This is a genomic window from Ruminococcus sp. (assembly GCF_017549005.1).
Lineage (GTDB): Bacteria > Bacillota > Clostridia > Oscillospirales > Ruminococcaceae > Ruminococcus.
Genome location: NZ_JAFYYT010000030.1, coordinates 1 through 41,799 on the forward strand (window position 1 = coordinate 1; position 41,799 = coordinate 41,799).

General features: G+C 47.6%; 32 protein-coding genes. 27 read left to right on the forward strand and 5 right to left on the reverse strand.

Going from position 1 to position 41,799, the window contains the following annotated elements; genetic code table 11:
* The first annotated feature begins 339 nt into the window (after positions 1-339).
* A complete protein-coding gene (locus IKW96_RS07615) occupies positions 340-5,499 on the forward strand; it encodes a leucine-rich repeat protein (RefSeq protein WP_296572675.1) in 5,160 nt (1,719 codons plus the stop codon).
* Between the two features lie 528 nt (positions 5,500-6,027).
* Complete coding sequence (locus IKW96_RS07620; RefSeq protein ID WP_296572679.1) at positions 6,028-6,705, forward strand: CpsB/CapC family capsule biosynthesis tyrosine phosphatase; 678 nt, start codon at positions 6,028-6,030, stop codon at positions 6,703-6,705.
* Positions 6,706-6,749: 44 nt separating this feature from the next.
* On the opposite strand, the gene IKW96_RS07625 is transcribed toward IKW96_RS07620, so the two are convergent.
* Positions 6,750-7,457, reverse strand: coding sequence for a glycosyltransferase (locus IKW96_RS07625; protein ID WP_296572683.1), 708 nt, complete (start codon positions 7,455-7,457; stop codon positions 6,750-6,752).
* A 312-nt stretch (positions 7,458-7,769) separates the two neighbouring features.
* Between IKW96_RS07625 and IKW96_RS07630 the strand changes: the two genes are divergently transcribed.
* Positions 7,770-10,373, forward strand: coding sequence for an alpha/beta hydrolase-fold protein (locus tag IKW96_RS07630; RefSeq protein WP_296572687.1), 2,604 nt, complete (start codon positions 7,770-7,772; stop codon positions 10,371-10,373).
* 48 nt (positions 10,374-10,421) lie between these two features.
* Here IKW96_RS07630 and IKW96_RS07635 read toward each other — a convergent pair whose 3' ends face one another.
* Positions 10,422-11,939 carry a dockerin type I repeat-containing protein gene (locus IKW96_RS07635; RefSeq protein WP_296572690.1) on the reverse strand — a complete coding sequence of 506 codons (1,518 nt, stop codon included), beginning with the start codon at positions 11,937-11,939 and terminating at the stop codon, positions 10,422-10,424.
* Positions 11,940-12,203: 264 nt separating this feature from the next.
* On the opposite strand from IKW96_RS07635, the gene IKW96_RS07640 reads away from it, so the two are divergent.
* The 12 genes from IKW96_RS07640 to IKW96_RS07695 all read left to right on the forward strand — a co-directional run bounded on the left by IKW96_RS07640 (position 12,204) and on the right by IKW96_RS07695 (position 25,619).
* Positions 12,204-12,770, forward strand: a complete 567-nt coding sequence (locus tag IKW96_RS07640) for a PolC-type DNA polymerase III (RefSeq protein WP_296572694.1) — start codon at positions 12,204-12,206, stop codon at positions 12,768-12,770.
* Positions 12,771-12,773: 3 nt separating this feature from the next.
* Positions 12,774-13,538 (forward strand): MmcQ/YjbR family DNA-binding protein, encoded by a 765-nt coding sequence (locus tag IKW96_RS07645; RefSeq protein WP_296572697.1) that lies wholly within the window; start codon positions 12,774-12,776, stop codon positions 13,536-13,538.
* A 90-nt stretch (positions 13,539-13,628) separates the two neighbouring features.
* Positions 13,629-14,636, forward strand: a complete 1,008-nt coding sequence (locus IKW96_RS07650) for an alpha/beta fold hydrolase (protein ID WP_296572698.1) — start codon at positions 13,629-13,631, stop codon at positions 14,634-14,636.
* Between the two features lie 50 nt (positions 14,637-14,686).
* Positions 14,687-16,963: a Tex family protein gene (locus tag IKW96_RS07655; protein WP_296572753.1), complete on the forward strand. Its 2,277-nt coding sequence runs from the start codon at positions 14,687-14,689 to the stop codon at positions 16,961-16,963.
* Positions 16,964-16,973: 10 nt separating this feature from the next.
* Positions 16,974-17,615: a hypothetical protein gene (locus tag IKW96_RS07660; protein ID WP_296572701.1), complete on the forward strand. Its 642-nt coding sequence runs from the start codon at positions 16,974-16,976 to the stop codon at positions 17,613-17,615.
* A gap of 111 nt (positions 17,616-17,726) precedes the next feature.
* A complete protein-coding gene (locus IKW96_RS07665) occupies positions 17,727-18,275 on the forward strand; it encodes a hypothetical protein (protein WP_296572702.1) in 549 nt (182 codons plus the stop codon).
* Between the two features lie 13 nt (positions 18,276-18,288).
* Positions 18,289-18,705: a Fur family transcriptional regulator gene (locus IKW96_RS07670; protein WP_296572703.1), complete on the forward strand. Its 417-nt coding sequence runs from the start codon at positions 18,289-18,291 to the stop codon at positions 18,703-18,705.
* 156 nt (positions 18,706-18,861) lie between these two features.
* Positions 18,862-19,350: a hypothetical protein gene (locus IKW96_RS07675; RefSeq protein WP_296572704.1), complete on the forward strand. Its 489-nt coding sequence runs from the start codon at positions 18,862-18,864 to the stop codon at positions 19,348-19,350.
* A 149-nt stretch (positions 19,351-19,499) separates the two neighbouring features.
* Positions 19,500-20,324 carry a hypothetical protein gene (locus tag IKW96_RS07680; protein WP_296572705.1) on the forward strand — a complete coding sequence of 275 codons (825 nt, stop codon included), beginning with the start codon at positions 19,500-19,502 and terminating at the stop codon, positions 20,322-20,324.
* A 245-nt stretch (positions 20,325-20,569) separates the two neighbouring features.
* Positions 20,570-23,230: a YfhO family protein gene (locus IKW96_RS07685; RefSeq protein WP_296572706.1), complete on the forward strand. Its 2,661-nt coding sequence runs from the start codon at positions 20,570-20,572 to the stop codon at positions 23,228-23,230.
* Between the two features lies 1 nt (position 23,231).
* The gene (locus tag IKW96_RS07690) at positions 23,232-24,161 is read left to right on the forward strand and encodes an AEC family transporter (RefSeq protein WP_296572708.1); all 930 of its coding nucleotides are present in this window, start codon (positions 23,232-23,234) and stop codon (positions 24,159-24,161) included.
* 237 nt (positions 24,162-24,398) lie between these two features.
* Positions 24,399-25,619: a winged helix-turn-helix transcriptional regulator gene (locus tag IKW96_RS07695; protein WP_296572711.1), complete on the forward strand. Its 1,221-nt coding sequence runs from the start codon at positions 24,399-24,401 to the stop codon at positions 25,617-25,619.
* A gap of 95 nt (positions 25,620-25,714) precedes the next feature.
* Here the strand turns inward: IKW96_RS07695 and IKW96_RS07700 are convergent, their stop codons facing one another.
* Entirely contained in the window at positions 25,715-26,218 is a 504-nt protein-coding gene (locus tag IKW96_RS07700) for a VanZ family protein (protein WP_296572712.1), read from the reverse strand.
* 185 nt (positions 26,219-26,403) lie between these two features.
* On the opposite strand from IKW96_RS07700, the gene IKW96_RS07705 reads away from it, so the two are divergent.
* From IKW96_RS07705 to IKW96_RS07750, 10 genes are all read left to right on the forward strand, one after another.
* Complete coding sequence (locus IKW96_RS07705) at positions 26,404-27,840, forward strand: hypothetical protein (protein WP_296572715.1); 1,437 nt, start codon at positions 26,404-26,406, stop codon at positions 27,838-27,840.
* A gap of 210 nt (positions 27,841-28,050) precedes the next feature.
* Entirely contained in the window at positions 28,051-29,574 is a 1,524-nt protein-coding gene (gene xylB / locus IKW96_RS07710; RefSeq protein ID WP_296572718.1) for a xylulokinase, read from the forward strand.
* A 9-nt stretch (positions 29,575-29,583) separates the two neighbouring features.
* Positions 29,584-30,084, forward strand: a complete 501-nt coding sequence (locus IKW96_RS07715; RefSeq protein ID WP_296572721.1) for a GNAT family N-acetyltransferase — start codon at positions 29,584-29,586, stop codon at positions 30,082-30,084.
* 289 nt (positions 30,085-30,373) lie between these two features.
* Positions 30,374-30,751, forward strand: coding sequence for a metal-dependent transcriptional regulator (locus IKW96_RS07720; protein WP_296572724.1), 378 nt, complete (start codon positions 30,374-30,376; stop codon positions 30,749-30,751).
* Between the two features lie 32 nt (positions 30,752-30,783).
* Positions 30,784-32,166, forward strand: a complete 1,383-nt coding sequence (locus tag IKW96_RS07725; RefSeq protein ID WP_296572727.1) for a hypothetical protein — start codon at positions 30,784-30,786, stop codon at positions 32,164-32,166.
* Positions 32,163-33,539, forward strand: a complete 1,377-nt coding sequence (gene murD / locus IKW96_RS07730) for a UDP-N-acetylmuramoyl-L-alanine--D-glutamate ligase (protein ID WP_296572730.1) — start codon at positions 32,163-32,165, stop codon at positions 33,537-33,539. Before IKW96_RS07725 ends, murD begins: the two co-directional genes overlap by 4 nt.
* Positions 33,540-33,581: 42 nt before the next feature.
* Positions 33,582-33,830: a hypothetical protein gene (locus IKW96_RS07735; RefSeq protein ID WP_296572734.1), complete on the forward strand. Its 249-nt coding sequence runs from the start codon at positions 33,582-33,584 to the stop codon at positions 33,828-33,830.
* A gap of 95 nt (positions 33,831-33,925) precedes the next feature.
* Complete coding sequence (locus IKW96_RS07740) at positions 33,926-34,225, forward strand: hypothetical protein (protein ID WP_296572736.1); 300 nt, start codon at positions 33,926-33,928, stop codon at positions 34,223-34,225.
* Between the two features lie 426 nt (positions 34,226-34,651).
* The gene (gene fba, locus IKW96_RS07745) at positions 34,652-35,515 is read left to right on the forward strand and encodes a class II fructose-1,6-bisphosphate aldolase (protein WP_296572739.1); all 864 of its coding nucleotides are present in this window, start codon (positions 34,652-34,654) and stop codon (positions 35,513-35,515) included.
* A gap of 24 nt (positions 35,516-35,539) precedes the next feature.
* On the forward strand, positions 35,540-35,869 hold the full coding sequence (locus IKW96_RS07750; RefSeq protein ID WP_296572741.1) for a hypothetical protein: 330 nt from the start codon (positions 35,540-35,542) through the stop codon (positions 35,867-35,869).
* Positions 35,870-35,925: 56 nt separating this feature from the next.
* Here IKW96_RS07750 and IKW96_RS07755 read toward each other — a convergent pair whose 3' ends face one another.
* On the reverse strand, positions 35,926-37,227 hold the full coding sequence (locus IKW96_RS07755; protein ID WP_296572744.1) for a GGDEF domain-containing protein: 1,302 nt from the start codon (positions 37,225-37,227) through the stop codon (positions 35,926-35,928).
* A gap of 394 nt (positions 37,228-37,621) precedes the next feature.
* Here IKW96_RS07755 and IKW96_RS07760 point away from each other — a divergent pair, with 394 nt between their 5' ends.
* Positions 37,622-39,013 carry a sensor domain-containing diguanylate cyclase gene (locus IKW96_RS07760; protein WP_296572747.1) on the forward strand — a complete coding sequence of 464 codons (1,392 nt, stop codon included), beginning with the start codon at positions 37,622-37,624 and terminating at the stop codon, positions 39,011-39,013.
* A 36-nt stretch (positions 39,014-39,049) separates the two neighbouring features.
* Here IKW96_RS07760 and IKW96_RS14820 read toward each other — a convergent pair whose 3' ends face one another.
* Complete coding sequence (locus IKW96_RS14820) at positions 39,050-40,108, reverse strand: NADAR domain-containing protein (RefSeq protein ID WP_367112951.1); 1,059 nt, start codon at positions 40,106-40,108, stop codon at positions 39,050-39,052.
* Positions 40,109-40,638: 530 nt separating this feature from the next.
* Between IKW96_RS14820 and IKW96_RS07775 the strand changes: the two genes are divergently transcribed.
* Positions 40,639-41,799 (forward strand): alpha/beta hydrolase-fold protein (locus IKW96_RS07775; RefSeq protein ID WP_296572750.1); only part of this gene is annotated, 1,161 nt, incomplete at its 3' end.

The window sequence follows — 41,799 nt, forward strand, 5'->3', positions numbered from 1 at the left end:
CAATCTCATCCGAGAGCTTTAATGCTTCTTCTTTGAATTCTTTACTGTACTTCATAGTCGTTTTCCCTTTCCGGTTTTGTTATTTATATTCTACCAGATTTTTGGGTGTTTGTCGACTGCTCTTTCAGTATAACACTTCACAACAGAAATGTCTCTGTTTGTCTACATTATATCATGTGTTTTGTGTAAAATCAAGTGTATTCAGAGCGGAAATATGCATTTCCATGAGCCCCGCGGAACAGCCTGTATGCTTGATTTTTTCAGCACGTTATGATATACTTATAAATACATATAAAACACATATAACTGTGGAGGATAAAATTTTTTAGGGAGTATATTATGAAAAAACGTATTATCAGTCTTGCAAGTGCAGCAGTATTTGCTTTATCAGGCATAAGCGGCAGTATTTCGGCGGCATATGCTGCTGAATCGGCTTATCCCTCCGTGGCGGAAGCTGACACCCTATCGGAATACAGCGCTCTCTGGAGCTGGAGCAATTGCGCAGACCATATAGAAATGATGGGGTATTACGGAAACAGCGCCGATGTAGTCATACCGGATACGATAGAAGGACTTCCTGTAACTTCTGTGAGCGCTGGCTGCTTCGCGGAAAAAGCCGATATTGTCAGGTCTCTGTATATCCCTTCAACGGTAACGGAGATCAGCGGTGTTACGGGTGGACTCCCAAACCTTGAAAAAGTGGAGACAGATGAGGGGAATACGAGCTTTATATGCCAAAACGGCGGCGTATTTACTGCTGACGGGAAAGTTCTGCTCAGATGCCTTACCTCTGTGGAGGGGGAATTCAGTATTCCCGATACGGTGGAGCGTATTGAGGAAAATGCGTTCCTGAACTGCAAGAAGCTCAAAAGTATAAACGTCGGCGAAAATAATGAGTATTTCACAGGCAGGGACGGCGTTTTATTCGATAAATATATGGAAAGTCTGCTGAAGTTCCCAATAGGCAGCGTGAACGTCAGCTATACCGTTCCCGACGGCGTAATGGAGATAGCTCCCCATGCCTTCGATGACGCCGACAGCCTTGAAAAGCTGGAAATATCGGCTCGTGCGGAGATAATCGGCGACTATGCGTTCTATGGCTGCGATAAGCTTAACAATGTCGTTATACCCGACAATGTCCTGGATATAGGAGAGAGTGCGTTCCGGAACTGTACAGGGCTTTCTGATATCACCTTTTCTACGGAAACTATTTTCGTAGGTGAGTGGGCAGTCTCGGGAACTCCATGGTACGAGGCTCAGCCCGACGGAGTTGTCTATACGGGAGCTGTGCTTTACAAGCTGAAAGGCCGTCTGCCCGAGAATTCAGAAATAGTTGTCAGGGAAGGAACTGTCAGCATAAACCGCTGCGCCTTTGACAGCGGCCTCGACGGACCGACAGCTGGCGATCCTGACCTTATATCCGTAACTCTGCCTGACAGTGTCAGGTACATAGGCGAGAAGGCTTTTTTTGACTGCGAGAGCCTGAAGAAGATAAATCTCCCCGACAGCATTGAAAAAATAGGGGAAATGGCTTTTGCCTCATGTCTTGCGCTTGAAGAGGTGCATATCCCTGCATCGCTTGATGTGATAGAAGCCGGGACCTTCCTTTCATGCAGTTCTCTTAAAAAGCTGACTGTTCCCAAAAATATCAGTGTGATCAGGGACGGCGCTTTGGGGGACTGCCGCTCTCTTGAGTCTGTTGTTTTTGAAAACGCCTACTGCATTGCTTATGAGCCGCTTGAGTATTATTCACTGAGTTCGGGGTATGTCGCTTTCAGCGGAACTATATACGGATATGAAGACTCTTATGCTCAGTATTATGCCGAAAGTAAAGGCTATTCCTTCGTTTCTCTCGGTAAATTGCCGAAGGAAGAAGCAATTTCCTTTGAATATGAGAAAAACGACACCTGGAAATGGCTGAACTGCAAGGAATATGTACTGGTCTCGGCATATTACGGCGACTGTGAAGTCATAGAGCTCCCCGATAAGCTGAACGGACTTCCTGTTCGTGGAGTTGACGGCTGCCTTGAGGTATCCGAGCCAGACAGGGTCAGGACTGTAAAGATACCTGCCGGTATTGAAGATATCGGTGAAATGTTTGATGGCCTCCGCAATATATCCGAAATTGAGGTGGACAAGGACAATAAGTCATTGGCCGTTGAAAACGGCGTATTATACACAGCTGACAGGAAATCGCTCATAAAGTGCATTCCTGACAAGGTCAGGGGCGGGTTCAGCATTCCCGGTACAGTTACATATGTTCATAAAAATGCATTCAACGATTGTTCGGGTCTGACAGTACTGAATGTTCCCGCATCTGTGCAGAGTATGAACTGCAGTTTTACGCGCTGCGACTCTCTTGAAGCAGTAAACGTTTCAAAAGTCAATAAGAGTTTCAGCAGTATCAACGGCGTAGTATTCAATAATGGAGCAACTCTGCTCTGTAAATATCCTCCGAAACATCCCGGCAAGAGCTATAAGCTCCCCGAAAGTGTCAGCAGCATTGATGCGGGCGCCTTTGAAAACTGTGACGCACTTGAGAGCATAGTGTTTACAAATAATGTGACGGGGATCCATGACAGAGCTTTTGCAGAATGCGACAAGCTCGATAACGTTGAGCTGCCCGAAAGACTGATATATATATCCGATCATGCCTTTGAAAACTGCAAAAGCCTGAAAAGTATCAAGGTGCCGGATGAAGTTACCAGTTTTGGTGCGGATGTATTGAAAGGAACTGCCTGGCTTGAAGCTCAGGATGACGGCCCTGTATACTGCGGAACGCTGTTCTACGGCATAAAGGGCGAGCCTGAGAAGCTGACGGAGATCACCGTAAAGGAAGGTACAAAATGCATAGCGGCTAAGGCTTTCAGCTTTGAAAAGCAGGATAAGAACGGCGGTACAGTATATGAAAATGCTTACCTCAGGTCGGTGATACTGCCAAAGGGTCTGAAGTATCTTTGTTCAGGCGCTTTTATGGGCTGTTCGGCGCTTACGTACGTTGAGCTGCCCGATGATGTTTTGAAAGTAGATGGGCAGACCTTTTCAGGCTGCAAGTCACTTAAAGACATCGTCGTTTCCAAAACCGATACGATAATACGGAATAATGAGTATTCGGGCTGCGATTCGCTGAAAAACGTGATCGTTCCCGAAAATATCAATTATATCGACTGTAAGGCCTTCGTGAACTGCGCTTCGCTTGAATCGGTAACTGTACTGAATCCCGAATGCAGTTTCTATGATTCTTCAGATACTATCTGCAATAAGATCATTTATCCCGGGGAGCACGAGGACAAAGAGACCGTCGTTTATAACGGAACTATATACGGCTATGACGGCTCAACAGCGGAGACTTTTGCAAAGGGAGCCGGATATAAGTTCGTTTCTCTCGGAAAAGCTCCAAGCGATTACGAGCTCGGCGATATAAACGTGAACGGTATTGTCGACGCAGTTGACGCTTCAATGGTGCTGGCTTATTATGCAAAGATATCCACAAATTCGGACGGCGGATTCAATGCAGGTCAGCAGGTTGCGGCAGATGTGAACCGGGACGGCATAATAGACGCAGTTGACGCCTCGAAGATACTTTCCTACTATGCATATGCTTCGACCGCAAAGGGAAAGCTGCAGAATATTAGTGAGTTCCTTTCGGGCATAAGAGTGTTTGCAGGCTTTGATGCAGGCGGAACTATCAGAAATGTGGTCGGAGCTTCTGATGGTCAGGTAGTTGTCGGCTGCGAAGATAAGAGCGGAAATACCTGTTATGTGTTCGATACCCTCAATGATAAGATATTGAGGAGCATAAATCTTTCGGACAGGGATGAAATGCTCATCGGAATGTTCGCAGGCGGAACAGTCGTCACATGGAAAAAGACTTATGCGGATGAGAAGAACAAGCTGAAAATGTACCCTGCAAACGGCGGTGAGCCATATGAAGTGGATACGGGTTCTGCGGGATATACCGAGTGGTGGTTCGACAGCGAAACTGATAATATATACTGGGTCTCCTATACTGATGACAGTATTATGAAGATAAATGAAAAGGGCGAGAAGAGCAGGCATTTATCCCTGTCAGGATTCATCAATGCATATTTTTATTTGCATGAAAAAGGAGTATTCGTCGGCGGAAAGACTTCAGATAAAACTGAGATCGGCGTGGAATACGGTCTGTACTCTGTGGTCACGGGTGAACTCATAGCGCCTATGTGCGAAGAAAATTCTGATGTCTTCCTTACGAAGGATAGCTGCGTCAGCCCTTATTCCGTCGGAAACGACCGCGATTACTACATTAAAGCCTCTGATACCAGCGGAAACAGCCCCGACAAGTATTATAAGCTCACACTGGCGGAACCTGGCATGCTGCAGTTTATAAGCAGCAGCAAAAGCAGTTATTTACTTACGAAAACAGGTGCAGGCAACAGGCTGTTTTTTACCGACGCTGTTAACGGTAAGACTGTATACGGTGATGTCAAAGAGCTAAATACTGCATATGTCAATGAAGACTGCTGCTATGTTACCGACGGTAAATGGATAATCGGCATGAACGAGATGTATTCCGTCACAAAAAGCAATTCCCTTGTGATGGTAGACCCAGGCAGGCTCAATTACAGCGTAAAGCTTAAAAATGCTGATGGAAAGGTGTTTGAAAAGACAGGCCCCGTCGAAGTTGGTGAGAAGTTCAAGGAAATACGTGCGGAGGCTGACAAGATCGAAGAAGAGTTCGGTATCAGGATACTTGTGGGCAACGAGGTCAAAAATGCAGAAGCAGGCTCAGAATACAGTTTCGGCTCTACAGAGGCGTATACAGATGAAAGTTCGCTTCAGTACGAAAAGGACAGCTTGAAAAACCTGAGAGAAACGCTTTCACTTTACCCTGAGGGGTTTTTCAGCCGCTTCAATAAAGAAAACGGGCAGATCGGTCTGAGAATATCTCTTGTCCGCGAGCTCATAGGTAAAGACGGTTCTAAATTCAAAGCGGGAGGAGTTGCATTTGCTTCGTTCGGCTGGTATGAAATCGCCATACTGAGCAGGCAGACATCAGAGAATTGTACGACCCTTCACCATGAGATATGGCATTCAGTGGAAAGAATGATCAGCGAAAAGTACGGCTCCATAGATGAGGAGGAGTGGAAGAAACTCAATCCCGCAGACTTTGATTATTCCGCTGATTTTGAGGAGTATGCTGAAAACGACGAAAAAGGCATGAATGTTCATACCTTCTATAATGCCATAGAAAAGTCAGAGCCACAGTATGATCTCCCGTATTTTGTCTCGGATTACAGCATGGTCACAGCCTATGAGGACAGAGCTACCCTCATTGAGCTGCTTTTCCTGTGGGATTACGACACGGCCAACAGAATAATGTATCGCTACAGCGAGGAGTATATCAAAAAATATCCTCACCTGAAGGCAAAGCTGGAGTTCCTTGAGAACTGGTCGAAAAAGGAGTTCGGCTATGTTTACTGGCAGAAAATGCTGGAAAATATGGAGAAAACAAGATAATACAGTTATCAGGAAGACAAAAAGATGACATTTTATGCTTTTTTTGACTTTCTGGGCAGTTCGTGCAGCCACAGAAAATGGCTGCACGATTTTTTCTCTACAGATGAATAATATTTCCGCTGTTTATTGTCTTTAATTTGTTGATAAGTGAAAAAAACAGTTTTTACTTAGTGCAATCCCTTGACATATGTATGATGAATGTATTATAATAGTACATGAGAATTAATTATTACGAAACGTATATTTCGGGAAGAAAAATACAGATAAAAATTTTTCCCGGATCCACATATCGGGATATTTGCGCTTCGTATGTGTTTTATGTGCGCGGCATTTGCTGGCGTATTGAAGCTATCCTGCGATTAGGTGCTGCGGGGAGCTTTGTGTTATGCCTGAAATGAAGGAAAAACGGTTTTATCATTGCCTGTGAGGCGGGCGGCGCTTATTGTGCCGCAAAACAGGCGGTACGTTTTGAATATTCCGGCACATGAACATTACCTGAAAAAATAAAAAGAAAAAGGGCGGAAAATAATGCTGACAGAATACCATTGTCATGTTCTTCCTGGACTCGATGACGGCTCAAAAGGTCTCGGCACTTCACTTGCAATGCTTGAGATGATGAAGGAGCAGGGTGTAAAAAGAGTTATTTTTACTCCTCATTTTTATTATCATCAGGAAGAATCGGTGGAAGCTTTCCTTAAAAAGAGAGCGGCTTCGTTTGCGATAGTAAAGGACAGGTCTCCGATAAAGAATATGCTCCTCGGAGCGGAGGTCGCTGTCGAAAGAGGCATATCCGAGGTAAAGGATATCGAAAAGCTGGCGATCGAGGGAACGAACCTTATACTCATGGCATTCCCTTATCGTAATTATGAGCCGTGGATGGCGGAAGAGGTATACAATCTTTCCATAGAGTACGGCCTCAATGTTATGCTTGCTCATGTTCACCGCTGCGTAGAGTTCTGCAGCGAGGACGATATCGACAATATACTGGCAACAAATGCTATAATGCAGGTGAATAACGACGCTTTCGGCAACTGGAACGAGAAAAAGCTGGCAAAGCGTATCGTTGACGAGTGCAGCAATGTTGTTTTCGGAAGCGACGCTCATAATATTTCCGACAGTATGCCCAACTGGGACGTAATAAAGAGAAAGGTGAAGCCCGAGCTTATCGAAAGCTCCGATGATATGCTTGACCGTTTTATAATATAATGAAAGCTCCATGCTTAGCATGGAGCTTTTTATCGTTTTTGCCGTTATTTTCCCAATGTATGTTTTATCCTTATGCCGATAAGTCTCAGAAGCGTCTTGAGGTAGCTTATCATGAAAGGAATGAGGGCTCTTTTGGACTCGCCGAAAAGCCGCTTCTTGAAAACTATAGGCACTTCCGCTATCCTGAGCTTTCCGTTCAGGAGCTTGAGCTTTAAGAGCACTTCCTCCAGGATATCATAGTTTTCGGAGTCGAGCTTTACCTTTTTGAGCTGTTCGGTGCGGTAAAGCCTGTAATCCGTGGAGATGTCCTTTGCCCTTATTCCGAGGGCTATCCTGAACACGAAGTTGAGACAATGTGACATGATAACAGATGTCCTGCTGTCGTTGGTCCTGCCGCCCTTTGTGTAGCGGGAGCCGATAACAAGGTCGATATCGGGCTTCATTGCCCTGTAGATAGCAGGGATATACTTAGGATTATGTGAGCCGTCGCTGTCGAGTATCAGGAACTTGTCATATTTCGCACACTCGATACCTGTGCGGAAAGCTCCGCCGAATTTCGGGTACTTCTGATTGACGTACTGAGCGCCGAACTGTTTGCAGACCTCTTCCGTGTTGTCGAGAGGCTTTTCCGTGTCGATAACTATGATCTCGTATTTTTCGCCTGTGCTGTCAAGCTGTTTCTTTATCTGCGGAAGGAGGACCTTGAGGTTTTCGGCTTCCTTGTAAGCAAGCAGGACTGTACTGATGGACATTTCTTATCATTTCCCTTCGTTCTTCAAATATGTTCAGACTGTTTTGCTGAGATGTATTTAAGTCATTATAACACATATTGTAAAGTAAATCAACAGGCAGGGAGAAAAATGCTATTTTTTATGTGTGTTGTGAAAATAATTAAACAAAAATGGTAAATAAAACGAAAAGGTGGACTTCCTGAGGGGGCTATTGACTATTATCTTGAATTTATACACATAATCTTCACATTGTGGGTTGACATATCACAAAAATTATGGTAAAAAAGAAACATGAGATTGTGTTTTTTTATATTATTTAAAGGAGGAAAGAGAATGAAAAAAAGTATTTCAACTCTCTTGGCGGCAGTAATGGCGTTTTCAGCATTAGGCGCTATGCCGGTATCTGCCGCCGACCAGGACTATCTGCTTCACAGCACCTTTGAAGAAGGTACTGACTCATGGAGCGGCAGAGGCTCTGCTTCTGTAAAGGTAGTCTCAGGCACATCACGCTCGGGAGAATGCTCGCTTCTTGCAAGCGGCAGAGCAAGTGCCTGGAACGGCGCTATCGTAGGATTGGGTTCAGGCTTTAAGGCAGGTAACGACTACTCATTCAGCGCTTATGTAATGAGCGAGGAGGAATCGGCAACATTTTACCTCACGCTCCAGTACAGCGACGGAAGCAGTACCAAATATCCCAAAATAGCTGAGGTGGCAGCTGAAAAGGGAAAGTGGGCTCACCTTGAGAACAAAAGCTTTACGATCCCCGCAGGAGCGTCAGATATCCAGCTCTACATCGAGACTGATGACAGTACCTGCAATTTCTATGTCGATGAAGTTGTCGGCGCGGCGAGCGGCACAGAGATAGGAGAGCCCTCGGCGCCTGTTGCAATGCACAAGGGCGACATCAATTATGACGGAAAGATAGACTGCTTTGATATCGTTCTTGCAAGAAAAGGTCTTATCAACGGTATCGAGGACAAGAAGGCCCTGAAAGCAGCCGACGCGGACAGCAGCGGAGTTTTCGATCTCACGGACGCTCTGCTCATTATGAAGTTCGTTATGGGAAATATTACCGAATTCCCAGTGGTAGAGCCTGAGGTAGTACCGGGTCAGCAGAAGTACACTATGGAGGAGCTTACCAAGATAGTGCAGGATTCGCTGGTAAACAATGAGCCAAATGATTCTCATATGAAGAAACAGGGCGTTCAGTACGGTACGATAAAGAAGGAGACTTACTTCTCCAAGAAGGCAAACAAGAACAAGCCTTATAATATACTTCTTCCCGCAAACTATGACGAGAGCAAGAAGTATCCCGTACTCTATGTTCTCCACGGCTTCTTCGAGAACGAGAACCGTATGATAACACAGGGCAACGGTCAGATGTATACACAGCAGATCATCGGAAACGCTATCGCCGAGGGCGCAGCCAAGGACATGATAGTAGTTGTACCGTTCGTATTCACGAGCGCAACAATGAACGACGCTACAGGCTTCGCGGATCAGGGCTCGAATGAGGGCTATGACAACTTCGTTGACGATATCGTGGACAGCCTTATGCCGCATATCGAGAGCAAGTACAGCGTTGCTACAGGCAGAGAGAACACAGCTGTAACAGGCTTCTCAATGGGCGGACGCGAGTCGCTCCAGATAGGCATGAAGCACGGTGACAAGTTCGGCTATGTAGGAGCTATATGTCCTGCACCCGGAGCTTCGGGATCATGGAAGTGGAGCAATGCTGATGAAACTCCGTATCTCATTATGATAACAGGCGGAACTCAGGACGATGTTGTCGGACTGAATACTCCCGAGGGCTATCATAACAACTTTACAAAGAACAACGTTCCTCACGTATGGCACGTTGTAAACAACGGACACCACGGCGACGACTCCATCCACTCGCACCTCTACTGCTTCGTAAGAGGCATATTCCAGGCAACTGAGGGAACTGTCTCACCGGCAAGCAGCAGTAACAATCAGTCAAATACAGGAAACAACAACCAGTCCAATACGGGAAATAACAACCAGTCAAATACAGGAAACAACAACCAGTCGAACACAGGCAGCAACAGCTCAAACACGACTAATTCCCAGACTTCAACAGGTCAGCAGAAATATACTATGGAAGAACTTACCAAGAAGGTGCAGAACGCACTTGTAAACAACGAGCCCAATGATTCTCACATGAAGAAACAGGGCGTTCAGTACGGCACTATCAAGAAGGAGACCTACTTCTCCAAGAAGGCAAACAAGAACAAGCCTTATAACATACTTCTTCCCGCAAACTACGACTCCAGCAAGAAGTATCCCGTACTCTATGTTCTCCACGGCTTCTTCGAGAACGAGAACCGTATGATAACACAGGGCAACGGTCAGATGTATACACAGCAGATCATCGGAAACGCTATCGCTGAAGGCGAGGCGAAGGACATGATAGTAGTTGTACCGTTCGTATTCACGAGCGCGACAATGAACGACGCTACAGGCTTCGCGGATCAGGGCTCGAATGAGGGCTATGACAATTTCGTTGACGATATCGTGGACAGCCTTATGCCACACATCGAGAGCAAGTACAGCGTTGCTACAGGCAGAGAGAACACAGCTGTAACAGGCTTCTCAATGGGCGGACGCGAGTCGCTCCAGATAGGCATGAAGCACGGCGACAAGTTCGGTTATGTAGGAGCTATATGCCCTGCACCCGGAGCTTCGGGCTCATGGAAGTGGAACAGCGCAAGTGAAACTCCGTATCTCATTATGATAACAGGCGGAACTCAGGACGATGTTGTCGGACTGAATACTCCAGAGGGCTATCATAACAACTTTACAAAGAACAACGTTCCTCACGTATGGCACGTTGTAAATAACGGACACCACGGCGACGACTCTATCCACTCGCACCTCTACTGCTTCGTAAGAGGCATATTCCAGGCAACTGAATAAAACAAAAACAGCCGATGTTCATTACGAACATCGGCTGTTATCATTTAATCAAGAATTAAGAAGTCTTGACTGTATCTCCTGTGCGTCGCCTAAGGTTATACCGTCGCCTGTGTTGCATACATCGCCGTTGAATCTGCCTGCGTATGAGATTTGATACTTATTGGGATTAGCCAGTGCCTGCATGATCTTTACAGCGTCGGAGAGATCGACGTTTCCGTCGCCGTTAGCGTCGCCTGAACGCTCTATCTCGACATTGCTGAACTCAGGTGCGGCAATGCTCATCGGGCTGTACTTAACGGCAGGAATGCCGCTGACAGCTGAGAGACTGTTTATATAAGCGTTTAAATTCTCATTGAAATTGTCGTATATACTCTCCATTTCTGCTTCGGGACCTGAAAGCATATATCCGAGATCAAGAATGGACAGATCATGGATATCTCCGCTCAGTCCGTTGCCGTTGATATCGCAGTTTTCCGTGAAGAACTTCCATACGTTTACGGGAAGCACTGAATCCTGTGCAGCTGCGTGTGCCTGAAGGTCTTCTTTAAATATCATGGCATTGAAAACATCAGAGCTGTTGATGACGCCGTCGCCGTTGGTATCGGGGAGCTCAACCTCGCCTGCACTGAGCTGTTCCCAGAAAACCGTAAATTCTCTGTTGAACATTGCGCCGTTGTACTCAAGATACTCGTTGACCGGCATCCACTCGCTGTAATTATACTTCAGACATTTTGCGAGCGAAAGCTTGCCCGAGCCTTCTATGAGGCTGTCGTAATAATCTTCGCTGAACTGCTGGTCGGTGATACCGTTCTGCTCGATACAGTACATTTCAGCATACTCATAGAACCAGTTGGTGTCAGAGCCGTTTGCGAAATGACCTATGAGCTCCCGGCAGCGCTCGTTTATCTCGTCGGGGATAACAGGCTTCTCACTGTCGGGTACGCTGTCGTACATGAAGAAGTACGAATTGTATCCGAATATCCAGAGGTAATCAAGGTCGGTGTAGTCGTAGACGCCGTCGCTGTTCACATCGCAGCTGACAGTGCCGTCTTCAACAGCTTCCCTGAACATGGTATATCCTGCCATCAGGTACGATGACTGGGTCCTGAGTTCCTCAATGAATGCATCTGAGAGCCTTGAGCTCCAGCTGTGGTACTCGTTTGTAAATTCCTTGACGAGGTCGATATCGCTGTAGGTCGCATTATCGGTATCCCTTGCGGATATGCCGTTCTGGAGGAGATAAAATCTGGTAAGGTGCTCTGCGTCGAGCTGGTCAGCCTTGCCGTCTGCGTCGTAGTCGCCTATGCTATCCATACGCTGAGCAAGCTCTGCGTCTGTATCATACGAATGTGTGTATCCGTAGAACAAAGCGCAGTCATCTAGACCGAAAGAGCCGTCTCCGTTGATGTCGGTAACAAGGTCGCCGTTTTCCATCATAGGGAACATTTCTATTTCCTCATCCCAGATCCTTCCTGCGGGAACGTTTTCAAACATTGCGTTTGCTGATAATGCTGCGGCATTTACGGCAGTTGTGAGAGCTGCTGCAGCCGCGATTAACTTCTTCATGGCGGGTGCTCCTTTCATACTTTCATAGTAAATAAGCATATAAATGTGGACGTACAATCTTACAAGTATATTATACAGCATTTTTGATAAAAAATCAAGAGTTTTTGTTTAAATCCTATAAATTATTATGATTTAACTATGCTAAGTAAATGTACGTATATAAATTACATATCGGCATGATCCTCTGCTGATTTGACAATTTTCGTCAGGTATATTATAATGAAGTGTATGATTTGACAGTATTATGTCGGAAGGAGCATCAAGGTGAGCGATATAAAGCGCAGAAAGGGAAAAAGCAGGATCGCCTTCCCCGAGGATTATTGTGTCGTGGATATCGAAACTACGGGACTTGACCCTGCTGAGAGCGAGATAATCGAAATTGCGGCAGTACGCTACCGCGGCGGCGAAAAGGCAGAGGTCTTTTCAACACTCATAAAGCCCGAGCACCATATAAGCTCCTTTATCACGGGTCTCACTGGAATCGACGACGGAATGGTTCAGGACGCGCCCTGTATCTCTCAGGCGATAATGGATTTTTACGAGTTTGCAGGGAATGATATGCTCATGGGCTACAACGTGAATTTCGACATAAACTTTTTATATGATAATCTCCTGCGCTGTCATGGTATAATATTTGACAATGACTTCGTTGATGTGCTGCGCTTTGCGAGAAAGGTCCTGCCGCTCCTGCCCGACAGGAAGCAGACCACCGTTGCCGACCATTACGGCATTTCTGTTACGGGAGCTCACCGTGCGGAAAAGGACTGCGAGATATGCAACGCCTGCTATATACATCTGCGTGACGAGATGAAAAAACAGAACGGAGAGTGAGCCGTGGCAGCTTTGAAAATGAGGGACAGGCTCTTTGCCTTTGCAGCCGAACGCTTCGGCACAAAGCCCGAATACCTGTGGAGCAGGACTCCCGATTGCGCTGTGCTGAGGTGCAGCAATGATAAGTGGTATGCCATAGTCATGGATGTTGACGGCTCAAAGCTGGGACGCCCCGAACTCGGAAAGGTGGATATCGTCAATGTCAAGTGCAGCCCCATGATGACGGGCTCACTTCTTGCTGTGGACGGGATATTCCCTGCGTACCACATGAACAAGGAAAGCTGGATATCGGTGCTCCTTGACGGCAGCGTTGATATTGAGCAGCTGAAAGCCCTGCTTGAAATGAGCCATGAGCTCTCGGGAAAATCCGGGAGCGGCAGGCGTATGCGTACAGAGCCGAAGGAATGGCTCATTCCTGCCGCGCCTGCAATGTACGACGTGGAACAGGATTTCAGGCGCGACGGTACCATAATATGGAAACAGACCGCCAATTATATCGTGGGAGACACCATATACATCTACATGGCTGCTCCTGTTTCCGCTGTCCTTTACAAATGTGAGGCAATTGAAGTGGATATCCCTTTCAATTACGATAACGGCAGCTATCACATACGAAAAGCGGTAAAGCTGAAGCTGCTGCACCGTTTTTCAGCGGAGGATATGCCGCTCACGGCTATGAGAGAGCTGGGCGTATCGGCTGTCCGCGGCCCCAGGGGAGTCCCCAATACCCTGAGCTGCAGGCTCAGGAAACTTTGCACGGAGAAATGAGAAATCAACGCGCGGTTGCATTTTCGGATATTCTGTGTTATAATATGCTTTGTAACGTTTTTATTTTCCGCTTTTGACAGGAGGAAGTATATGCTAAATGCTGATCTGAAGGAATTTGAGTTCATCTCTGACTTCGACGAGCTTGTTATCTCGGCAGTCCTTGCAGTACCGTCGGGAGAGATTAACGGCATTGTTCAGCTGGTCCACGGCATGAACGAACATAAGGAACGCTATTACCCGTTTATGGATTACCTTGCCGAGCAGGGCTTTATCACGGTCATTCATGATAACCGCGGCCACGGAAAGAGCATAGTCGAAGCCGACGATCTCGGATTTATGTTCAGAAACGGCGGTGAGGGCTTTGTAAGCGACATCGCTCAGTTCAACAAAAGGATACGGGAGGCTTATCCCGGTGTCCCTGTATTCATGATAGCCGGCGGTATGGGTGCGGCAGGCGCAAGGTGCTTCCTGAAGGAGCACGACAGCGCAGTTGACGGAGTTGTCCTCCTGGGAACTGTCTGCTACAGCCCGTTTTCACCTGTAGTTAGGACGATACACTCCGTTTCCTCCAAGCGTCCCGGCAGCCGTTTCAGGAGCGAGAAAATATTCGACGCCGTTGACCACGGCTTTGGTCAGTTCTTTGAGGACCCCATAAACTCGTGGAGGTGCAGCGACGCAGACGCGGTGCTCGCATTCAACGAGGACCCTCTCTGCAACTTCAAGCCCACCCTCAACTGCTATGAGGAGCTCCTGTGGCTGGTGAAGCAGTCGGACTCGTCAAAGGGCTGGAATGTGAATAATCCCACTCTTCCCATACGTTTTATATCTGGTAAGGAAGACCCTGCCATGATATCTGAGAAAAAGTTCATGAAAACTCTGGAAAAGCTTGAAAAAACAGGCTATGAGAGCATTTCACACAGACTTTTCGACGGTATGCGCCATGATGTGCTCATGGAGAAGAACAGTATCAACGTCTACAAGGACATAGCAAAGACCCTGTTCTCATGGCTCGACCGCTGGAACGACAAGCACGCGGAGAGCGAAGCTGCCGCGGCGGAGGAAGTACCTCAGCAGACTGAGGAAGAGGTCAGGGAATAAAAAAGTATAACAACAGAGTGCGGAGCTGACGCACGATGAAAGGAAGCATTATGGATATCAATAAAACACTTGCCAAGGAATTCGGGCTCAGACAGGAACAGGTCGACAATACCGTAGCGCTTATCGACGACGATAAGACTATCCCTTTCATAGCCCGTTACCGTAAGGAGCTCACAGGCTCTCTCGACGATCAGATACTCCGTGAGCTTTATGACAGGCTCATGTATCTCCGCAATCTCGAAAAGCGCAAGGAAGAGGTAACTGCCGCTATCACCGAGCAGGAGAAGATGACTCCCGAGATAGAAGCAGCTATAAGCGCAGCCGTAACTCTTGTTGAGGTGGAGGATATTTACCGTCCTTTCAAGCCGAAGCGCCGTACACGTGCAAGCATTGCCCGCGAGAACGGTCTCGAGCCGCTTGCAGTTATGATAATGGCTCAGGAGAACTCCACAGAGCCGGAGAAGGAGGCAGAAGCCTTCATCGACGAGGAGAAGAAGATCCCCGACGCTCAGACTGCTTTGCAGGGAGCTATGGATATCATTGCAGAGGATATCTCCGACGACGCGGATATAAGAAAGAAGCTCCGTGCCCTTGCAGGCGAAAAGGGAGAGCTCGTCTCAAAGGCGGCAGACCCCGAGGCGGAGAGCGTATATATGAACTACTACGAGTACTCCGAGGCTATCCCGAAGGTGGCAAATCACAGAGTCCTTGCCCTTGACAGAGGCGAGAAGGAGAACTTCCTCAAGGTTTCAGTAACCCTTGACGAGACTCTTGCCACAGACGTTATCTTCGGCAAGTACATCAAGGCTAACAATGCCTGCGGAGAGCTTGTAAGAGCAGCTGCCGCTGACAGCTACAAGAGACTTATCTTCCCGTCCATCGAGCGTGAGATTCGTTCGGAGATGAGCGCAAAGGCAGCAGAGGAGTCCATAAAGGTATTTGCTGCAAACCTCAGACAGATGCTTCTCCAGCCGCCGCTCAAGAGCAGCATTATCCTCGGTCTCGACCCGGGATACGCTCACGGCTGCAAGACAGCAGTCATCGACGGCACGGGCAAGGTGCTGGATACGGCTATAATCTACCCTGTAGGCTCTGCAGGCGCAGTTGAGGCTGCAAAGAAAAAGGTAAAGGAATTTATCCAGAAATATAACGTAAACGTTATCTCTATCGGAAACGGTACGGCTTCGCGTGAGACTGAGAGTTTTGCCGCCGAGATAGTCAAGGAAGTGCCTCAGGACGTGAGCTACATGGTAGTAAGCGAGGCAGGAGCTTCCGTATATTCGGCTTCAAAGGTGGCAGCCGAGGAATTCCCCGAGTACGACGTTTCCATAAGAGGAGCTATATCCATAGCCCGCCGTCTTCAGGACCCTCTTGCGGAACTCGTAAAGATAGACCCGAAGGCTATCGGCGTAGGACAGTATCAGCATGATATGCCGCAGGCAAGAATGAGCGAAGCTCTCGGCGGCGTCGTTGAGGACTGCGTCAACTCCGTCGGAGTTGACCTGAATACCGCTTCACATTCGCTTCTTTCGTACATCGCCGGCATTAATGCCTCGGTCGCAAAGAATATTGTTGCATACCGTGAGGAAAACGGCAGATTTACCGATCGTAAGGAGCTTCTCAAGGTCCCGAAGCTGGGTAAGAAGGCTTTTGAGCAGTGTGCAGGCTTCCTGAGAGTCCGCGACGGAAAGAATCCTCTCGATAACACAGCCGTTCACCCCGAAAGCTACGAAGCAGCTTCATCGCTGCTTACCGAGTGCGGCTTCACACTTGCGGATATCGCAGGCGGCGGAGCTTCAGGCATAAACGAAAAAGCCGACAGTATCGGCATTGAAAATATAAGCAAGTCACTGGGAATAGGCGTTCCCACTCTTACCGACATCATCGGCGAGCTGAAAAAGCCGGGACGCGACCTCCGTGACGAGCTCCCCGCGCCTCTCCTCAGAAGCGGCGATGTTATGGAGATAAAGGACCTCAAGCCCGGTATGGAGCTTGTAGGAACAGTCCGCAATATCATTGACTTCGGCTGCTTTGTGGATATCGGCGTACACGAGGACGGACTTGTGCATATCTCGCAGATATGCAGCAAATACATCAAGCACCCTCTCGAAGCCGTAAAGGTTGGCGAGGTAGTAAAGGTGAAGGTCCTCGATGTAGACCTCAAGAGAAACCGTATCTCGCTTACAATGCGCCTTAACGACGAGGAAGAGAAGCAGCAGAAGTCCGAGCGCAGACCCAATAACAACAGAAAGCGCGAGGACCGCAAGCCCAAGGGATTTGACGCTTCAAAGCTCCGCAACAGCAGCTTCCGCATAAAGCAGAAGTAAGGAGTGCGGAATGGGTATAAAAACAGAAGAAAGGGAGCTGAAATGCGCTGCCTGCGGTGAAGCTTCAGCGCAGACCGTGGTAACGGAGTTCGACCGTGACACCAGTGTTCCCGACCTCGATATGCGTCCCGACGAGCCTCATCGCTCCTATATAAAGTACTGGGTCAGCAAGTGCCCGCATTGCGGTTACTGCAATGTTTCCATAGATATTCCCGTGCTTTTCACTAAGGAATACCTTGAGAGCGGCAGCTACAACAGGTTTGACGACAGCCTTGCGGGAAGATTCCGCAAAATGGCTCTTGTCTGCGAAAAAAACAAGGTCTATGCGGAGGCTCTCAAAGCCTGCCTCTACGCTGCGTGGGTTCATGACGACCTGAACGAAGCGGAGGAGGCTGCGGAGTGCCGCAGAGCTGCCATAAAGATATACGACAGTCATAAGGCAGTTCTCTCTGAGGATCACGATATAGTACTGCTTTGCGCTGATATCATGCGCCGGAGCGGAGATTTCGACCGCGTTATCCGCGAATACAAGGGAAAGTTTTTCGGTTCGGGCCTTTTATCGGTGATCGCAGCCTATGAGGCGGAGCTTGCCGAAAAGGGCGACGACAAATGCCATAAGGCGGACGAAGTCCCCGGAGTAACCGTGAAATAGCAATATTTGCCGCACTTGCCGTGCGGCTTTTCTTTTTCGGCATTGACAATGACAATAAATAGTGGTATAATCGGATTTGAAAAATGATAAACATATTACGGAGTGAGAAATATGAAACGGACAGCGGCATTTATCATAGCAATGGCAGCTTTATTCAGTACAGTTACGGGCTGTCAGCCGAAAAATAAAAAGCAGGAATACAAAAACACAACTGCGACCCAGCAGAAAAGCGAGTCATATGAGGACGCTGTCAGGGAGTGCTTCAACGCTTCATATTCTCTTGGCGGCGGAGAGGTCTTCTACGCTTATATGTATCCTAACGCTGCAATAGACGCTATGAAGCAGTCGGAGCAGTACGACGAGCTGATCTCTATATTCAATAGTGGACAGGAAAGCCGTTTCAAGTCAGATGACAGCAAGCTCGAATATGAAAAGATAGTGGATTCGCATGAGATAAACGACAATCAGAGAGCAGCCGCAAAGAAGTACCTTAAACAGCTGAGCGAGCAGTTCGCACCGGAGCTCACAGAGGAGCAGCTCGATATAAAAGAGGGCTATGAGGTGACTTTTTCACATCTCAGGAACGGCAAATCCGACGGAAATGACACGGTTCTCGTTATAAAGCTGAACGACGAGGGCTGGAAGGTCATCACAGGCTGACAGGGGAGCGAAAATGAAAAAAGATTCAGGATATAACACAAAGCAGAAGGAAAATCTGCTTGAATATCTCATGAAAAACAAGGAAAAGCATACGAATGTACAGGAAATAAGCGCCTTTCTGTCAGCTGAGGGGACTCCCGTAGGCGTGGCGACTATCTACAGGCAGCTCGACAGGCTTGTGGAACAGGGACTTGTCCGCAAGTACGCTTTTGACGGAAAGACCAGCGCCTGCTATCAGTACATAGAGGACGAGGAGCAGTGCCGCAGTCATTTCCATCTGAAATGTCTCGGCTGCGGCAGGCTCATACATCTTGACTGCGAACATCTTGCAGGTCTTGCCCGTCATATCGAGGAGGAGCACGACTTCGTCATTGACTATTCGCAGACGGTATTCTATGGACGCTGCTCCGACTGTAAGGGCAAGGTCTGATCCTGAGGAGCTTTTTCCGAGTTATCCCTCGGGATATATATTTTAACATCATCGTCAGGTCTTTCGGGCATGATATCACCTCCGTGAATATTATGCCCGTTAAATTTTTCGGTATTCAGCACGGAAATTTACGGAAACTGACAAAAAGGAAGAAAAATGAAGGTTACGGGAGCTGTTCTGAGACTTGCGGCTGCGGAAGTACTCAGTCTTTTCATAAATATGACGTTTGCAGGCTCGGGGAGCACGTTTGTACGGCTTATCTGCCTGGTATGCACAGTTCTGATACTTGCTGCGGTAATGGCGGATCTTTCCGTAAGAGCCGCAAAAACCGACGCCAAGGGCGGCGGAAAGATCAGATACAGAGCGCTTGTATGCGCGTCGGCAGCTGTCACGGCGTTTCCGCTGCTGAGCTGGATAATACTGTTTATCTCCGCAAACAGCGGCGCATTTGATTTTTACGGAGCACATAAGCTGCTTAACGCGCCGTTTCTGCATTTTTACAATCTCATAGAGCCCTCTGCATCTGCGTCCAAGCTCGGAACAGGGGAGCTTTTGGCCATGCTGCCGCCTGCCTTTGCACCTGCGGCAGTTCTTGCCGCCGTATATATCGCGGCTTTCAGAAATACCGAAGATGAACGCCGATAGCTGAAAAATCAGACAGTCTGAATGTTTTTGTGCAATTCGATGAAAAAACGGGCATAATTCTTTACTGCCGGGCGGTTTAGCTTGACATAAAAAGTATTGATATGATACAATAATGATTAGAATATTTTTTCTTTGTGGAGGTATTGTTTATGGCATACTGTAAATACTGCGGAAAGCTCATACCCGAGGGCGGTTCCTGCGACTGTCCTGCGGCAAAGGGAGAGTCAGAGATAAAGGAAACTGCCGTTAATATCGGAAATGCAGCTGAAAGCGTAAAGAGCGAAGCTGCGGAGGCTGCCCGTGAGGTAAAGGAAGCGGCTTCCGATACGATAAATGAAATAAAGAGCGAAGCTGCCGGTGCTGCACAGAAGGTGGACGCCGTTGCAGGCGAAGCGGCAGAAAAGCTCCCCGGAAAGGCTAAGAACAACAAGGGCCTTGTTTATATCGTTGCAGGCATTATTGCAGCACTCCTGCTTTTCCTTATCATTGCGCTGTGTTCGTCGGGCGGCTCAACGAGCGCTGTAAAGAAGTATATCAAGTCCAGCTATGAAAAGCGCGGTGCAAAGACCATGTACTCACTTACGCTCCCGAAGCGCGTTATCAGGGAGCTCAAGGAGGACGACGACTACGATGAAATGGTCGACAGCTACAACGATATGATTGAGGATATGATAGATGACCTTGACGGCAAGGAGACTCTGCCGAAGTTTGACAAGATAACAAGAAAGAATCCCTTGAAGAAGTCGGAGCTCAAAATGGCAGAGCAGTACTTCAACCGTATCTGTGACAAGTACGACGCCGAGGAGGGCGGAATGCGCGTTACAAAGGGCTATGAGGTAAAGGTTAAGTCGCGCTACAAATCAAAGAGCGGCGAAATGGAGCACCGCACGGACATAGTCTGCGTGGTCAAGCTCAGAGGGGACGGCTGGAAGATCATCACACATCCGCTCTCGGAGCTTTCGTATTACAACTGATAAACGTCAATAACTATCATAGGGAGAGCGGTAAAACAGCTTTACCGCTCCCTTGCTATATACTGATCACTGTTTACTATTAACTACTGACTACTCACTAATTACTGCAAAAAGTCATAAATGGGCAAAAGCTCATTTATGACTTTTTGTTTTCACTTTGAATTTTTTATTGACTAATCGTGTTAAATGTGGTAAAATAATCTGGTTGCTTTAAAGACAAGGCTGAAAACGAGGGAGTGAAGCGTATGAAACCTAATAGAGCAGGGGCTTTTGCACCTTTATTTGCAGGAGCGGCTGCGGCTCTTATATTCCTTGCGTTTTACGCGCTGCACGGCTTCTATCCCTTTGGTGAGCGCTCTGTTGTATGGTGCGACATGGATCAGCAGTATGTACCGCTGCTCATGGAGCTAAAGACCGCATACGGCGAGGGCTCGCTGTTCCTCGGGCGGGGCGGAGGTCTGATGAACTTCTACGGAGTGTTCCTTTTCTTCGTAGCGTCGCCGCTTTCGCTCATAACTCTTGCTGTGGACAACAGCAGTATGATTTTTTTTGTGAATATACTGCTCGTGATAAAGATAGCTCTTTGTGCTGCTACGTCGGAGTATTATTTCCGCAGGGTGATACCGCGGCTCCACATTGTATTCGGAGTCCTTATGTCTGTCATGTACGCTGTAAGCGGCTATGTGATGATGTTCTATCAGAACGATATGTGGCTGGATATGATGATAGTGTTTCCGCTTCTGCTCACAGCACTGTTCAGGCTGCTCGACAAGGGCAGGTGGGGAGCTTTTACCCTGTGTACGGCGCTGTGTGTGCTCCTGAGCTTTTATATCAGCTTCATGGTGACAGCTTTTCTTGTCATGGCGGAAGGAGCAGCCCTTTATCTGTGCTGTCCTCCCGAAAAAAGGGGCGACAGAGCTGTGAAGCTCATTATCGCGGATATATGCGCGGCGCTCCTCAGCGGAGCCGTATGGCTGCCTGCGTTTATACAGTACACCGCATCGGGCAGGGGGAACTCCCTGGCAAGCCTGTATTTCGGCGGAAACTTCTTTGAAAATACATTCGACAAGGCTGCTCTCCTTTCGGGCAGCTGTCTTGCTGTTGCAGGAGCTGTTCTTGTACTGCTGCTGCATAAAAGGATAAGTTCAGGGAAAGCTGTGCTCTTTGCGGCAGGCGGTGTGATATCCCTTATCGGAGCGTTCATCGAGCCTGCGAACAAGCTCCTCCACACCGGCAGCTATCAGGCTTACCCGTTCAGATATGCATTCATAGTGCTGTTGCTCATTTTCTCAGCCTGCGGCGAGCTGCTTTCCGAGCCCGATAAAGAGGCTCCCAAAAAGTCGGCATATGTAACAGCTTCGGTATTTGCGGCGGTATTTGCGGCTGCGGCGGCAATTGCCTATTACTTCCGAAGAAGTCTGAGCTCATACGCCACTTACCTTTGGGTCAACGACGAGGCAGGGCTGCTCTTAACGGGGCTGTGTTTCCTCGGAGCTGCCGCGTACCTGTTCTGCGTGCTTGGATATTGCAGAGGGCGTACAAAGCGCGGCTTCACGGCAGGTATCATGGCTCTTATCATGACCTGCGAGAGCCTTGTGTGCTTCGGCGTGAATGTGGACGGGATATCGGACAGCGTTGAGGGCTTCAAACGGACTGCAGAAGCCTTTTCCGTTATTCCCGACGAGGGCTTTGTGAGAGTCAAGGCAGGGCGTAACTACTACTATCCCAACTATGCCGAGGGCTTCGGTAAGTATTCACTCGGGCATTATACCTCACTTACGGACTGCGATTTTCTCTACGCCATGAAAAGGCTGGGCTACTCGTCCTACTGGCTCGACACGACATCTGCGGGAAGCGTGATGCTCATTGACGAGCTGCTCATGAACAAGTACATAATCGGACGGCCTCAGGGCAAAAACAAGGCGTATGATGTGCTCAGCAGCAGCGGCGCACTTACGGTATATACCGATCCTCACGTTCTGAAAGGCGGAATCATTTCCGATGTTCCCCCCTCTGAGCTTGAAGATATTGAGAAATACGAGCGAATGGGAGCTGCGGACTTCATTGCCGGGCGCCTTTTCGGTACTGAGGGGCTTTCCGAGAAGCTTTCGCCCGATGTCCTCGACAATGCGGAGATATCCGAAAACGGTGGAAGGACGATCGTGAAGCGGCTTCCCGGCAGGAAATGCAGTATCGGCTACAGCCTTTACGTTCAGGGCAGAAAAGAGCTGTATTTCGACATTTTCGGCAATTATTCCACGGAGCTATCCGAGGATTACTACGATTCCGCCGAGATACTCGTCAACGGCACAATGTATCAGGAGCACTATCCGTCCTCGTTCTGCAGCGGTATCATCGACCTTGGCACCTTTGAGAATGAGAAGGTCGACGTTACGGTCAGGATAAGAAAGGACTTTGAAGCGACTTCCTTCGGACTGTGGCTGTACGACCTTGAAAAGTCGGAAAAGGCTGCGGATTCTGTATATACGGCACCCATAGATGTAAATGGGCGGGTGCTCACTGCTTCTGCGGACAGGGGAGGATATCTCTATATCCCTGCGGCCTGGTCTGAGAACTGGAGTTGCACCGTGAACGGTGAAAAAGCTCCTCTTATCCGTACTCTCGGGGCGCTTTCGGCTGTAAAGCTGCCGGAGGGCGGAGGAAAAGTGAAGCTCAGTTTCCTGCCTAAGGGCATGAAAACGGGAGCGGCACTCAGTATATCGGGAGCTTTGCTCTTTGTGCTCCTGCTTTTAGTGATGAATAGTGACAGAAAAACGGAAAAACTCGGGAAAACTGCGGTAAAGGCGATATATATTATCAGTATCGCAGCGGTTTCCATGTGTTATATTGCCGCGCCTCTGCTGTGGTCTGCGGTAAATATCATCAGTCTGGTCGTCGGAGGGTAAAATGGCGTCAACTATATTATATAAGACCGCGATAATGCTGATCCTCATCGCGGTGGGCATATTGTGCTCAAAAACGAAGCTTATAAGCGCAGCTTCAAACAAGGACTTGTCAAAGTTCGTATTGCAGGTCGTCAATCCTGTGGTAATATTCATGTCCTATCAGACTGATTACCGTACAGAGCTGGTAAGGAACCTGCTGCTGACATTTGTGATATCCATTGGAGCGATGGGAACAGCCATAGCGTTCTCCTACCTCTTCGTCCGCAGAAAGCAGGGCAGGGAGTTCGAGATAGAACGGTTCTCGGCAGTATACTCCAACTGCGGATTTATGGGTATCCCACTTGTGAACGCGGTCTACGGCGACGAGGGAGTATTCTACCTTACCGCTTTCATCACGGTGTTCAACCTGATAGTGTGGACTCACGGAGTTATACTTATTTCGGGAGAAAAAAACTTCAGACAGGTGGTAAAGGTGTTCTATTCGCCGACTATCATAGCTATTTTCCTCGGAATAATCACATTTTTCCTGCGTTTCCGCCTGCCTGCATCTGTGGCTGAAGCTCTCGGGCTCATAAAGGAGATCAACACTCCCATCGCCATGATAGTTTCGGGAGTGACCATAGCAGGCACGAATGTCATGAAAATGCTGAAAAATTACAGAGTGTACTATGTATGCCTTCTGAAACTCATAATAATGCCGCTGATAGTGGCAGTTCCCATAGCTTTGCTGACCGGAGTTGACGAGACCGTCCGCATGACAGTCCTCATAGCTGCGGCAGCTCCGCCTGCGACCATGTGTACGCTCCTTAGCCTGCGCTACGGAAAAAACTCAATATACGCATCGGAAATTTTTGCCGCCGGAACCATACTCTCAGTGGTGACATTGCCGCTGGTTGTGAAAGCTACGGAATATTTAACAAAAATACTATAAAAGGTTTGTAAAAAATGCTGATTTTATAAAAAATCGCCCTAAAATGTTTGAAATTTAATAATATTGTGTTATAATATAATTACGATAAAGAAGAATAAGTTGACTATAAAAAGATAAAAATATACGGTCAGTTATAGTCCTTGAGCAGAAGGCTATAAATCATTTGGGGATATGTAGATTGTACAGTGCGGACTTCACGTAAAACACTTAATCAAGAAGAAATGGAGTTGTTGTATTATGGAAAAAAGAGGTATTAGTAAGCTTGATCTGAAGAGAAGAAACAGAATGCAGATTCTCAGAGTAATCAGGGAATCCGGACCTATTTCCAGAGTCGATGTGGCAAGTGCACTGGAGATCACACGAGCTGCTGTCACTATCATCACAAATGAAATGATCGAAGAGGGCGTTCTCGTCGAGATCGGAGAAGCTCCTGTAAATACAGAGAAGCTCCAGAAAGGCAGAAGAAAGATCCTCATTGATATAAATGTGAACAGCCGTTTTGCACTTGGTGCGACCGTAGATGAAAGGGAAGTAAGTATCGGTCTTACAAACCTTAATTCAGAGGTCCTCGACAAGGCAAGCATGATCATTGATGAAAGAACTACAAGCAAGGATATCATCAATTACATAATCAAGACAAGTAATGAGATGGTAGAGAACAGCGCCCTTACCAAGGATAAGATACTGGGTCTCGGCGTAGGCGTGGTTCCGTCAATGTGGGGCAAGCTCAAGATTTTCTACAAGGATGGCGTCCTTGATTTTACCAACTTTATCGACAAGCTGTCAGGCGGTCTCGATTTTGAGATACACTGCGGCAACGCTATCGGTCTTATGGCTTTGGCAAGCAACGATTTCAGAACACTGAACGGATATCAGACCAATCAGGCGTTTATCCACAACGGTAATCAGGTAAATCTCGCTATCATAAACAAGAATGAGCTTTCAGCGGATTATGTGTCTTATACATCGACTATCGAGAGGTATATAGTATGTCCGAACGGAAAGTCCTATGAGGGCTATCCTAACGGCTCGGTAAAGGCTGAGCTTTCAAGAAACGCAATGCTCAATGCATTCTATGAGATCTATTCAAAGGACAAGACTCCTGTGCTTTATGAGCTCACAGAGGGCGACAAGACCGCTATCAATACGGATAATGTGTTCATGGCTCTCATGAGAGGCGAGGAGGCTGTCAAGAATGTGGTCGACGATATTATCGCGAAGTATACCGTACTTATCAACAATCTTGCAATAAGCCATTTTGCCAAGAAGATAGTACTTCACAACTTCAAGCTCAACGAGAAGCAGTTCGACTACTGCAAGCGTGAGATGATACGCCTCGTGAGCGAGGAGATAGCAGACAGAGTCGTACTCAGCAAGCTTGACGGAAAGAACAATTTCCTCGGCGGATGCGCTCTTATCATTCAGGATAACTTCTATGTAAGAGGCGGAATGCAGTAAATCAGTAACAAAGCCCGTAAGAAGCTTAGCTTCGTACGGGCTTTTCAGCTTTTTCGGGCGGATATTATCCGCCCCTACAAGCTAATGGCTAAGGGCTAACGGCTGTTCCGCCGTTTGCGGAGAAAAAGTGCAATTATTGCCATAACTACAAGAGATATGAGCATACCTGTGAGAGCTCCGCACGTATCTATCATCATATCGCGGAATTCGCAGGAGCGCCCTTCGCTGAAGCTCTGGTGGAACTCGTCAGAAAAGGCATAAATAAAACCGAAAAGTACTACAAACAGGCTTTTGAGCGAGAAGAGCCTGCGCTTTCCGACAGTGAACGAGGCGCAGAAGCCGAGTGCGGTATAAATGGAGAAATGAGCGAGCTTTCGCACGGTAAACGAGGCTTTTTCCCATATTTCATGCTGCTTTTCGGGGGAGAAGCTGCTGTAGTCAGCGTAAAATATTTTTATGAACAGCTTCGTGAAACGGCTGCTGGTATTCGATGAGCTGTCCGCATTCTGAGCCGACAGGCAGAAAATAGTCACCATCAGGGCTATAGTCAGCAGAAGGAAGACTATCTGCGTTCTGCTGAGCTTCTTTAACATTTTCATTCAGGTAATTCCTTTCAAAACTTGCTCTTTACATTATACAATTATTGTTGACTTTTGTAAAGTAAAAGTTTTTTTGGAAAAATTTCAAAAATAACTTGTAACTGCGGAAGAAAAATGATATAATATATTGTGTGTGACTTTAAGCCGCATAGCTTTTATATAGATAATCATTTTCGGAGGCAATAATGAAAAGTTTATTTGCAAATGTCTGGACAAAAAGAGTAGTGTCTGTTTTGAGCGTTGTTTATACATACTTCGTTATCAGACTCTGCTATCTTTCTATCTTCTACAATATAACCGTACATGAACGCACTTCGCTGTGCATTGCGCTTTCGGGACTTTCTCTTGCGGCGATAGTAGTAATGCTCTACACGAGAAAGCAGATACTGACGAGAATATGCAGCTTCCTGATACTTCCTGCAATGCTGCCTGTGGTGCTGCTGTATTTCGGCGAATGGGGAATGATAATCCCCATAATCGTTGTCGGTATAGTGATACTCCTCCTCTCAGGTGCGGGAGAGGGCGTAAAGACAGCTCTTGCCACAATGATACTCCTTGCGTACATCTTTACGGCGCTTGGATATTTCATGTTCACTTCCTTCTTCGTGGCTTCAACAAAGGAAGAGGTGATAGGCTCGGGAGTTTCTCCGTCCGGTGAATACAGATACAGGATAGTCAATACCATCGACAGCTCCGACGGCTGCACTTCTGTTTATGTAGAGCCGAATACAGCCGATATCAAGAACGCTTTCGCAACATTCAGCCTCAAGAACCTTGAGCGTATCGTCTATACCACAAGACCTTCCATCGAGGAGGTCGACGTAAAGTGGGAGACTCAGACGCGTCAGGACATCACAAAGTACTACAACTCCATATCCGACAGGATAGAGGTTACTCTCACAGACGCAGAGCTCAAGGACCTCGGATATACCTACGATAACAAGCTCATGCTGACAAATCTCTCCGCAAGCCGTAAATTCGCTCTCAACAGGACGGCTTCTCAGGTAGACCCCGTACCGATAGACCAGCTAAATCAGGAGCAGCTGGACTTCTTCGGCATTGCAAAGGACGCAGAGGGAAGATACTACGTTAAGGATCCTTCTCCCGAGCTTGTGAAGAAGAACGGCAGCGAACCCGGGGACAGGCTCTACTTCAACGAAATGAAGCCGAAAGCTCTGAAATATTTCAACAACAGGAACGTTGACCCTCCGACGGGTATCACATACTTCAATGTGCAGAAGAGCCATACAGTAATGCTCAACAGCCTTACTGACGAACAGCTGGCAAAGCTTGGAGTTTCCGACAAGGGCGACGTTATGACCATAGTTATCCACAAGAACAGCCACAAGTCCGTGGATGAAGAGGACGGGGAGGATACTCAGGACGAGCAGCCGACCTCAGAAGAGCCGACTGCTGAAGCTGCCTCCGAGGAAGGCGGTCAGGAGCAGACTGATCCCGCGGAGAACAGCGGCGAGGAAGCTCCCAAGCAGGAGGCGAAGCCTGCTGAAGAGAAGAAGGACGAGACCGATACAAAGGTCATTTTCCGCTATTATGTAGCCGAACTCGAGGACTATTACGACCTGGATTCGAGAAGGCTCTCACTTGAACTGCTCAATTCATAAGAATGTCTTTCAGGGCGCTGCGGACAGGTCTCTTTACGGGACTGTCCGCAACGCCTGCTGCTTATATTGACACAAGACCGCAAAAGAAGCGCAGAATGTAAAAAAATGAGCAAAAAACGTCTTGCAATGATCGCTGATATAGGTTATCATGTTTAACAGAGAATAATGCAGGGAAGTTTCCTGTAAATATACAAAAGGAGTTGCTAAAATATGGCATATGTAATCGGAGTTGACTGCGGAACAAGCGGTACAAAAACGGTACTTTTTGACGAAAAGGGAAGCGTTATAGCTTCAAAAACCATCGAATACCCAATGTATCAGCCTAAGAACGGCTATGCAGAGCAGGAGCCTGCCGACTGGGCTAATGCAATGATCGAGACTGTAAAGGCTGTTATGGCAAAGAGCGGAGTTAAGAAGGAGGACGTTAAGGGCATCGGTATTTCCGGTCAGATGCACGGACTTGTTATGCTTGACAAGGACAACAACGTACTTCGCCGTTCCATTATCTGGTGCGATCAGAGAACAGCTGCCGAGGTCGAGGAAATGAACCGTATCGTCGGCAGAGAAAAGCTCGTTGAGATAACTGCCAACCCTGCCCTCACAGGCTGGACAGCTGCAAAGATCCTTTGGGTAAAGAACAACGAACCCGAGGTATTCTCAAAGGTAGCTCATATCCTTCTTCCTAAGGATTACCTCAGACTTATCCTCACAGGCGAGTATGCAACAGAAGTTTCAGACGCTTCCGGTATGCAGCTCCTGGACGTTCCGAACCGCAAGTGGTCTGACGAGCTCCTCAGCGCTTTCGAGATCGACAAGAACTGGCTCGGAAAGGTCCATGAGAGCTGTGAGGTAACAGGCAAGCTCACAAAGAAAATGGCTGAGACACTCGGTCTCTGCGAGGGAACTATCGTAGTAGGCGGCGCAGGCGACAATGCTGCGGCAGCTGTCGGTACAGGCGTTGTTGAGGACGGTAAGGCTTTCACAACTATCGGTACATCGGGCGTTGTATTTGCTCATACATCGAGCATTTCCATCGACAAGAAGGGCAGAGTGCATACCTGCTGTGCTGCCGTTCCGAATACATGGCACGTAATGGGCGTTACACAGGGCGCAGGTCTCTCACTCAAGTGGTTCAGAGACAACTTCTGCATGACAGAAAAGGAAACTGCAAAGCTCATGGGCGTTGACGAGTACTACCTCATGGACAAGCAGGCCGAAACTGTTCCCGTAGGCGCAAACAGACTTCTCTATCTGCCTTACCTCATGGGCGAGAGAACTCCTCACCTCGATCCTGACGCAAGAGGCGTATTCTTCGGACTTTCTGCTATCCACACAAGAAAGGATATGCTCCGCGCTGTAATGGAGGGCGTTACCTATTCTCTCCGTGACTGCGTTGAGGTATTCCGCGAAATGAACGTAAACGTAAGCGACATGATGGCTTGCGGCGGCGGCGGATCATCACCGCTCTGGAGAAGTATGCTGGCTGATCTCTACAACTGCAATGTAAAGACTGTTGCTTCAAAGGAAGGTCCCGCACTGGGCGTTGCTATCCTTGCAAGCGTTGGCGCAGGCATCTACAGCAGTGTTCCCGAGGCTTGCGGAGCTATCATCAAGACTGACAAGGTCCAGGCTCCGAAGGCTGAGAACGTTCCCGAGTATGAGAAGTACTATCAGCTCTACAGGGAGATATATCCTGCACTCAAGGCTCAGTACGCAAAGCTTGCTGCTCTCTGATAACTGCCTGTGATAGATACCGAAAGACTTTTTATCCGTCCGTTCCGCCCGAGCGACGCGGAGGACGTGTTTGAATGGCGCTCAGACCCCGAGGTGAACAGATTCATGCCATATCCCTGCGACGGGAGCATTGAGGAGCTTCGGGAAAGAATAGGCGAATGGATCGCAGATAATGACAAGTTTGCCATAGAGCTCAGGGAGACAGGCAAGGTCATCGGCGATATCAGCCTTGAATGGAGCGAAAAGGACAAGTCCCACGAGATAGGCTACAATATCAACCGCAGCTTCTGGAACAAGGGCTTTGCTACGGAGGCGGTCCGCGGAATGATAGACTGGGCTCACAGAGAACTGGGAGTCCGCGACTTCACGGCTTTTTACGCAAAGGAAAACGGAGCTTCCGGCAGAGTCCTCGAAAAATGCGGTTTTGTCTGCGAGCATACGGGACAGTATTCCCGTGACAACGGGAAAAAGGTCTTTGAGGCATTATTTGTGGGACTGCATATTGAATGATAACTAAAAGAGCGAACCTGAACGTGATACTTATATAGGACTTTATGCTTTTTTATCGGGGAGAAACCTTTTTCAAAAGGGTTTCCCTCAATAGAAAGTACAAAACTGCCATATAAGTACTACGGTTATGGTTTGCTCTTTTTTGTATCGGAGAAATTTGCGCGGATTGTGAGTTTTTCACGAAAGACTTGAAAATAAGTGTTGTAATCCTTGGCGTTTTATGATATAATATATTATATATGTATTATAGTCAGTGCGGACTATAACTTTTTTGTAAAGGAGAATCAGAATGGCTATTACCGAAGCAGTTGAAAACTACCTCGAAACTATACTTATACTCTCTCAGAAGCAGCCCGATGTCCATGCTATCGACATATGCTCGTATCTCGGGTATTCCAGGCCGACTGTGTCCATAATCCTCAAGAAAATGAAGGACGAGGGGCTCGTTACGGTCGATGATGATAACCACATCAGGCTCACGGATACCGGAAAGGACGTAGCTGAGCGCATTTACGACCGCCATACGGTCCTTACCGACCTCTTCATTTGTCTCGGAGTCAACCGCGATGTGGCTGCCGAGGACGCCTGCATGGTCGAGCATGATATCTCTGACGAGACCTTTGAATGTCTGAAGGCTCATTACAAAAAGCTTTCGGAGGGCAAGTGAGGTCACTGCTGATTCTTTTTCGGAGGGTCTAAATGGGTAAATTTGAAGAATTAAGGGAAAAATATCCCGTTTTTATTTATAAGGCGTATTATGTTAACGAAACCAGGGATACCGTGGAGATAGGCTATGAGTTCTCGGTGCCGCAGCTAGCGGAGTTCCGCCCGAGCTGGAGTTTCCGCAAGCCCGAGGGCTTCAAGGTAAAGGGCGACCTTTGCTTTGAGAGGCTGGCTTTTTCGCTGGGTATGGCGGAGGCTGTAAGCTACTGGAAAGCTACCTGTTCTCCCGAGTTCCGCGTGGAGTGCGGAGAGCTCGACGACGAGCAGATAAACTGGTGGAAGAAGCTGTGGTTCATGGGACTTGGAGAGCTTTTCTTCGTCAACGGCATATCTGCGGATTTCGACAGCTTTGTGAAGATAGTCCCCACAGGTCATTACGACAGCTCCCTCAGGGAGTTCTACCGTGAGCGCGAGGGCTGCCTTGTGCCTATAGGCGGCGGAAAGGACTCCGCCCTGACACTTGAGACTCTGCTGAGGGCAGGGAAGAAGTGCCTGTGCTATTCTATCAATAAGCGCCGCTCCATAACCGATACAGTCCTGACAGCAGGACTTCCCGAGGAAGCGCTTATCATCTCTCACCGCCACTTTGACCGCTCTCTTATCGCACTTAACGAAAAGGGATTTATCAACGGTCATACGCCGTTTTCGGCGATAGTTGCGTTCTCTGCGGAGATAACGGCTTACCTCAACGGACTTAAATATATCGTCCTTTCCAACGAATCCAGCGCCAACGAGAGCACTGTTGTGGGTCAGGACGTCAATCACCAGTACTCGAAGAGCTTCGAGTTCGAGCAGGATTTCCATGAATATGAGGAGAAATATCTGCGTACAGGACAGTATTATTTCAGCTTCCTGCGTCCTCTTGCGGAGTTCCAGATAGCAAAGATGTTCGTTTCACACAGGAAGTACCTGTCCGTTTTCAGGAGCTGTAACCTCGGCAGCAAGGTCTCGCCCGATATATGGTGCGGAGAGTGCCCGAAGTGCCTGTTCATAAGCCTTATCCTTTCGCCGTTCCTCAGTCTTGCGGAGCTCAGGAAGATTTTCGGCAAGGATATGCTGAGCGACCCTAAAATGAGGGAATACTTCATCGAGCTCATCGGTCAGTCCGAGCATAAGCCTTTCGAGTGCGTGGGCAGTATCGACGAGGTGAATTTAGCAGTATCACTGGCTATACGCAGGCTGGAACAGGAAGGGGAGGAGCTCCCTTTGTTGCTTGCGGATTACAAAAAGCGCGGACTCTATCATCCCGAGCATATTGATATGCTCAATGCGGAGTGCTGCGGTTCGTTCAACGAGCAGAATCTCCTGCCCGACGAATTCAAGACTATTCTTACTAAGGAAATGGAGCGTCTGCTTTGAACAAATTCTGCGAATATATAAAGAAATACACCGAGGGAAAGACGGTATGCATACTGGGCTTCGGCAGGGAAGGAAAGTCTACGTGGAAGATACTGGAGAAGTACTGCTCGCCGGAGGCGGTAGCCATAGCTGACCTCAATCCCGTTGACAGGGAGGCAAACGGACTTCCCGGGAGCGTTGAGCTTATATGCGGTAAGGACTACCAGAAATGCCTTGACCGCTTCGATATGGTGTTCAAGAGCCCGGGTATCGTCCTCGAAAAGAGCCTTCCGGAGCTTAAATGCATGATAACCTGCGAAACACAGGTGTTCTTTGAGGTGTACAGGGAGCAGATAATCGGTATTACGGGAACAAAGGGCAAAAGTACCGTTACATCGCTGATATACCACGTTCTCCATGAGAGCGGCGTGGACTGCCGTATCGCTGGAAATATCGGTATTCCCGTGTTTGACATTGCAGAGGGCATGAACGATGACACGGTCGTTGTCTGCGAGCTCTCCTGCCACCAGCTCGAATATATGACCGTATCCCCAAGGTCGGCGATATTCCTCAATCTCTATGAGGAGCACCTCGACCACTACGGCACTATGGAGAACTACTACAATGCCAAGAAGAACATTTATCTTCATCAGGACGTATGCGATGTCCTGTGGTGCAACAGCAGCATTGTTTCCGATGATATGCCGTCTATTGTGGTAACTGTCTCGAATACCGACGATTCCGCCGACGTTTACGTTGAGAATGGCGTGGTATGGGACTCGGACGACGAGGATTACGAGATACCCACCGATAAGATAAAGCTTCTCGGAACTCACAACCATTACAATATAGCCATTGCGTGGGACGTATGCAAGGATCTCGTTGAGGAGGAGGACTTCACAAAGGCTCTGTGCAGCTTCGATCCCCTTGCTCACAGACTGGAATTTGTTGATACGGTGAGAGGTATACGCTGGTATGACGATTCTATCTCAACTGCCTGTGCTACGGCAATATCGGCATTGCAGAGCGTTCCTAAGGTGGGAACAATACTCATCGGCGGCATGGACAGAGGTATCGACTATCAGTCCCTTGTGGACTTCCTTTCGGGCTTCGATGTGCGCGTTATATGCATGGAAGCTTCGGGCAGGCGCGTGTACGATATGATACAGGCGAGCGGCTCTTTCAGCAATAAGGAGCGTGTTCACTACGCAGACCACCTTGCGGAGGCTGTGAAGCTTGCCGCGGAGATAACTCCCGAGGGCATGAGCTGCGTTATGTCGCCTGCGGCGGCAAGCTACGGTATTTTCAAGAACTTCGAGGAGCGCGGCGACGCTTTCAAGAAGCTCGTGAACGAGCTAAGGACTAAGAATTACGAGCTAAGAACCAGGAACTGATTAGGGAGGGGACTATCCGCCCTTTTCTCAAGGAGGCTTATTATGGCACATCTGATATGCAGGTGCGGAAATGATATGTGGAACGGCGAGTCGCCCAACGATATCGAGTTCTGGGTGTATTCGGACAAAACTCTGGACGCGCTTTCCTTTGAGGACAGTATCCCGTTCCTTTCTCTCTGTAACAAGGACGATTATAATGTGTGGCGCTGTCCTGAGTGCGGAAGGCTCTATGTTTTTGATGAAAAGGTTAGCCAGGATAAGCCGTTATGGGTTTATAGGCTTGAAGAATGAACGATCTTAACTGCTGCAGGTCATGGTTTTATATGTTGCATGAATTTTGAAATGAAATTGATAAAATGTCTTAATAATTATGGAGGTAATCATTTATGTTTAAGGAAGCAGGCAAGAAATTAAAATTAGCTGCAAAAATCCTTTTTTGGGTAATAGCTGTTATAGGTACGATCGAAGGACTGGTTCTTGTTTCCAAGACGACATTCTGGGCTGTATTGCTTATACCGTTATCCATAGGGTTGGGTTATGTTTCAAGTTTAGCACTGTATGCATTCGGAGATATGTGCGAGAATATTGATCTGATACGCTCTAATTTTTATACAGTGACAACCATTATGGAAAAAAGATTCCCTGATCTGGCAGAGTCTGATATTGAAGATGATGACAATCAATAAAACAACAGTGAAGTAAACGAATAAATATGGCAGGGGCTGATGAAGGTATCAGCCCCTACTTTTTTATGGGGCTATCCGTACAAACAGACGGGCGGATATTATCCGCCCTGTGGAACGCCGAGGGCGGCGTTCCCTACAAGTTTATGTTCCATTTTGATAAGGTGCGGACGCCCAACGGGCGTCCCCGCTTAGTTCTTAGCTCTTAGTTCTTGGTTCTTAATTTCGTAACCCCCGGGACGTCGAGGACGCCGTCCCCTACAAGACCTTAGATAACTAATCACTGTGCACTGATTACTAAAAACTTGCTTAATAGACTATTATTGCTAATTTTTTATTAAACTCTTGCAATTCACAGCAAGCTATGATATAATATTAACGATGGGGTCTTGATCCCCCTTAAATGAATTCTCAGGAGGAATTATATCTATGTTAACTTCAGCTTCAGAAATGCTCAAGAAAGCAAGAGCAGGCAAATACGCAGTAGGTCAGTTCAATATCAACAACCTCGAGTGGACAAAGGCTATACTCCAGACAGCTCAGGAGTGCAATTCTCCTGTTATCCTCGGCGTTTCAGAGGGTGCAGGCAAGTATATGTGCGGCTTCGAGACTGTTGCAGCTATGGTTGCAGCTATGGACAAGTCCCTCGGAATCACTGTACCTGTTGCACTTCACCTTGACCACGGCTCATATGAGGCTTGCTACAAGTGCATTAAGGCTGGTTTCACTTCTATTATGTTCGACGGTTCACACTTCCCGATCGCTGAGAACGTTGCAAAGACAACTGAGCTCGTAAACGCTTCTCACAATCTCGGCCTTTCTATCGAGGCTGAGGTAGGCGCTATCGGCGGCGAAGAGGACGGCGTTATCGGCAGAGGCGAGTGTGCTGACCCTGCTGAGTGCAAGATGATCGCTGATCTCGGCGTTGACTTCCTTGCAGCAGGTATCGGCAACATCCACGGTGTATACCCTGCAAACTGGGAGGGACTCAGCTTTGAGACTCTCGAGGCAGTAAACAAGGCAGTAGGCGATATGCCTCTCGTTCTCCACGGCGGTACAGGTATCCCTGACGATATGATCACAAAGGCTATCTCACTCGGTGTTGCTAAGATCAACGTTAACACAGAGTGCCAGCTCGTATTCGCAGAGGCTACAAGAGGCTATGTTGAGGCAGGCAAGGACAAGCAGGGCAAGGGCTTCGACCCAAGAAAGCTTCTCGCTCCCGGCGTAGACGCTATCAAGGCTAAGGTTAAGGAAAAGATGGAGCTCTTCGGAAGCGTAAACAAGGCCTGAGCCTGACAAAAAGGAGAAATCGCAGTGGCTTGGGGCAGATATGAACAGAATTTCGCATATAATTATGATATGAATGCTGTTCTTGACGCTGTTATGCGTACAGGCGCTCAGTTGAAGCTGGGCGTTGTGAACGCTGACCGTTACCGGTACAGAGTACAGTTCAGCAACGGTATTTCCCTGACGACATGGGGCGAAAAGATCAATGTCGTGCTGGGAGTTCTTCCCGACGGAAAAACGGGATTACATATCGAAAGCGTCTCAAATCTCGGACTTGAGCTGTCTGCAAAATCCAGAAACGAGAAAAATGTTCTGAGTTTTATAAATACTCTCAACTATTTTCTTCCGCAGAGATAAAAATAACAGCCATAAGGAATCATGTTTCCTTATGGCTGTTTTGCATTTATAATGGTTTATACGGACTTTACGCAGTTTCTGCCGCTTGATTTTGCGTTATAGAGCGCTCTGTCCATACGGTTGAAGGCGTCGTCAAATGTATCGTCCGAATTTATTGTTGTAACGCCGATACTACAGGTTATCTGACCGATCTTTCCGAAAGGCTCTGCTGAAATAGTGCTGCGGAGTCCCTCTGCTAAAGCGATCGCTTTCTCGCTTCCTGTATCGTAGCATACAACTACAAATTCCTCGCCGCCCCAGCGTCCGAGGACTGCATTGAGGTCGCGTATGTAGTCGGTAATTATCTTTGTGAACTGTACAAGGGTAACGTCGCCTGTGGAGTGACCGAACTTATCGTTAACGTGTTTGAAGAAGTCGATATCCAGTATCATAAGCGATACATCGCGGTTCTTGACACTTTTCTCCCTCAAAGCGTTTCTTATCTCGGTCTCCATTCGTCCGTGGTTGAATACGTTTGTAAGAGAGTCGCGTGAAGCGAGCTGCTCATACTTCTTCATGGTCTCAAGGAGCTCTATGGAGTTCTCATGGATATTCTGAACCATGAATACGAAACGGAAATCGTCCTCATTGCTTGTTTCCGAACGGCTGAATATGAGCTTTACCCATATGTACTTGCCTTCAAGGTTCATCATAAGACAGTCAAAGGATGTGGTACGTCCGGGAGCAAGGTTCTTTTTAAGGTACTCGGGAGCTGTTCTTTCGAGGAAGAGAGGCTGGTCATCGGGCCAGATCATATTGATGATCATGTTTCTCCACTCGGAGTACTTTATCTCCTGCTGCATAACGTCATCGGAGATCTCAGTTACGCTGATACTGCTGGTAGTATCCATGACGAGGTCTATGTACATTGAGAAAAGATAGGTGCTCTGTATAGTATTGACCTTCTGAACTGTAAGTTCTTCATTTACGAACATACCCTTTTCGAGCTCGTCAAGTATGAAAAGATAGATATGGTTAGCTTCAATAGGATAAACAGACATCTGGACCACATGAGTGACGTCATTGTCGATAATGTTTACACGTTTGCTGTATTTACCGCGGAATTTGCCTTCATTCGGGATAAATACATGATAATCCTCAGTTATGTCATCGCCGCTGTTATGGAAGTGATACCAAAGCTTTTTGACAAGCTCGATATAATCTCCCTCATCGTCGATATAATCGGCAAACATACCATCTTTTTTTAGGGCTTTGTATTTATCGGTCTCGTCATCGGCGATAATTACGCAATCAACGCTGCTGCCGATAAATTTTGCTGCGTCTTCATAAGAATAGTTATCAATATTTATGTTGCTCATAAAACAGTCTCCCCCTAATGATGTGAAATATTTGTTTTCAACCTTTAAACGGTGAATTTGCCCTGAAATGATATCCATAAAAAGAATATCACTACCCAATAATATAATATCACATTTTGGCTAAATAATTGAAAACAAATTATGAACAGAAGGGAATGAGAGAATAATTTGTAGTTTTTACCAATTAATCCGTTCCCGTCTTGTTTAAAATGACAATTGTATTTTTGTGAGTTTTTACAGGATAGACTGTGTTTGGCAGAGAAGCAAAGTTCAAAATTATAATCAATACACACGAAGTTTATTGAACGTTATACATAATTGTGTTGACAAATAGCCCTGAAAATGGTATAATATTACAAGAAAATACAGCGCAAAGAGGCGCAGGGGGGATAGTATGGATTTTGAAAAATTGCTGGACGCATATAAGCAGAAGACCTGTATTATCTCTGTTGAAAGGTTTGAGGACGGTTCATACGGCAATATCCGCATAGTTACGGGAAATAAGCTGTACTGCGACGCGGTGCTCGAAATAAAGGGCGAGCAGTTCGTACCCGATTCTCCTTACGATCATTTCTTCCCGAAGGACCTTAATTTTGAGGATTTCTGCTACAGGAGCGCTTTCCTCGGCACTCCGCTGCATACCTATATAAATCTGAATGAACTGGGGATATGGGTCAATATGTTCCTGTTTCCCCTCAGATCCGACAAGGAAAACATAGGCTACTGCATTTATTCGTATGAGGCTACTCCTCACGCAGACGCAGACCGTATGTCCAATCTTTCGGCGGATACTGCCGCCGATGTTATCAGGACCTGCATAAAGTTGAGAGGTTCGGACAATACTGCACAGGCTTTTTACGATGTTATAGAAGATATCCGCAGGATATGCGGCTCGGATCACTGCTGCATACTCCTTACGGACGAGAACGAGCGGCAGTGTGTCACGCTTTGCGAGTCTTTCAGGGAGGGCAGCGGACTGCTTCCGATGGATACCTACCTCGACGAGAACTTCATTGATATAGCCGCGACTTGGAAGAAAACTATCGGTGCGAGCACCTGCGTCATAATCAAGGACGAAAAGGACATGAAATGGCTCGAACAGACAAATCCCTTGTGGCATGAGTCCCTTACCCAGGCAGGCGTTAAGAGCATCGTGCTCTTTCCTCTGAACTACAACGGAGAGACTCTCGGATATATGTGGGCGCTGAACTTCAACGTGGAAAATACGGTCAAGATCAAGGAGACCCTTGAACTCACATCGTTCTTCATAGCTTCGGAGATATCGAATTATCAGCTCCTGCAAAGGCTGGAGATACTGAGCTCCATAGACCTTCTGACCGGTGTTAAGAACAGAAATACCATGAATAATTTCGTCGACAGCATTCTGAGCGGACAGGTAAAGCTGAAGCACCCTCGTGCTATCGTATTTGCCGACCTCAACGGTCTCAAGCGCGTGAACGACGAGGGCGGTCATGTTGCGGGAGATAATACCCTCAGAACGGCGGCTTCGCTGATAAATGGAGTTTTTTACGACTGCGACGTTTACCGCGCAGGCGGCGACGAGTTCATGGTGATCGCGGCAGGAACAGCTGCGGAAGAGCTGGAAAGCAGAGTGGCTCAGCTCCGTTCACAGGCGGAAAAGACGGAAAATGTCCGTTTTGCCATCGGAACGAGCTCCTTTGAGAAGAACAGCGATATACTTACAGCCATGAGATATGCCGACGAGAAGATGTACGTTGACAAGAAGAATTACTATCAGAAAAATCCGGGGCTTAAATACAGATAAAAGCTGTGATACATTGTATCACAGCTTTTTTAGTTCCTATTCATGTGCTCTGAGAGAATCGCGGACTTCCATAAGTGCAAAGCCGAGGATATTCTGTCCCGACCACTTTTCCGCGTTGAGCCGGCTCTCGTCGCGGAGGTCTATACCGCAGGCCCAGACCTTGTCGTTTACCGCACATTCAACAAGATATGCGTCCCCTGTGTCAAGGAGGAGCTTCCTGAGGCCGTCGTTCTGCGAAAACTTCGCGTAAAGTCCTTTCAGGGCGATGAGCTGGCGCCTGCCTGCCCATACATTGTCGATGTAGTTCTGAGCCTTCCTGCCGAGGGACTTCTGCATAGCCGTGTCATCTGTGGCAAGGATATCCTTGGCGGTAATGCTGTCGCCGAAGCACAGGCATTTGCTGTACATGATGTACTGCTCCATAGAGGTGAACTTTATGCCGTCAACGGTAAAATCGGAGAGGTACCAGTTGCTGAGGAAGCCGTAGGGCTCGTTTGCATTATGGAAAAAATATGCGTCGAAGGACCGACCGCCGATCCTGAGCTTGTATTCCGTGGGTTCGCTTTTGTCGGAATGTGCCGCACCGAATTTGCCGAGGATCTCGCTGCCCATTTCATAGGCTTCATCACGCAGTACCGAGAAAACTATATCAATATCAGAGTTTTCGGCTTTATGGAAGTCCCTGCAGGCTGAGATAGCGGTCTCCCATGCGGCTTTCTGAGGATATCCGTAGATACCTGCCGAAACAAGGGGGAAAGCTATGGACTTGCAGCCGTTTTCCTTTGCGACCATAAGTGACTGGTAGTAGGTGCTGTAGAGCAGCTTTTCCTCGTCCTGATCGCCGCCGCGCCATATGGGACCTACAGCGTGTATCACGTATTTGGCTTTAAGCTCGAATCCGGGAGTTATAACTGCCGAGCCTGTGTTGCAGAAGCCTATTTTATCGCAGGCTTTTTTCAGTTCGGCATAGCCTGCCGCTGAAAAGATAGCCCCGCAAACGCCTCCGCCTGCCGAAAGATGGTTGTTTGCGGCGTTGACGATAGCGTCTGTATCAAGGCTTGTAATGTCTGCTTTTACGATGGATATGTTTTTCACTGTATTCCCTCGCTCTCTGAACATCATAATAAACAAATCAGGAAGCAGTGAACGCCTGCCGCGTTCATGACTGCAATTTAATTATACCATTCGGTCGTCAGAAAATCAATAGTATTGTGACTGTAAGTTGAAAAAAGTTGTTAATGTAAAAACATATCGTGTTCAGAATGATATCATTTAACTGTGTATCGGCTGTATTTTGCATTCCGGCATATTTGCGAAAGAATAAACAGGTGGTATATGAAATTTATATATCAAATTTTTGATACAAAAGCAAAATCACAGATAATACACTGTTTTTTCACGATTTATCTATATTTTTAGGTGCTTTAAACTGTTGCTTTTGGACTGAAAATTAAAGATACGCAAGCAACTTTTGCACACAATGCATAACGACCGCAAGATTTGACTTGTTATTGAAAAGTGGTCAGTGTATAATAAGTTCAGATAAATAAAAAAAGAGCAATAGGCTCGATCGGGGATTACTGAAATCATAAATTTGCTTTTTAAAAAACAAAGGAGTGATTGAAGTGAAAATTTCAAAAATCAAGAAGGTCATCAGCGGAACCGTATCTGTAATGATGATCGCAGCAAGCGTTCCGTTTTCAACTTCAGCTGCTGTTGGAAACATCGATTTAGGTAACGTTTCCGACGGTAAAGTAGAAGGCGGCTTCGGCGGCCAGGCAGGCGGCTGGGACATGGGCGGCTTCGGCGGCGGCCAGGGCGGCTTTGATATGAGCCAGTTCGGCGGCGGCCAGGGCGGCTTCGACATGAGCCAGTTCGGCGGCGGCGGCCAGGGCGGCTTTGATATGAGCCAGTTCGGCGGCGGCGGTCAGGGCGGCTTCGATATGAGCCAGTTCGGCGGCGGTGGCGTCCAGGGCGGTATGGACTGGAGCGGCTTCGCAGGAGGATTTAACGGCGGCGGCGCTAACATCGGTTCAGACGCAGGCAACGGCGGTAATGCTCAGTCAGGTCTCAACGCTAAGATCAAGGGCGATATGCCTACAACTGTTCCCAGCGGAGCTGAGAAGAGCAGCCAGTGCAAGGTCGAGAAGAAGACCTATATGTGTAAATATACAGGAAAGCAGAAGAATTGTAACGTAATTCTGCCTCCTAATTATAATTCAAGCAAACAGTATCCTGTAATGTTCGTTCTCCACGGTATCATGGGCAGCGAAAACGACATGGTAAGCGGTATGGGCGTTCAGGAGCTCATGACAGGCCTTATGACAAGCGGTCAGGCTGAGGAGTTCATCGTTGTAACTCCTAATATGTTCACAAGTAAGACAATGAACAGCCCGAGCGGTATCAACCAGCAGACCTGTGCTGAGTACGACAACTTCCTTTATGACGTAACAGAGAGCCTTCTTCCTTTCATCAAGGAGAACTATTCTGTAAAGGAAGGCAGAGAGAACACAGCTATCACAGGTTTCTCAATGGGCGGCCGTGAGGCTATCTACTGTGGAATCATGCGCCCTGACGTATTCGGTTACGTAGGCGGCGCCTGCCCTGCACCGGGTATCACACCAGGTACAGACTCATTCATGAGCCACCCCGGCTGTATGCAGGAGAGCGAGTTCAAGTTCAGAAACGTAGGTCCCGAGCCTGAGGTATTCATGATCACAGGCGGTACAAACGACTCTGTTGTTGGTACTTTCCCGTCACAGTACAGCAGTATCCTTACAAAGAAC

Bases quoted from the DNA above. Each gene is read 5' to 3' on its own strand.
- IKW96_RS07720 (WP_296572724.1), top strand. From the start codon at position 30,374: ATGGCTATTACCGAAGCAGTTGAAAACTACCTCGAAACTATACTTATA.
- IKW96_RS07635 (WP_296572690.1), bottom strand. From the start codon at position 11,939: ATGAAGAAGTTAATCGCGGCTGCAGCAGCTCTCACAACTGCCGTAAAT.
- IKW96_RS07680 (WP_296572705.1), top strand. From the start codon at position 19,500: ATGGCATACTGTAAATACTGCGGAAAGCTCATACCCGAGGGCGGTTCC.
- IKW96_RS07755 (WP_296572744.1), bottom strand. From the start codon at position 37,227: ATGAGCAACATAAATATTGATAACTATTCTTATGAAGACGCAGCAAAA.
- IKW96_RS07705 (WP_296572715.1), top strand. From the start codon at position 26,404: ATGAAAAGTTTATTTGCAAATGTCTGGACAAAAAGAGTAGTGTCTGTT.
- IKW96_RS07760 (WP_296572747.1), top strand. From the start codon at position 37,622: ATGGATTTTGAAAAATTGCTGGACGCATATAAGCAGAAGACCTGTATT.
- xylB (WP_296572718.1), top strand. From the start codon at position 28,051: ATGGCATATGTAATCGGAGTTGACTGCGGAACAAGCGGTACAAAAACG.
- IKW96_RS07660 (WP_296572701.1), top strand. From the start codon at position 16,974: ATGGGTATAAAAACAGAAGAAAGGGAGCTGAAATGCGCTGCCTGCGGT.
- IKW96_RS07615 (WP_296572675.1), top strand. From the start codon at position 340: ATGAAAAAACGTATTATCAGTCTTGCAAGTGCAGCAGTATTTGCTTTA.
- IKW96_RS07655 (WP_296572753.1), top strand. From the start codon at position 14,687: ATGGATATCAATAAAACACTTGCCAAGGAATTCGGGCTCAGACAGGAA.
- IKW96_RS07620 (WP_296572679.1), top strand. From the start codon at position 6,028: ATGCTGACAGAATACCATTGTCATGTTCTTCCTGGACTCGATGACGGC.
- IKW96_RS07695 (WP_296572711.1), top strand. From the start codon at position 24,399: ATGGAAAAAAGAGGTATTAGTAAGCTTGATCTGAAGAGAAGAAACAGA.
- IKW96_RS07725 (WP_296572727.1), top strand. From the start codon at position 30,784: ATGGGTAAATTTGAAGAATTAAGGGAAAAATATCCCGTTTTTATTTAT.
- IKW96_RS07675 (WP_296572704.1), top strand. From the start codon at position 18,862: ATGAAGGTTACGGGAGCTGTTCTGAGACTTGCGGCTGCGGAAGTACTC.
- IKW96_RS07630 (WP_296572687.1), top strand. From the start codon at position 7,770: ATGAAAAAAAGTATTTCAACTCTCTTGGCGGCAGTAATGGCGTTTTCA.
- IKW96_RS07690 (WP_296572708.1), top strand. From the start codon at position 23,232: ATGGCGTCAACTATATTATATAAGACCGCGATAATGCTGATCCTCATC.
- IKW96_RS07625 (WP_296572683.1), bottom strand. From the start codon at position 7,457: ATGTCCATCAGTACAGTCCTGCTTGCTTACAAGGAAGCCGAAAACCTC.
- IKW96_RS07685 (WP_296572706.1), top strand. From the start codon at position 20,570: ATGAAACCTAATAGAGCAGGGGCTTTTGCACCTTTATTTGCAGGAGCG.
- IKW96_RS07665 (WP_296572702.1), top strand. From the start codon at position 17,727: ATGAAACGGACAGCGGCATTTATCATAGCAATGGCAGCTTTATTCAGT.
- IKW96_RS07650 (WP_296572698.1), top strand. From the start codon at position 13,629: ATGCTAAATGCTGATCTGAAGGAATTTGAGTTCATCTCTGACTTCGAC.
- IKW96_RS07700 (WP_296572712.1), bottom strand. From the start codon at position 26,218: ATGAAAATGTTAAAGAAGCTCAGCAGAACGCAGATAGTCTTCCTTCTG.
- fba (WP_296572739.1), top strand. From the start codon at position 34,652: ATGTTAACTTCAGCTTCAGAAATGCTCAAGAAAGCAAGAGCAGGCAAA.
- IKW96_RS07735 (WP_296572734.1), top strand. From the start codon at position 33,582: ATGGCACATCTGATATGCAGGTGCGGAAATGATATGTGGAACGGCGAG.
- IKW96_RS07740 (WP_296572736.1), top strand. From the start codon at position 33,926: ATGTTTAAGGAAGCAGGCAAGAAATTAAAATTAGCTGCAAAAATCCTT.
- IKW96_RS07670 (WP_296572703.1), top strand. From the start codon at position 18,289: ATGAAAAAAGATTCAGGATATAACACAAAGCAGAAGGAAAATCTGCTT.